This is a genomic window from Scytonema sp. HK-05, assembly GCF_963872035.1.
Classification (GTDB): Bacteria; Cyanobacteriota; Cyanobacteriia; order Cyanobacteriales; family Nostocaceae; genus Kalymmatonema.
In genome coordinates this window covers 1-57,671 of record NZ_CAWMYC010000126.1, presented here as the reverse complement: position 1 = coordinate 57,671, position 57,671 = coordinate 1, and the positions used below count along the sequence as shown (strand labels likewise).

At 45.4% G+C, this 57,671-nt stretch carries 47 protein-coding genes and 2 pseudogenes (1 of these 49 running past the window's edge); 16 read left to right on the top strand and 33 right to left on the bottom strand.

The window, feature by feature from the left end:
* On the bottom strand, window positions 1-235 hold the 5' end (the start) of the coding sequence (locus tag AACT52_RS27830) for a matrixin family metalloprotease (protein WP_073634076.1). Its footprint begins 1,046 nt before the window's first position; 235 of the gene's 1,281 nt are visible here — the first part of the coding sequence; its start codon is at window positions 233-235; its stop codon lies beyond the left edge, outside the window.
* Between the two features lie 448 nt (window positions 236-683).
* Between AACT52_RS27830 and purH the strand changes: the two genes are divergently transcribed.
* Window positions 684-2,252, top strand: a complete 1,569-nt coding sequence (purH, locus tag AACT52_RS27825; protein ID WP_073634075.1) for a bifunctional phosphoribosylaminoimidazolecarboxamide formyltransferase/IMP cyclohydrolase — start codon at window positions 684-686, stop codon at window positions 2,250-2,252.
* A 402-nt stretch (window positions 2,253-2,654) separates the two neighbouring features.
* On the opposite strand, the gene AACT52_RS27820 is transcribed toward purH, so the two are convergent.
* The 6 genes from AACT52_RS27820 to AACT52_RS27795 form a co-directional block, all read right to left on the bottom strand.
* Window positions 2,655-4,016, bottom strand: a complete 1,362-nt coding sequence (locus AACT52_RS27820) for a hypothetical protein (RefSeq protein ID WP_073634074.1) — start codon at window positions 4,014-4,016, stop codon at window positions 2,655-2,657.
* A 19-nt stretch (window positions 4,017-4,035) separates the two neighbouring features.
* On the bottom strand, window positions 4,036-4,491 hold the full coding sequence (locus AACT52_RS27815; protein WP_073634073.1) for a hypothetical protein: 456 nt from the start codon (window positions 4,489-4,491) through the stop codon (window positions 4,036-4,038).
* A complete protein-coding gene (locus AACT52_RS27810) occupies window positions 4,488-7,721 on the bottom strand; it encodes a CHAT domain-containing protein (RefSeq protein ID WP_073634072.1) in 3,234 nt (1,077 codons plus the stop codon). The genes AACT52_RS27815 and AACT52_RS27810 overlap by 4 nt, the downstream gene beginning before the upstream one ends.
* A gap of 140 nt (window positions 7,722-7,861) precedes the next feature.
* Window positions 7,862-8,374 carry a GNAT family N-acetyltransferase gene (locus AACT52_RS27805; protein ID WP_073634071.1) on the bottom strand — a complete coding sequence of 171 codons (513 nt, stop codon included), beginning with the start codon at window positions 8,372-8,374 and terminating at the stop codon, window positions 7,862-7,864.
* A gap of 23 nt (window positions 8,375-8,397) precedes the next feature.
* A complete protein-coding gene (locus tag AACT52_RS27800) occupies window positions 8,398-9,243 on the bottom strand; it encodes a TrmB family transcriptional regulator (protein WP_233154090.1) in 846 nt (281 codons plus the stop codon).
* Window positions 9,244-9,712: 469 nt separating this feature from the next.
* The gene (locus tag AACT52_RS27795; protein WP_073634070.1) at window positions 9,713-10,498 is read right to left on the bottom strand and encodes an FHA domain-containing protein; all 786 of its coding nucleotides are present in this window, start codon (window positions 10,496-10,498) and stop codon (window positions 9,713-9,715) included.
* 804 nt (window positions 10,499-11,302) lie between these two features.
* Here AACT52_RS27795 and AACT52_RS41535 point away from each other — a divergent pair.
* Window positions 11,303-11,482: a GNAT family N-acetyltransferase gene (locus AACT52_RS41535; RefSeq protein WP_443216669.1), complete on the top strand. Its 180-nt coding sequence runs from the start codon at window positions 11,303-11,305 to the stop codon at window positions 11,480-11,482.
* A gap of 337 nt (window positions 11,483-11,819) precedes the next feature.
* The gene (locus tag AACT52_RS27790) at window positions 11,820-12,275 is read left to right on the top strand and encodes a GFA family protein (protein WP_073634069.1); all 456 of its coding nucleotides are present in this window, start codon (window positions 11,820-11,822) and stop codon (window positions 12,273-12,275) included.
* Window positions 12,276-12,295: 20 nt separating this feature from the next.
* Here the strand turns inward: AACT52_RS27790 and AACT52_RS27785 are convergent, their stop codons facing one another.
* From AACT52_RS27785 to AACT52_RS27775, 3 genes are all read right to left on the bottom strand, one after another.
* On the bottom strand, window positions 12,296-13,459 hold the full coding sequence (locus tag AACT52_RS27785; RefSeq protein ID WP_073634068.1) for a phosphoserine transaminase: 1,164 nt from the start codon (window positions 13,457-13,459) through the stop codon (window positions 12,296-12,298).
* Window positions 13,460-13,600: 141 nt separating this feature from the next.
* On the bottom strand, window positions 13,601-14,110 hold the full coding sequence (locus tag AACT52_RS27780) for a hypothetical protein (RefSeq protein WP_073634067.1): 510 nt from the start codon (window positions 14,108-14,110) through the stop codon (window positions 13,601-13,603).
* Between the two features lie 347 nt (window positions 14,111-14,457).
* Window positions 14,458-14,985: a peptidoglycan-binding domain-containing protein gene (locus AACT52_RS27775; RefSeq protein ID WP_073634066.1), complete on the bottom strand. Its 528-nt coding sequence runs from the start codon at window positions 14,983-14,985 to the stop codon at window positions 14,458-14,460.
* 581 nt (window positions 14,986-15,566) lie between these two features.
* Here AACT52_RS27775 and AACT52_RS27770 point away from each other — a divergent pair.
* The 7 genes from AACT52_RS27770 (at window position 15,567) to AACT52_RS27740 (ending at window position 24,676) form a co-directional block, all read left to right on the top strand.
* On the top strand, window positions 15,567-15,719 hold the full coding sequence (locus AACT52_RS27770) for a hypothetical protein (RefSeq protein ID WP_158054786.1): 153 nt from the start codon (window positions 15,567-15,569) through the stop codon (window positions 15,717-15,719).
* Between the two features lie 158 nt (window positions 15,720-15,877).
* Complete coding sequence (locus AACT52_RS27765) at window positions 15,878-16,570, top strand: hypothetical protein (protein WP_073634065.1); 693 nt, start codon at window positions 15,878-15,880, stop codon at window positions 16,568-16,570.
* Between the two features lie 906 nt (window positions 16,571-17,476).
* A complete protein-coding gene (locus AACT52_RS27760; RefSeq protein WP_073634064.1) occupies window positions 17,477-18,223 on the top strand; it encodes a pre-peptidase C-terminal domain-containing protein in 747 nt (248 codons plus the stop codon).
* 194 nt (window positions 18,224-18,417) lie between these two features.
* Window positions 18,418-19,197, top strand: a complete 780-nt coding sequence (locus AACT52_RS27755) for a peptidylprolyl isomerase (RefSeq protein ID WP_073634090.1) — start codon at window positions 18,418-18,420, stop codon at window positions 19,195-19,197.
* Window positions 19,198-19,241: 44 nt separating this feature from the next.
* Complete coding sequence (locus AACT52_RS27750; protein ID WP_073634089.1) at window positions 19,242-22,193, top strand: peptidase domain-containing ABC transporter; 2,952 nt, start codon at window positions 19,242-19,244, stop codon at window positions 22,191-22,193.
* Between the two features lie 89 nt (window positions 22,194-22,282).
* Window positions 22,283-23,737, top strand: a complete 1,455-nt coding sequence (locus tag AACT52_RS27745) for an HlyD family efflux transporter periplasmic adaptor subunit (RefSeq protein WP_073634063.1) — start codon at window positions 22,283-22,285, stop codon at window positions 23,735-23,737.
* 288 nt (window positions 23,738-24,025) lie between these two features.
* Window positions 24,026-24,676, top strand: a complete 651-nt coding sequence (locus tag AACT52_RS27740; RefSeq protein WP_073634088.1) for a hypothetical protein — start codon at window positions 24,026-24,028, stop codon at window positions 24,674-24,676.
* Window positions 24,677-24,713: 37 nt separating this feature from the next.
* Here the strand turns inward: AACT52_RS27740 and AACT52_RS27735 are convergent, their stop codons facing one another.
* The 6 genes from AACT52_RS27735 to AACT52_RS27710 form a co-directional block, all read right to left on the bottom strand.
* Window positions 24,714-26,990 (bottom strand): GumC family protein, encoded by a 2,277-nt coding sequence (locus tag AACT52_RS27735; protein WP_198941001.1) that lies wholly within the window; start codon window positions 26,988-26,990, stop codon window positions 24,714-24,716.
* Between the two features lie 1,326 nt (window positions 26,991-28,316).
* Entirely contained in the window at window positions 28,317-29,312 is a 996-nt protein-coding gene (locus tag AACT52_RS27730) for a malate dehydrogenase (RefSeq protein ID WP_073634062.1), read from the bottom strand.
* A gap of 558 nt (window positions 29,313-29,870) precedes the next feature.
* Window positions 29,871-30,452, bottom strand: coding sequence for a nitroreductase family protein (locus AACT52_RS27725; RefSeq protein WP_198941000.1), 582 nt, complete (start codon window positions 30,450-30,452; stop codon window positions 29,871-29,873).
* A gap of 143 nt (window positions 30,453-30,595) precedes the next feature.
* Window positions 30,596-31,342, bottom strand: a complete 747-nt coding sequence (locus AACT52_RS27720; protein WP_073634061.1) for an SDR family oxidoreductase — start codon at window positions 31,340-31,342, stop codon at window positions 30,596-30,598.
* Window positions 31,320-31,793 (bottom strand): hypothetical protein, encoded by a 474-nt coding sequence (locus AACT52_RS27715; protein ID WP_233154089.1) that lies wholly within the window; start codon window positions 31,791-31,793, stop codon window positions 31,320-31,322. The genes AACT52_RS27720 and AACT52_RS27715 overlap by 23 nt, the downstream gene beginning before the upstream one ends.
* Window positions 31,794-31,814: 21 nt before the next feature.
* Window positions 31,815-32,030 carry a hypothetical protein gene (locus tag AACT52_RS27710; protein ID WP_233154088.1) on the bottom strand — a complete coding sequence of 72 codons (216 nt, stop codon included), beginning with the start codon at window positions 32,028-32,030 and terminating at the stop codon, window positions 31,815-31,817.
* Between the two features lie 507 nt (window positions 32,031-32,537).
* Here AACT52_RS27710 and AACT52_RS27705 point away from each other — a divergent pair.
* Window positions 32,538-34,112, top strand: coding sequence for an outer membrane protein assembly factor BamB family protein (locus tag AACT52_RS27705; RefSeq protein WP_143172893.1), 1,575 nt, complete (start codon window positions 32,538-32,540; stop codon window positions 34,110-34,112).
* Between the two features lie 40 nt (window positions 34,113-34,152).
* On the opposite strand, the gene AACT52_RS27700 is transcribed toward AACT52_RS27705, so the two are convergent.
* From AACT52_RS27700 to AACT52_RS27690, 3 genes are all read right to left on the bottom strand, one after another.
* The gene (locus AACT52_RS27700; protein WP_073634060.1) at window positions 34,153-34,554 is read right to left on the bottom strand and encodes an ATP-binding protein; all 402 of its coding nucleotides are present in this window, start codon (window positions 34,552-34,554) and stop codon (window positions 34,153-34,155) included.
* A 33-nt stretch (window positions 34,555-34,587) separates the two neighbouring features.
* Window positions 34,588-34,845, bottom strand: coding sequence for a hypothetical protein (locus AACT52_RS27695; protein WP_073634059.1), 258 nt, complete (start codon window positions 34,843-34,845; stop codon window positions 34,588-34,590).
* Window positions 34,846-34,973: 128 nt separating this feature from the next.
* Entirely contained in the window at window positions 34,974-35,939 is a 966-nt protein-coding gene (locus AACT52_RS27690; protein WP_073634085.1) for a ribonuclease Z, read from the bottom strand.
* 813 nt (window positions 35,940-36,752) lie between these two features.
* On the opposite strand from AACT52_RS27690, the gene AACT52_RS27685 reads away from it, so the two are divergent.
* A complete protein-coding gene (locus AACT52_RS27685) occupies window positions 36,753-39,194 on the top strand; it encodes a CHAT domain-containing protein (RefSeq protein ID WP_073634058.1) in 2,442 nt (813 codons plus the stop codon).
* Window positions 39,195-39,260: 66 nt separating this feature from the next.
* Here AACT52_RS27685 and AACT52_RS27680 read toward each other — a convergent pair whose 3' ends face one another.
* The 3 genes from AACT52_RS27680 to AACT52_RS27670 are packed head-to-tail and all read right to left on the bottom strand — an operon-like array spanning window position 39,261 to window position 39,963.
* Window positions 39,261-39,470: a hypothetical protein gene (locus AACT52_RS27680; RefSeq protein ID WP_233154087.1), complete on the bottom strand. Its 210-nt coding sequence runs from the start codon at window positions 39,468-39,470 to the stop codon at window positions 39,261-39,263.
* Window positions 39,471-39,521: 51 nt separating this feature from the next.
* Window positions 39,522-39,725, bottom strand: a complete 204-nt coding sequence (locus tag AACT52_RS27675; RefSeq protein ID WP_233154086.1) for a type II toxin-antitoxin system VapC family toxin — start codon at window positions 39,723-39,725, stop codon at window positions 39,522-39,524.
* Complete coding sequence (locus AACT52_RS27670) at window positions 39,709-39,963, bottom strand: CopG family transcriptional regulator (RefSeq protein WP_073634057.1); 255 nt, start codon at window positions 39,961-39,963, stop codon at window positions 39,709-39,711. Before AACT52_RS27670 ends, AACT52_RS27675 begins: the two co-directional genes overlap by 17 nt.
* A gap of 184 nt (window positions 39,964-40,147) precedes the next feature.
* Between AACT52_RS27670 and AACT52_RS27665 the strand changes: the two genes are divergently transcribed.
* The 3 genes from AACT52_RS27665 (at window position 40,148) to AACT52_RS27655 (ending at window position 49,259) form a co-directional block, all read left to right on the top strand.
* Window positions 40,148-42,040 (top strand): response regulator, encoded by a 1,893-nt coding sequence (locus AACT52_RS27665; protein ID WP_073634056.1) that lies wholly within the window; start codon window positions 40,148-40,150, stop codon window positions 42,038-42,040.
* Between the two features lie 62 nt (window positions 42,041-42,102).
* Window positions 42,103-48,885 carry a PAS domain S-box protein gene (locus tag AACT52_RS27660; protein ID WP_073634055.1) on the top strand — a complete coding sequence of 2,261 codons (6,783 nt, stop codon included), beginning with the start codon at window positions 42,103-42,105 and terminating at the stop codon, window positions 48,883-48,885.
* The gene (locus AACT52_RS27655) at window positions 48,882-49,259 is read left to right on the top strand and encodes a response regulator (RefSeq protein WP_073634054.1); all 378 of its coding nucleotides are present in this window, start codon (window positions 48,882-48,884) and stop codon (window positions 49,257-49,259) included. Before AACT52_RS27660 ends, AACT52_RS27655 begins: the two co-directional genes overlap by 4 nt.
* Window positions 49,260-49,369: 110 nt before the next feature.
* Here AACT52_RS27655 and AACT52_RS27650 read toward each other — a convergent pair whose 3' ends face one another.
* The 7 genes and pseudogenes from AACT52_RS27650 to AACT52_RS27620 all read right to left on the bottom strand — a co-directional run bounded on the left by AACT52_RS27650 (window position 49,370) and on the right by AACT52_RS27620 (window position 54,670).
* The gene (locus AACT52_RS27650; RefSeq protein WP_073634053.1) at window positions 49,370-50,746 is read right to left on the bottom strand and encodes a dihydrolipoyl dehydrogenase family protein; all 1,377 of its coding nucleotides are present in this window, start codon (window positions 50,744-50,746) and stop codon (window positions 49,370-49,372) included.
* Between the two features lie 11 nt (window positions 50,747-50,757).
* Window positions 50,758-50,983, bottom strand: a pseudogene (locus tag AACT52_RS27645) (GMC oxidoreductase); the annotation flags it as partial.
* Between the two features lie 480 nt (window positions 50,984-51,463).
* Entirely contained in the window at window positions 51,464-52,846 is a 1,383-nt protein-coding gene (locus AACT52_RS27640) for an epoxide hydrolase family protein (RefSeq protein WP_083630570.1), read from the bottom strand.
* Window positions 52,847-52,899: 53 nt separating this feature from the next.
* The gene (locus tag AACT52_RS27635) at window positions 52,900-53,439 is read right to left on the bottom strand and encodes an alpha/beta fold hydrolase (RefSeq protein WP_198940999.1); all 540 of its coding nucleotides are present in this window, start codon (window positions 53,437-53,439) and stop codon (window positions 52,900-52,902) included.
* 88 nt (window positions 53,440-53,527) lie between these two features.
* A pseudogene (locus tag AACT52_RS27630) lies at window positions 53,528-53,683 on the bottom strand (zinc ribbon domain-containing protein); the annotation flags it as partial.
* 13 nt (window positions 53,684-53,696) lie between these two features.
* A complete protein-coding gene (locus AACT52_RS27625) occupies window positions 53,697-54,092 on the bottom strand; it encodes an RNA-guided endonuclease InsQ/TnpB family protein (protein ID WP_073634052.1) in 396 nt (131 codons plus the stop codon).
* A 53-nt stretch (window positions 54,093-54,145) separates the two neighbouring features.
* Window positions 54,146-54,670, bottom strand: a complete 525-nt coding sequence (locus tag AACT52_RS27620; protein WP_233154085.1) for a helix-turn-helix domain-containing protein — start codon at window positions 54,668-54,670, stop codon at window positions 54,146-54,148.
* Window positions 54,671-54,704: 34 nt separating this feature from the next.
* Between AACT52_RS27620 and AACT52_RS27615 the strand changes: the two genes are divergently transcribed.
* A complete protein-coding gene (locus AACT52_RS27615; RefSeq protein ID WP_143172891.1) occupies window positions 54,705-54,872 on the top strand; it encodes a CopG family transcriptional regulator in 168 nt (55 codons plus the stop codon).
* An 11-nt stretch (window positions 54,873-54,883) separates the two neighbouring features.
* On the opposite strand, the gene AACT52_RS27610 is transcribed toward AACT52_RS27615, so the two are convergent.
* The 4 genes from AACT52_RS27610 to AACT52_RS27595 all read right to left on the bottom strand — a co-directional run.
* On the bottom strand, window positions 54,884-55,480 hold the full coding sequence (locus AACT52_RS27610) for a redoxin domain-containing protein (RefSeq protein ID WP_083630568.1): 597 nt from the start codon (window positions 55,478-55,480) through the stop codon (window positions 54,884-54,886).
* 180 nt (window positions 55,481-55,660) lie between these two features.
* Window positions 55,661-56,407, bottom strand: a complete 747-nt coding sequence (locus AACT52_RS27605) for a glucose 1-dehydrogenase (RefSeq protein WP_073634051.1) — start codon at window positions 56,405-56,407, stop codon at window positions 55,661-55,663.
* Between the two features lie 112 nt (window positions 56,408-56,519).
* Window positions 56,520-56,987 (bottom strand): VOC family protein, encoded by a 468-nt coding sequence (locus tag AACT52_RS27600; RefSeq protein WP_073634050.1) that lies wholly within the window; start codon window positions 56,985-56,987, stop codon window positions 56,520-56,522.
* Window positions 56,988-57,395: 408 nt separating this feature from the next.
* Window positions 57,396-57,671: hypothetical protein (locus AACT52_RS27595; protein ID WP_233154084.1), on the bottom strand; the 276-nt coding region annotated here is incomplete at its 5' end.

Here is a 57,671-nt window from a genome sequence, read left to right as displayed (position 1 = left end):
GCAGTCCATGAAACTGTTGATAGCTACGCAAAGCCTCTTCTGTAGCATTGTCAAAAGTTCCCGTAGCTGCATCAGGAACTGTTAAATCACGTACTGCTGAAAAGCTGCTATTTCTCGTTTCCTGAAGATAACCGAATCTTCGTAGAAAAACCTGTAAGACAGTTACATCTTGCCCGCTAGCTCCCATCTGAAGACCAATCGCAGATGGTGAAGTGAATGACCTTTCATTAGGCATGATTGTTTATCTCCTTAAGATTCTTTAAGTATTGTGATAAACACACTGGTGTTCGCGTTTTTATCCTAAACAATGCACTAGAGATACTTGTAGTACCCTTGAGGGCGATTTTCCACAATAGAGAAATTAAATACACCAACGCTAGCGTTCTAGCTTGATGCTGAACAACAATAGGTAAACTCTTAGCTGCGCCTTCACTGATGACTTAGCAGGCTAAGTATTGATTATACGAAAAATTTCCGTATAAGCATCTTGTTAATCTCGTTAGTGATCGCTCGTGCGCCCGCTAAATGCAACAATAAATTCTTCTTCGCATCTTAGCTTTACGCGCAATTCAGAGGTTCTCCTTTAGGAGGTACGGGATGGCGCTTTGCGTCCACGTGCCTTGGCGGTTTATACAATAGACATCTGCACTAACTGTAAATACACCAAAGGAAACTTGGGAATTATGGCGCGTCTAGCACTGCTAAGTGTATCTAATAAAACAGGATTAATCGACCTTGCCCGTAGCTTAGTAGAAGAATTTGATTTTGAATTCATCAGCAGTGGAGGAACAGCCAAAGCTCTCAAAGATGCAGGACTAGCAGTTACGAAAGTAGCTGATTACACAGGCTCTCCAGAAATACTAGGTGGTCGGGTCAAAACCCTACATCCTCGAATTCATGGCGGCATTTTAGCACGGCGCGATGTCCCTGAAGATATCGCAGATTTGGAAAATAACCAAATTCGCCCGATTGATTTGGTCGTGGTGAATCTGTATCCTTTTGAAGAAACGATTGCCAAACAAGGAGTGACTTTACCTGAGGCGATCGAGCAAATTGATATCGGTGGTCCTGCTATGCTTAGGGCTGCCTCAAAAAACTTTGCTCATCTGACGATTTTATGCGAGCCGGCGCAGTATGAAGAATATTTACAGGAAATGCGCCGCTCTAGTGGCGAACCATCCCTAGAGTTTCGCCAAAAGTGTGCCTTAAAAGGATTTTTGCATACTTCGAGCTATGACCAGGCAATAGCAGCATACCTCAGCCAGAACCTCACCCTCTCAGTCCCCCTCTGGGCTAGCCCAGAGGGGGAGGTATCCCAAGAATACAATCTTTCTGGAAAACAACTACAATCCCTCCGTTACGGCGAAAATCCCCATCAACCTGCTGCTTGGTATCAAACTGGTACGAGTCCAACTGGATGGGCAGCTGCTACGAAACTTCAAGGCAAAGAACTCAGTTACAATAACTTGGTTGATTTAGAAGCAGCACGGCGCATTATTTCTGAATTTACCGATTCCCCAGCAGCAACAATTATCAAACACACAAATCCTTGTGGTGTCGCTTTGGGAAATACTCTGCAAGAAGCTTACCAAAAAGCATTCAACGCTGACTCTGTTTCTGCTTTTGGTGGAATTGTCGCACTGAACCGTCCGATTGACGCGGAAACGGCTACTGACTTAACAAAGACATTTTTAGAATGCGTGGTTGCACCAGGTTGTGATGCCAAAGCACAGGATATTCTAGCTGCTAAATCAAAAGTTAGGGTATTGATTTTACCAGAATTAAGCAGTGGTTCGAAAGAAACTGTAAAAGTCATCGCTGGCGGTTTGCTTGTGCAAGCTTCAGATGACATAGTAGCTGATATTAGTAAATGGCAATTCGTCACTGAAAAGAAACCCACTGATGATGAGTTGGCAGAATTGTTGTTTGCTTGGAAAGTTTGCAAGCACGTTAAGTCTAATGCCATTGTTGTGAGTGGCGATCGCACCACCTTAGGTGTAGGCGCAGGTCAAATGAACCGCGTTGGCTCAGTTAAAATTGCCTTAGAACAAGCTGGGGAAAAAACCCAAGGTGCAATTCTTGCCAGTGATGGATTCTTTCCCTTCGACGATTCAGTCAGAACAGCAGCCGCTGCAGGTATTAAGGCGATTGTGCAACCAGGGGGAAGTTTGCGCGATCAAGATTCCATTCAAGCTGCTAATGAACTGGGCTTAGTCATGGTATTGACCGGTATTCGTCACTTTCTACATTAAAAATCCCTGCCCAAAGGAGGATGTGGACATAGGTATAAACCATAAAACATCGAAAATTACTTGTGCCTTATGCCTCAAGAGGGAGTGCAGTTGCCAAAGTGTCACTTACTATATCTCTCATCTGATTTGACCCGTGATATTGTTTATATGGTGTGAGGAGTAAGTTGAAAACAAAAAGCGCCTGGAGTCGAAACACGGCAAGACGTCCAGGCGCTTTTTGCTATTTTATGCGAATTGGAAAGGTTCAGTTTTAAAAGTGTCACTTGGCATACTTGTGTTTTCAGCGGGACGGTGTTATTCTCTAGTTGTGTGTGAGGAGCAAGTGTAAAGCAAAGAGCGCTGGGGTGGAAACACGGTAACACTCCCAAGCGCTTTTTGTTTTAATCTGGAAAAGCGGTTTATTTAGCGAAGTTTCCAGTGACGCAACATGCGAAAGAAGATTAAGGTGAGTACACCGGCGATCGCACCAAAGCCCAAACTCCACAAAAAGACTTCGGTTCGGTAAGCGAGAGATATTTGAGGATTAGGGGTATCTTGGGTGAGGATGACAGCACAGGCTATTTGGCTAGTGGCGAGTCCGACACCTGCAACTGCGATCGTACTGTTGAGGGTGCGATCGCTTTTGGTTTGTTCAATATCGATAATCCCTTGGATTGTCTTAATGGTATTTTCCATTAACGTCAAACCTGGGCTAAGATTACCTTGGTCTGCCTCAATTTGTTCTAAAAACTTTTCTTGGGCGTAGTCGCTGAATTCCTGAAAAAATTGCCAATCACTATTGCTATCTATTTCTTTGAGCTTTTGCCAACGTTTATTATAGTTACCAATGTTGATTTTGAGCGTACGGCGTTGGTCATCTAGGTAGCTAAGATTATTTGTATATTTTAATAATATCTCGGGAGTTTTTGCGAGAATTTCTTGTAATTGATTAATATTATTACCAGGACTATTTGTTGAATCGTTCAATTTCCTTACTGTATCTTGCACTAACTCGGCAGCCTGCTTTAAATTTTTCTTGAGGCTACGACTTTGAGAGTAAGCCCAAAGTATTTTGTGGCGATAGGCAAACAGCCGCATGAGTTGCGGATAAAACTTGGCAACATCTTGGCGAATCGCATCGATTTTGAGATTGTAGGGAAATAGACAAATTAATATATGATACCCATCATTCATAAGTTGCAAGTCTGAAGGAAGCCGCCACAGTTCAAATACAGTTCCTCCTAAAAATTTACCTTTTAAATCTGCTTTCCAATCTTTATCAGGAAATTGTAACTGAGCATAACATTGTTTAGCAGTTTCTTCAGGCTCTTGATTTTCTGTAGCCAGTTGTCCCCAAACTAACCAGCTTTGACCAAGTTTAGGTTTTCGGTTTTCATTATCTATTTTTTCAATAATTTGTTTTTTTATTTTTGGTAAGCAAGTGATAGGTTGAGGCGAAGATTTATAATCAGGAATATAGTTGGCAGTGCAGTCTACCTGCAACCCGTAAGTATCGCCTAATTGTACAGGATAATAATAGCCATCAAGGGGCGGCTCAAATATCTCGACTTTCTTGGAACCTAGTAGTTCAACGTAATCAAAACTTTCATTTTCAGCTTGCTTCAATTGGTTGAGGCGCTGACTGTCTAAGGGACTACTATAGATTTTTTGCCAAAATTGTTGACGGTTGCTCTCAATTATTTGCTCATTTTGCCCTAAACCAGCTTTGAGGTCATAGAGAAATAAATCAATTGTAGGGTAGATTAAGCAAATTTCATCATTCATATTTTAGGCTACCCATATACTAAGAAAGAATAGTCTGTATGACATCTTTTGCTGAAGAGACAGAGTTCAAAGCTTGAGTAATTTGACGAGCTATTTCGGTAAGCTTATTACTATCAACTTTGTTCTCAAATTCAACGAGCTTAGCCTTATCAACTTTGTTCTCAAATTCCACTAACTCTGGTATAATTTCCACAGTAGAGTTATCAATTTCAGTATTACGTTGTTCCGGTTCAGGTTGAGGTAAAACATCAACGCCTTTGCTACGGTACTCAGCCATCCCGTCTAATAATTTCTGAACCTGATTGTAGGATTTTGCGAGTGGGGGATAACTCATGGCAATCTCATACAGTTTGCCAATGTCAGCAGGAATGTTAATTTGATTAACCTGCGTTTGCACCTCATCTGGAAGGGGTGCATTAAGTTGGTATAGTGCTAAAACAAAAGCTTTGAGGTCAGAGGCTTCTATTGGGTTCATGATGGCATACCAGTAATTGTAAACGCTGCCCAGAAGTAGGAGTCATTATAGGGCTGAATTGGTTCGGCTGTCTTCTTTAGTTTGTCTAAATGGCGTGACAAAAAACGGCGCAGAATAAGTTCATCTGCCGGAAGTTTAGCAATTTCCGCCGCATACCATTCAGCAAGTTCGGCATTTGTGACGTTTCGCAACCATTGGGTAGCTTCAGCCAAAGCCACCGCCTCTGGTTTACCTTGTTGCAGCCGTTGATAGAACTGTATCATCACCAAAGCACTGGGGGCTGATTCTACTTTCCACAGAGTACTGAGGACATGAGCGACACCGCAAGCCATAAAACCACTGGCAAGCCCCACATATTCTGTGGTAATGGTGTGATTACCCGTGATAGCGGTTTCACAAGCTGCAAGGCTGACAAGTCGGTACCTTTTCAGGTTAACTTGGTTTGTGAGGTTAAATTGTTTGTAAATATCCGCGAGAGTTAGTTTGTCCTCACCCGCTAAAGCCAAGTAGGATAAAGCAGGATTGTGGAAATTGTAAGTGCCATGCCCTGAGAAGTGAAAAATACTGTATTTTTGGGGTAAAGCGGATTGTAGCGCTTCTAGTGTCACTTGTTCTGAGCGAATGCGCTTGTGATTGGGGAATATTTGGCAAATCGCTTCAGACTCAACTTGGGCAAATTCCAATAAGGGAAGTCCATCGCTTGTGGGATGTTCCACGCTGAGTAAGGAAGGTGAGGTGATGCGGGGATGAGATGCTTCGTTCCGCTTTGCTTCACTCAGCATGACACAATCACGATTCGTAGATGAATTCAGCAAGCCCATTTGGGCGCTGGGTAGATAGGTGATGGTGAACTCATCGGGAAACAGCGCATGGAGGGGGAAGCGGTGCAAGTCGCGGTGAGGAACCAGGATTATATTTTGGATTTTGGATTTTGATTCTAACCCCTCGTTTGCAAGGAAATTTGACCTCTCCCCTAACCCCTCCGGTGCAAGGGGAGGGGAATCTGTCTCCCGTAACCCCTGGTTTGCAAGGAAATTTGACCTCTCCCGTAACCTCTCGTTTGCAAGGAAATTTGACCTCTCCCCTAACCCCTCCGGTGCAAGGGGAGGGGAACTTATCTCCCCCTTCCCTTGTAGGGAAGGGGGCTGGGGGGTTAGGTTTATTGCCTGAACGATAGCCGGGATATCGAGAATATTACTTAGATTTTCCAGCATTGTCGGCAAATTATCCCGCCAATCTTTTTCTTCTTTGTCTCCCCTCTCCGCTTGCAGGAAGGGATAAGGGGTGGGGTTCTCAGGACTTTTCCCCTTGCGATAATCGTTGTATTGTTGATTCCAATCTTTCACCCAGTCTTCAAATTCACGCAAGCGCTGTACAGCAGCAAGTAACGGCGTAAAGTCTTGCGCGTCTACTGGTAGGGGAGAAGAAAGGACAATAGGTGATGAAGCGTTATGTTTGAGGATGAAGGTGTGTAGAGCGTAAGGACTGAGATGCCAGTAAACTATAGCAGTTGCAGGATGAAGCAATTGCTGAATTTCGCCATAGCTGGGTGAGGAAATTTCATCACTCCACCCATCCAACAGCCAAGATATGCAAGCATTTTTATCCAGTTCTGCGAGTTCCAGTGCAGCGCACCAGTTTCCTGACTGCACAGCTAAGTCAACAGTTAACTGCTGAAAACCCGCAAATTTCAAAGCCAGTTGTTTTTTCTTACCTGGACTTTTGCACTCTCTGTGCAAGCGTCGCAATAAATCTGTGCCGCGTCGCCCTAATTCTTGTGCCTCTCCTGTATACCCCAAATCTAAAAAAGCGCGAATTAAGTCTTGCAAAACCTCCAGATACAATTCAGGAAAATCTGCTTCTGTGAGAGTTTTCAGTGCTTGGTTGTAGCTGTTGACAGCTTTGTGCCAATAGGGGCGAGGGTGGGAAGCACTGCGCCGTTGGAAATAGTGAGCATTGCCTATGTTCCAATGTAAACAGCCCCAGCCTTTGGGGTGAGTGTCTTGGGGACAATGTTTCAACCCTTCCTCATAACTTGCTAATTCACCCTCATAGCCACGTTGGTTAAGGGCGGGATTTTGTCTGGCTATGGTACTCAAGAAAGCTAACAATGGATCACAACTCGCTGAATTTCCTGCCGCACTGCCCCGGTTACTCCAAGCTTGGTAGTGGTCAGGGTTGATGGCAAGAGCTTTATCAGAGGATGCGATCGCTTCTTCATATCGTCCCAAGTGATTCAGCGCAACGCCCCGGTTACTCCAAGCTCTGTAGTCATCAGGTTTGATGGCAAGAGCTTTATCGCAGGATGCAATCGCTTCTTCATATTGTCCCAAATTACGCAGCACGATGCCCCGCATAGCCCAACTTTGGTAGTCGTCAGCTTTGATGGCAATCGCTTTGTCGAAGGATGCAATTGCTTCTTCATGTCGTCCCAAGTGATGCAGCGCAATGCCCCGGTTAAACCAAGCTTGGTAGAAGTCAGGGTTGATAGCAAGAGCTTTATCGGAGGATGCGATCGCTTGTTCATATTGTCCCAAGTTATCCAGCGCAGTGCCCCGGTTATCCCAAGCTTGGTAGAAGTCAGGATTGATGGCAAGAGCTTTGTCGTACCATGCGATCGCTTGTTCATATAGTCCCAAGTTAACCAGCGCATTGCCCCGGTTATACCAAGCTAGGTAGAAATCAGGTTTGATGGCGATGGCGTTGTCGTATGCTGCAATAGCACCTAAAAAATCCCCTGCCTCGTATTGCTGATTACCTAGGTTTAACCAAGCTTCTGCTAAAGTTAACTGACTAGCTTCTCCCTCCTCTTCCTCTGCGCCCTCTGCGCCTTGGCGGTTCGTTTCCTCTCCCCTTCTCAACAACTGCATCCCAATCTCACGCGCCACATTCCCCACTTCCCCAATATCCAACTCACCCAGCTGCACCATCCGCGCTGCTAACTCAGCATTCGGTGCGTTCGATGCTAACAATCTTTCACCAAAGCGCCGCAACCACACCAACAACTCAGCTTCAGTAATGCATTTTGCTGCTAAAAAGCCCTTTACCCTTCCGCGACTCCAGGCTTGATTCACCCCTGCCAACAGTTCAAGGAACAAGGTTTCATACTCTGTATCTGTCAAAAGTTTCCGTGGTACTACTACAGAGTTTTCCCCTGCTGACTTCCGTGCAGGGGTTGCAAACCACCGCTGTAACAACCTTTTGAGCCACTGCCAAAGCCGCTTAAGCATGTGCCAAACTTTGTCTCGCCTTTCTTTAATTTTAAGTGCTTTTACTCAATTGCAACAGCTGGCGATCGCTTGGTTCCAGATTAATCAATAAAATGTTTCGTAACTGTGCTTCCAAACTGGCTTAACCAGGTCTTATCCAATCAAGAAAGCTTCTTCTCCATCTTTAAGCTCAGCAGGGGAGTGCTATACCGTGCGTCCACCTCCTGTGCAACAACGTGAAATCCTATACTTTCGTAAAGGTGTCGTGACTGAGGAAGTTTATCAACTGTCCACAGATATACTTTTGGGAATGCCTTTCGACGAGAGAAGTCTATCGCCTGTTTAAGAAGAGTTTTACCAATCCCTCGACCTTGGTAAGCAGGGTCAACAATGAACCAACGCAGCCTGGCTCCATCAGTATGGTCACTGCTGCCAGCATCTCCTACTATAGCGACAGACCCAATGAGACGATTATCTGCGATCGCCGTAACTAGGAGGTCATGCTCCGTATTGTACTGCTCACAAAAATCACAAAATTCACGAGCGACGATGATTTCCCAATCTGCACCTACACCCCAACACTGACTGTAGTACAGTCCATGTAGCTCGGTGATGCGTCCAATACAGCCAGGTTGATATCCTTCAGCGTAAATTGTATTGCTGTCAGTTAACATACTTAGTTTCCTTAGTAATAATGTCAGCTACGATACGGTTCGCTACGCTCCCAAAGTTGCTCAAATGCCAAGTTGATCATCGCCACCATGCCAGTATGTCTAATAGCAAGAGCGGTGAAGCTAGGCGGACTACCGACTGGATCTTGCATGGAAAGGAGTACAATATCGTCGTCGAATGCCTGCATTTTGATGGGCAATTCTGGAATGAAACGGATTTGTTGACCCCATTCAGCAAAGGTGGTAAGCCAGACGCGAAGTTCTTCGTCTTCAAGGGCAGAATTTTCGTAGATGGCGCGGTACGTCACTCCACGCAAAAGCGGCTCACGAATAAAACGCCAATTCTGCTCTTTGGTAAGGATAAGTGGACGCTTGATGCAGGAATTAACGCGGGTACGAACTGTTTGCGCCAACGCCAGTGCTTTGCTAGCAATTCTCGATGGATTACCAAGTACGTCGATATACTCCAAGGGGTCATTTTGCCCACGCCCAACTTGATAAACGGGAGACAAATCCGAAATCAGCTCTTTTGTGCGAGCAACCATCTGTAGGCGATCGCGCTCCAAAGCCTCTGCACGCTGTATACTGAGCGCTTCTAGGGCTAAATCGGGAGCAATGGCGAAATACGAGCGTGGCGAGGTGTCTTTAGAGATACATAACCCCTTTTCTTCAAGAGATTCCAGGACATCGTAAATGCGTTGTCGTGGAATCTTCGCACGCGCCGCCAGTTCTGTAGGAGTGAAGCTGTTTCGCCCTAGCAATGCTAGGTACGCCGTAGCTTCATATCCAGTCAAACCCAGTTCACTAAGTAGTGCAATTTGCTTTTCCACCACTGCTAAATACCTCGCCGCGATCGCCAGTTTTTCTGTCACCACACATAAGTGGTGTCATGATTAGCTTATCATCACTATGGAGTGGTGTCAAAACGATAGCTACAACATAAGCAGGATGATCCTCATGTTGTGACCAAAAAAGAACTCAGAACACAGTTGTCAGAATTCAGAATTACAGCTATTTTTAGGTAAATAGACCACATTTGCCGTAGGGGCACAGCATTGCTGTGCCCTTACAGTGTGGTTCAAATACGTGAAAACTGCTGTAAGTTGATACCAATGAGGCTAGCCGTGCCCCTACACAGTGGTTTATTTACTTGAAAAGCGCTGTAATTATAAACACAGGTGATAACCTTACAATTGTGTACAATGCTTAATTGAAGTAGAGGTTACAAGCCCCTAATTTTAATTAGGTCAACAAGAAAAATTTTTTCTTTATTAAATCCCCCGGATAGAGTCCGTGGGGACGAAGGTGCGTTCTGCGTTCTGTGTTCTTCTTAAGATTTCTCTAGTAATTTTTTGAGCGCAACAAACTATAGTTAAAGATTTTCCCAGTCGTAAACAGTTGAGAGCCAGATATTAATAAAGCACTGGATGCAAGCATGGCAACAAGAGATACTAGCGTAAAGGCATTACTCGTAAAAAGCATGACTGTAATTCCTAAGGCTATCAAAAACCATGCTAAATTCTGGTATTTACGAAGGCAGGTGAAGACTACAACCCCTGCAAGACATAGAAGGACACCTGGAATGCGTACAGAAATACCAATCTGAGTATTCACTGTTAAAATCAAAATTCCTGCAACCATCATCACCAAGCCTACAACCTTACCCAAACGCTCCTTTGCAGATGGCTTCGTGTTCGGAACCAATTCAATCTGAAGTACTGTGGGTGGATTATTCAGTATAGTATTATCAGATGGATTAACTATTTCTTGTTTGTGTAGAAATATAAATGTTACTTTACCGCCATGACCTAGGTCTATTTTATCTCCCAACTTAAGCGGATAGCGCTTTGTAGGCTCTAGCTTGATATTGTTGAGATATGTGCCATTGGCGCTGCTCATATCAACAAGATAATAAGTATTTTTCTCTACTTGAATTTCTGCATGAAGTCGAGAAACAAAATCGGCATTTGGCAAGGTTGAAACATTGATATCTGGCATGATTTTGTCTTTCGGCTTGCCTAGGCGAATAACAGAAAAATTCTGCGGCAACTCAAAAGAAGTGTCGGTTTGAACATGAAACAGCTCTAAAATCAGCCCGGTTGTCTGTGATCTGCCTGGGTTTTGCATGGCTTGTTTTTACGGAGCAATTTCTCAATAAATTTAGATTGCCTTGTTTGGTAGCAAAAATGCTATATGTAATAATTCTCTATATTATTGTCTCAATCTTAATACTTCTGCTATCTGTTATTTGTAACATCTTATATTAAGCTAATTAACGGTTTACGGTATCGAAGACGGCAGATTCACTCTATGTCAGTATAGCAGACTACTCCACAGAAAATATGTCTGCTGTTACCAGCTTCTCCAAAAAAGCTTCAAGTTTATCAGTAAGCTTGGTTTCGCAGAGTGTGCCCTCTGCGTCCACTGTGAAAAATTATTCTCATCATACAGTATGTCAAACAACGCCGGAGTATAAATATTCTTCACGCTCAGATTTTTTTCGGATGAACACTCAAAAACCCGGAGTAAATCACAAAGCCTCTAAAATAGCACTCCTTAATAGGAGTGTTGGATTTTGTCCGTTCTAGAACTCATATCATGTTCGGTTAATTAGTTATGATTACCACGTTGACTGCACCCCACACGCCAGTCGCCTGCGGAGGGAAACCCTCCTGCAGCGCTGGCTCCCCTTTATCCCCTCCCCGCATGCGGGGAGGGGAGGTTTTGGCGCAAGACAAAACCGGGGTGGGGTTCTTCAGGAATGATAAGTAATCAACCGAACCTGATATCATGCCACACTTAAAAATGATTTACTACCAAACGACACTTAATGGAATCACCACGTCGATGTTAACTGGCTTCTTCGTTGGTTGGCGCAGTCCACATACTAGCCAAACGCACTACCAAATTCTGCATAATAGCGACTTCATTGTGCTTGCCATTGATACTACCACGAATCATGTGGTTGGGTTTATCACCTGCATCTCAGACGGAATCCAGTCTGCATTTATTCCTCTTTTAGAAGTTCTGCCATCTTATCACCGGCAGAGCATTGGTTCAGAGCTTGTTCGTCGTCTTCTTGCCCAGATAGAGCATCTTCGGTGCGATTGATTTAACCTGTGCTCCTGATTTGCAGCCGTTCTATGAATCCCTGGGGTTCACTCGCACTGTCGGTATGTGCTTACGCCAGTACTAAGAGCAAGGAATCAACTCCCACATTGGTGTCTATAGCCAAAAGCCCAGTCGTTGTGACTGGGCTTTAATAAGAGACAGTGGGTTATGTCCCGTTCGGCTAATTATAAGAGATTAGATATAAGTGATTACGCTAATAATATCTACCACAAAAGACATACCAATTCCGGAAAAAATCAACAAGAAATTTAACTTCAAGATTGGAGCAGCTTTCGGTAGAATCAGGCAGCACTGAATTGCAAAAGGGAGAAAAGCTGTGAGCGCGACGTATACCGGAGGCTGTCAATGTGGACAAATTCGTTATGAAATCCGTGCTGAACCGTTAACTCTGTATCTCTGCCACTGTCAGGAGTGTCAGAAACAATCTTCCAGTGCTTTTGGAATGTCCCTCACTGTGCCACGAGATGCTGTTGTCATTATCCAAGGACAACCGAAAGCTTGGACACGTAAAGCTGATAGTGGACGTGAGGTGACTTGTCTGTTCTGCGGTGACTGTGGAACGCGACTGTTTCATGAGCGGACTTACAGTCAAGAAACCATCAACGTCAAAGCCGGAACGCTAGATGACACAAGTTGGTTACGCCCTGTGGGTAACCTTTGGACACGTAGCGCTCAGCCGTGGGTGACGATTTCAGACGAGATGCTCAATTATGAAGGACAGCCAAAGGATGTGCGTCTTTTGTGGGAGAAATGGGCAGAACAGCATTCATGAAACTTTGAAAAGAGCTATTCTTACTCTTGTTTCACAGTAGCGTATGCCCAATCCAACCAGGGTAGCAACGCTTCAATATCTGCTGTTTCTACTGTAGCTCCACCCCAAATCCTGATTCCAGGCGGTGCGGCACGGTAGGATGCGATATCAAAAGCGACTTCTTGCTTTTCGAGAAGTTTCGCCAATTTCTTAGCAGATTCTGCCTGCTTTTCTGGACTTAAGCCTGTAAACCAATCATCAACAATCTTGAGGCAAATCGAGGTACAAGAACGGGTTTCTGGCTTCTCTGCCAGGAATGCTGCCCAACTGCTTTGCTCAACCCAGCGGGCAATTGTTGCTAGATTTGCTTCGCTACGACGAATCAGCCCTGGAAGCCCGCCAATACTTTCTGCCCAAAGTAATCCATCAAGCGCATCTTCTACACACAGCATTGATGGCGTGTTGATGGTGTCGCCTTTGAAAATTCCTTCAATCAGCTTACCTTTTTGTGTCAAGCGAAAGAGCTTCGGTATCGGCCAAGCAGGTACATAGCTTTCCAGGCGTTCGACAGCACGGGGTGAAAGCACGATGACTCCATGCTGCGCTTCTCCTCCTAGTACCTTTTGCCAAGAGTAGGTGACAACATCCAATTTTTCCCAAGGTATTTCCATCGCGAAAACAGCAGAAGTGGCATCGCAAATGGTCAAACCTTGACGATCGCCTTTTATCCAATCGCCATTGGGTACCCTAACACCTGATGTTGTGCCATTCCATAAAAATACGACATCATGACTCAAATCAACTTGATTGAGGTCTGGCAAACTGCCATAAGTTGCTTTAATAACGTTGAGATCAGGCAACTTCAATTCATCTACGACATCTTTAACCCATTCCAAACCAAAGCTTTCCCATGCCAAGATATCAAGGGGGAGCTTTCCCAACAGTGACCACAATGCCATTTCCACTGCGCCTGTATCGGAAGCGGGAACGATTCCTAAGCGATAATCAGCAGGAACACCGAGAATCGCTTTGGAGCGCTCAATGACTTCCTCTATACGAGCCTTGCCATCTGCAGAACGGTGAGAGCGACCTACACAGGCGTTTTCCAGCTTGGAAACAGACCAGCCTGGGCGTTTCGCGCAAGGACCGGAGGAAAAATGAGGAATCCGTGGTTTTGTTGTTGGAGGAGTAAGATGTGGTGACATACAAGATACTTTAGTACAGATGCGACCTAGTCGAAGGTCGTAACCCGCTATTACTTTACGTCTTGGTTTGTCCTAGGTCAACAGTCAAAATTTATGAACTTCTGCACAAAATATAGATGTCTAATGGTAATCAATTGACTGTCACTTTTTCTTAGGGGAAACAACCTCAAACTCGAAAAAACCAATGCGACGGTCATCAACGTAGACGGAGATCGTATGTTTCCCAGTAGGATCGCCAGAAGCAATAGTCCAAAAGTTTTCAATGACTCCTTTGTTTGCTAACTGTGTGCGCTTCGTTACTGCTTCCCTACCATTGGGTGATATTGAAAAATTTTCACCACTTGCTGTACTCCAAGTATTAGGCAGTTTTGGTAATTGAAGGATTTCTCGCCATGTGACTTCATTTTGGTTGTCTTGAAGCTGAATGCGCCATCCATAGCGTTTTCCCTCTTTGAGTGGCACTTTACTTGTGGGGATAAAGCTCATGCTGTTACTATCATCTCTTAAAACCCCAAACTCAGCTTTCTTCACAGTTATCGTTTTAGTATTGACTGATTGGGAAGATACGATGTCATTCACAGCTAAAGAAGATACAACCCATGATGTTAGCCAGCAAGAAGCTAGCACTGTGCCGTAAGCTAATTTTTTCATTAGCATCAGTTTTTTGTTAAAAAGTGCTTTTTAATTCATATATGAATGAATCTCCTTTTTTCAGATAAACTGCTGACATTTCTGATGGATTAATGTTAAGTTTTGCTTATAGCACTTAGGGTAAGGAACGCAGGACTCAGAACTCAACAATTCAAAATTAAGAATTCAGGACTCAGGAGAAAGAAAATTTTTCTCAGTCCTGCGTTCTGAATTCTGCTTAAAAAAGATTCATTAACAGTTAAAGTAGTGGTTGACACTGCATCAAGCACGTTCGTCACGCGCTAAAACACTGTATAAGGGCGATTAATTGTTCATGTACCTAACTAAATTTCAGTCAATATAAACATTTAATACCCACGAAATGCATTCAGGCTGCAACGAGAGGCATGGGTCTCTAACTTGCTCAACGCATACCAAGTGAATAGTTCAATGATGCCGTCGCTTACCAGAAAGTGTTCTGCTTGAAAAGCCTGGACTGCTTGCTCAGTTTTTGCTCCAAAAATACCATCAATGGCACCATAGTAGTAGCCACCAGCTTTGAGGGCTTCTTGAACAGCTTTGACTATAGTTCCCGTACTGCCAATACAAAGTTTTGGCAAGCTCCCAGATCCCTGGCACAAATATGCCCAAGTCTTTTCTCCCACAACCCCATCTATAGTTAAGAAAGCAAGACACTGCAAGTATTTCACCGCATCTCGGGTTTGTCGGTCAAAGTAACCTGTGGTAGAAACTGATAAAGGAGAGACTGATACGGTATCTAGTTGAACGAGCCTTTGGTTTAGGGCTTTCTGCATTTCTTTAACAATTTGACCGCACGCACCATATTGTAAGGTTGGTTTCTTTGTAGGGAATCGAGTTGCAACAGACAGAATCATGATCTCATTTGTAAGATGTAAGGAGATCTTAAAGACTTATAAAAGAAACATTAAAGTTCCCTAAAATCATTATGTCAAAAGGAAGAATTCTTTTTTTGGATACCAGTAGTCTAGTCAATTATTTATCTGCTCAAATCCACTGAGTTCAGTTATGTGGATTAACTCCTACTCCCATCAGGAGTGCAAAATTACGTATTTCTTCGTTCGTATCCTAATTGATCGCGCAATATTGTTAAATATGTATGACACCCGGTAACTCAACAAATCTATTGGTGTATAAAATTTGCCTAAAATTCTCGAAAAAATAAAGTAGATTTGGGGATTACTCTTTCTGTTATTGTAGTACAATTGTTCTAGTAGACAGACTTTTGGTCTTGGGGAGCATCGCAATCATGCAGGCAGTTTGTGCCAATGCCCTTTGGGCACGCTACGCGAACGCAAGAAAGCACTGCGCTACAACCAGCAATCGCCCTTGATTGGGGTAGGAGTTACAAATGCTCAGCCGTTTGACATTCGTTAGTGTGCTTGTGAAGCATTATAATCCAGCGCTTCACTGGTCTACCTGTGAAGCTTGGATTTGAATGACAGATGATGGTGAACACAAAGTAGGCGATCGCCGCAGGCGGGCACTCCGTGCCAATGCCCTTTGGGCACGCTCCGCGCGTTCGCGCGGAGCGCAGTGCCCTCGTGCCCAATCGCTATTCGGGGCACAGGCATTGCCAATCGCTCGGTGACACTCGATCTCAAGGGGCAGAATGACTTAGAAATCCTACTTCATGAGCATAATACAGGGAATCAACCAAATTCTTTATTTAATCTCTTGAATTTACAGATTCCTCCTACTCTTGTACACCCATAGTGAACTTCTAAAAAAACAGTATTATTTAATACCATGACAACACAAGTGAAGAGCGCAATTGCAGCCCAAGGTAGCGAACAAGCAATTGCACAATCAGACTTTGAGCAACAATATTTAGAAGAACAAGCTGAAGAACAAGCTAATGCTGTCAAAAGGCTTATTGACGACAGTATTTCCTTTGAAATGCTAGCTGATGCCACCGAAACAATTCTGCGTCATGCTTTTTGGTTAGCTAAGCAAAAACAGAAGCGCTCATTGAGGGAGTATAGAAAGCTACTTGGTGACCAAGGTTGGAAAGGCGAGGAAAAAAGATATCTTAAGATTGCGGCAGCATTTCAAAAGTTTTCGCCCCAAGAGTTAGCACAAATTGAACCAAGCACCGTATATCATCTAGCAGAAAACAGCAAGAAGTATAAGCAAGTCATAGACAGGCTACTAGACTTAACTGCAATCACTCAAGAGGCTGTGCGTTCCTTAATTAGAGAAAACCGCACCCCCAGAGAACTAAAACCTGAAAAACCAAGTATTTGGCGGCGCACAAAGAATGGAGGGAGGTACTGTCAAATTCCGCCGATACACGAAACAGAGGAACGGACTGGGACTACCCTGCAAAAGATGATGGATGAAGAGGGTTTGAGCGCACAGAATATTGTGGCAGAAGCTGTCGCTCTGCGGCAAGCTTACAAGGAAGGGCGGCTTGCATTTGTGGAAAAAAAGGCAATTTAATTTTAAGTTTGCCAGCATTTTGTCTTTTTTGGACTTTGGTAAAAAATCGGCAGTAGGGGATCAAGCTGCATTGTGAGTCTAAACTGTTAAATTCAATAGTCTAAAAAACCCGGTTTGTTTGAAAAACCGGGTTTTTTGACTTAGAAGCTATTTGTAAATGATTATGAAGAATGAATTAACACTTTGTAATCCGTTTCAACTTTATTTCAATCCCTCATAAGGATTCATATAAATCAGCCTCTGCTACCAGAAACAGAATACCAAATTCAAGGAAACGAGATATTTTGCCTCAAATGAAAATAGTTCTAACTATCAGTCTTGATTGATTTACACGGGCATATACTTGGGTTCGCCATTGTATGTGCACCCTTATCCCAAGTACATCATAGCCCTATTGTTATAGACAGTTTGCCACAGTTTTCTATCATGCGCGATCGCGAAGCGGGAGAAAAGCGCCATCGCACTCCATAGGCAAAATTTGTCAAGAAATGTAAATGTTGTTCAATGCTTGCGTAATTGTCCGAATAACCACTGAATAAGTAAATGAGGGTTCAAGGAAAATCGCGTAAAGGACAAAAGAAATTTCTTCTGAAGATTTGCGTAAAACTCCAAAGAACCCCTGAATAAGTAAATGAGGGTTCAAGGAAAATTACGTAAAAGACAAAAAAAATCTTAATATTTGCGTAAAACTCCGAACAATCCCCGATAAGTAAATCAAGGTTCAAGGAAAGTTACAGCTTAGAAAAAAAATCTTTTGAAGATTTGCGTAAAACTCCGAAAAACCACTGAATAAGTAAATGAAAGTTCAAGGAAAGTTACGTAAAAGACAAAAGAAATTACATCTAACTGAAACAAAACTTACCTTACTTCGACCAAATCACTATCAAAATCTAAAAGGACTAAAAAATGTCTAACTACAATGTCGGTACTCTACCCTCTAACGGTACCCCTGTTATCCGCAATAACTACTCTTTAACTCCAACGCAAACTACTGATGTGTTTGAGTTTAGAATCGGTAGCACCAGTGATATCAACCTGGCACTTACAGGTATTACCAATGGCGATGATGCCGATTTAAAATTGTATCGAGACAGCAACGGTAACGGTCGCTTCGACGCGAATAGCGATCAGTTCGTCGCAAGTTCCACTCGAGGAGGTAACAACGATGACTCGATTAATCTTGCTGATCGATCTGCTGGTACCTATTTTGCCCAAGTTAATCGCTTTTCAACCAGCAGTGGCAATGTTACTTACGATTTAGCCTTGTCTACTGCCAATCCTAGCAACCTTCTCCCCAGAGAAGTTAATCTTGGCAACCTGTCACATGATGTCACAGAACATGGTAGCATTAATAACAACAATACTTCTGATGTCTACGGTTTCTCTCTCGGATTATTTGAGGGTGTCAACATTAGACTGAGCGGACTGAGCGCCGATGCTGATATCCGACTGATTCGTGACCGTAACGGAGATCGCAACGTTGACTCAAGCGATGAAATCGTGCGGTCTGCAAGAGCTGGTAGTAATTCCGAAGCTCTTATGAATATTAACGAATCTGGGAACTACTTCGTCCAAGTTTATCAGTACGGTAGTGCCAGCACCAATTACACTCTGGGCTTTGACCACTTTACTACCTCTTATCCTTTAGTTTAAGCATCGCTTGAGAGGTGTCATGGTAGAAAGTTGTGTGAGCTACAAGTAATTGAAAGCATTGCATGACAATGCTTCCAATAAGTTAAAATTAGATTACGGCGGCAGAGATCCATACTTGGACTTTGCCGCTCATGTTCAAGATTACTGCATTTTTTGAATATTTGCACGCGCTTGGAAGAGTTATTCCAATAAATATGACTACAGTTTTACAAATTGGTAATCGCGCGATCGCAGCTTCTGAAATTATTCCTTTACTAGCTAGTAATAACATCATCCCGCAATTAATATGCGAGAGCATTATTGATCAGGCGATCGCCCCAATCACTTGCACAAAAGAAGAAACGGCTGATGCTCTAGAGCAATTTTATCAGCATTGGGATTTGACAAGCGAAGATAAAAGACAAGCTTGGCGGGAACGTTATGGTCTGACCCAAGAACAGTTAGAACTCATGGCAACGCGAAAGCTCAGAATTGAAAAATTCAAACAAGCCTCTTGGGGACATCAACTAGAATCTTACTTTCTCAAACGCAAAAGACAGCTAGATAAAGTTATTTACTCCTTAATTAGAACCGAACAAAGAGGAACCGCCAACGAACTCTACTTTCGGATTAAAGAAGGAGAACAATCCTTTGCTGAACTTGCAGCTGAATATTCCACGGGTCCAGAAGCCCAAACGGGCGGAATCATCGGTCCAGTGGAATTTGGTAGTGTCGCTCCCAATTTTGCCCAGCTACTTTACACAAGTCAAGTGGGTGTGATTCAGCCACCCGTGCCTTTTGGAGAATCATGGATGATTGTGCGCACTGAAAAGCTAGTTCCAGCACAGTTAGACAATTTCATGCGCCAAAGATTGCTACAGGAGAATTTTGAAGTTTGGTTTAAACAGCAACTCACTCAACTCTCGCCTGAAGAAAAAATTTGGATGGGAGTCAACCCCAAATCAGCGCAGATTCAAGAGGCGAACGTCGCCTAGAACAGAAGGGGATGGCGAGAAATTATAAAAATTTGGTGCAGCATATGACCAATACCACTATTGATATTAAAGAATTTTTTACAGATGTATTTCCTTTCAAACATCTGCCTGAGAATGTACTAGAAAATTTATTAACAAAAGTACAATTTTTGCGCTACCGCATGGGGCAAGTGATAGTGACGCGGGAAGTGATGCCCCAACAGATTAGCATTATCTACTCTGGGCAAGCCCGCCTGTTAGGCTTCGACAAACGCACAGAGAAACCTGACACGCTGAAGTTGCTGCAACCAGGAGAAGTTGTGGGTTGGGTGAGTCATGTGCGGGGCGTGGCTTGTGAAACAGTAATAGCCTCTACAGAAGTGATTTGCTTCAGTTTAGCGATCGCCGATTTTCTTAGTGTGATCAAGCACGAGTCGGCTTTTGCAAAGGCGCTGCACCAAAATGCAGCATTAGTAGAAGTGTATGAGTTGTTGGGCGAAGAACTCAGTCGGCGGGCTGATGGCAAGACTGATTTAGTTAGACTATCGCGAACTGCTTGGGAAGCTGCTATTGTACTCACACTTCCTGCAGCAAAAGATATGAGATCCCCCCTTTATAAGGGGGATTATCTGTGGCTAGTGAGCAGCAGTTCTCAAGCTGAGTTTCCGGTAGGTAGCCCTCTAGAGTTGAACGGTACTAACCCCAAACTGTACCTCAACGCAAATATGCGTCTGGTAGGTTTACCCAAATCTTTGCTCCCAGCACTACCAGAAAGGCCACCAACGCCAACAACAGCAGATTCTTGGCTAGCAGAAATTCCTTACGCCCCAGAGATTGCCACAAAACCAGAATCAGCCAAGCAGTCTAAACGAGCAAAGTACCCCTACATCCGGGCACGAGGTCCGGTGGATGCATCCTTGGCTTGCTTCCAGATGTTGAGCCAGTATTTTAATATGCCGTTCCGCCGAGATATGCTGCGGCGGGTTGTGACGAAACAGTATGAACGCACCAGCAGTATATCTCTGCAATTTTGCGCTGCAGTAGCAGAGTTGATGGGGTTGACAACGCAGATAGTCAAGATTCCCGCGTCTACAGTTAGCCGCTTGCAACCTCCGGTGATGATTTCCTGGCAAGACAGTTTTGCCATCATCTACAAAACCAGCAACCAAGAATTACTCATCGCCGTTCCAGAAATGGGACTAGTGCGCCGCAAATCCCGAGACTTTGCCGAAACCTGGGGACAAGAGGGCGAAGTGCTGCTGCTGCAACCGACAAAAGAAACCCCCAAGTCGCGGTTTGGTCTTTCGTGGTTTGTGCCTGCATTACGTCGCCACCGTAAGGTCCTGATTGAAGTGCTGATTGCTTCTATCGTGGTGCAAATTTTTGGGTTGGTGAATCCCCTAGTCACACAGGTGATTATCGACAAAGTCCTGGTTGGCAACAGCCCTGACACCCTGACAGTTTTCGGTATCTTTTTGATTGTAGTGTCGGTGGTGGAAGCGGTACTCACTAATGTCCGCACCCATTTGTTTGTGGATACCACTAACCGTATTGACCTATCGCTAGGTTCTGAAGTTATTAATCACTTGTTGCGTCTGCCCTTATCTTATTTTGATCGGCGTCCAGTGGGGGAATTGGCAACCCGAGTTAATGAACTCGAACACATTCGTTCCTTCCTTACAGGTACGGCTTTAACGGTGGTGATGGATGCGGTCTTTTCAGTCATCTACATCTTCGTGATGGGGATTTATAGCTGGGTGCTGTCTTTAGTAGCACTAGCAACAGTACCGCTGTTTGCCTTGTTGAATTTGTTGGTTTCTCCAGTCATGCGGCGACAGTTACATGAAAAAGCCGAACGCAACGCCGAGACACACTCCTACTTGGTGGAAGTAATGGCGGGAATGCAGACAGTCAAGGCGCAAAATTTGGAGATGCGATCGCGTTGGCAATGGCAAGAACGCTACGCCCGCTATATCAGTGCTGGGTTTAAGACTATTTCTACCCAAACAACTGCTGGTTCTTTAAGCAATTTCCTCAATAAACTCTCCAGTCTGTTGGTGCTGTGGGTGGGGGCGTATCTTGTCCTCAACGGGCAACTTACCCTAGGACAACTCATTGCCTTCCGCATCATTTCCGGCTATGTCACCAGCCCTCTGCTACGGTTAGTGCAACTGTGGCAGAATTTCCAAGAAACTGCCCTGTCCCTACAACGTCTCAGCGACATTCTCGACTCACCCCAAGAAACAGAAGGCGAACGTCAAAATATCCTTATGCCGGCAATTGAAGGTCACGTCCGCTACGAAAATCTCTCTTTCGGCTTCCGTGCGAATGGACCTTTGCAACTGTGCAACATCAACCTAGATTTTCCTGCTGGTTCCTTTATAGGCGTTGTCGGTCAAAGCGGTTCTGGGAAAAGTACACTGCTAAAATTGCTACAAAGGCTTTACGAACCGAAGTCAGGGAAAATCTTGATAGACGGCTACGACATCAGCAAAGTGGAACTTTATTCCCTGCGGCGTCAGATTGGCATGGTACTACAAGATACCTTGCTATTTGACGGGACAGTGCGAGAAAACATTGCCTTGGCGTATCCTGATGCTAGTGATGAGGAGATTATTGCTGCTGCCAAAATTGCCTATGCCCATGATTTTATTATGTCGTTGCCCAACGGCTACAACACATCTGTAGGTGAGCGGGGTTCAGGGCTTTCTGGGGGACAAAGGCAAAGGATTGCGATCGCCCGCACCGTCCTGCAAAATCCCCAATTGCTGATCCTCGATGAAGCCACAAGCGCCTTAGATTACAACGCAGAAGGACAAGTCTGCCGCAACTTGGCGTCAGCATTCAAAGACAAAACAGTATTTTTTATAACTCATAGGTTAAGTAGTATCCGTAATGCCGACGTAATTCTCATGATGGATCAAGGCGCAGTGGTGGAACAGGGAACCCACAAAGAATTAATGGCGCTGAAGGGTTATTACTACTGTTTGTATCAGCAACAAGAAGCGCAGATGTAGAGAGTAGTTAGTGAGAAAACAATTAACAAATGTAGAGACGTGTCATGGCACGCCTCTACAACAACCAATAACTTGTTAGCAGAATATTTATGAATACTGAATATAACTTTGACCAACCCGTTATTCTACAACAATCTCCTATTTGGTCACGAACGATTGCCTGGGGAATTGTTGGTGTTACTGTTTTTACAGTCATTTGGGCATCGGTGTTTAAAATTGATGAGGCAATTCCCGCTAGTGGTAAGCTAGAACCACAAGGTGCAGTCACTGATATTCAGGCTCCCGTCGGTGGTGTTGTCAAGCTAATTCACGTTAAAGACGGTCAGCAAGTCAAAAAAGGTCAACTTCTGATTAGCCTAGAACAAACCACGGCACAGGCGCAGCTCATATCATTCCAAAAAAATCGCGCCGCCTTACTGCAAGAAAACGAGTTTTACCGCCGCCATCTCATGGGGCATGTGTCACCAAACCTCAAGAATGTAGTGACACTGAATATTAGACCAGAAATCGCCTCCTTAACCCAGAGTCGCGCCGCAATAGCTGCGGAAAATCAGGTTTATCGATCGCAGTTAAACGGTTCTACTGCGGGAGTTATTCTGACTCCAGATCAACAATTGCGCTTGCGAAGTCGCCAGTTGGATTTTAGTTCACGCTTGGCGGACACTCAGTTAGAAAAACAAAAGACGCAAGAGAAATTGAGCCAAAACCAATTGGAGTTAGCCAGTGCTAAAGATATGCTGGCAATTAATCAAAAAATTCTCAAGGATATGGAACCGGTGATGAAGGAGGGCGCGTTTCCCCGGATGAGGTTCTTGACACAGCAGCAGGAAGTTCTCAAATCCCAGGCAGAAGTTGCCCGACTCACGAAAGAACAGCAGCAATTAAAGTTAGGAATTACCCAGGCACAAGAAAAACTCCGCAATACTGAGGCTTTATCTAAAGAAGACTTACTATCACGAATTACGACAAATGACAAGAGCATAGCCGAAATCGACAGTCAGCTGACTAAGATCATTCTGGAAAACCAGAAGAAAATCAACGAGATTGACAGTCAGATAAGTCAGACGCAATCTACCTTGAAATATCAGAAAATGACCTCTCCGGTGGACGGAACTGTTTTTGAACTGAAAGCCAAAACTCCAGGATTTGTGGTTAACTCCAGCGAACCAATTCTGAAAATTGTTCCTAAAGATAACTTGATTGCCAAAGTCTACATCACGAACCGTGATATCGGCTTTGTCAAAGAAGGACAGAATGTCGATGTGAGAATTGATTCCTTTCCTTTCCAACAGTATGGTGATATCAAGGGCGAGCTCATTTCGATTGGTTCAGATGCCCTACCTCCAGACCAAGTTTATAATTTCTACCGTTTTCCTGCAAAAGTACGCTTGGATAGGCAAACAGTGCTGATTCATAATCGTCAACTCCCACTGCAATCGGGTATGTCAATCAATGCGAATATCAAATTGCGCCAGCGCACTGTTATGAGTATCTTCACTGATTTCTTTGTGCAAAAAGCCGAAAGCTTGAAATTCATCCGTTGAAGAGGAGGATGGGGAGGGCTCAAATTCAAAATTATAAATTCAAAATTCACGCATTAAGAATTCTTTTTTTTGTTCGCTTCGCGTGCCGTAGGCATACTTTGAATTTTGTTCGCTTCGCGTGCCGTAGGCATACTTTGAATTCTCCGCAGAGGGTTGGGGTGAGGTAAAGCAGGAATTATAAGTTAGCAACAAAAGCAGTAAAGCAGACAATATCACGACAAAGGGTAATGCTCCAGAGTCCCTTTGTGAGCAATACTGAAAATGCTTGCTCTGTTTGCCACCACTGCTATGGACCGACTGGAGGAACTATTACGCCGCTTAGTTGACGAAGCCTGTGGACACCCACCCGGAAGCCCAGAACGTCAAAAACTGCTCACGCGAATCATTCGCTTAACCGCCAGCAAACTTTGGAGGGAAAGTACTCCGCACTATCAGGATGCACTGCAACAAACCTGGTTGTATTTTTGTCGCAACATTTGTGAAGGTACAACAGGGCAAACGTATGATCCGTCTTTAGGTAGTGTTATAACTTGGCTGAATGTTTACTTGAAACGCAGACTGCAAGACTTTTACCGCCAGCAGCAGCGACAACAAGCCAGAACAGTCTCTGCTAATATCAATACTGCTCGCTCAGGTGAAGCAAATGAAATCATTGACCCTGTAGATAACCTTCCCGCGGAACCTGATGTTCCTCCTATTTTAGAAAACGTTAGGTTGTGGGCAGAAAAAGATGAGGATGGACAACTGTGCCAGACTCACATTCAAGGGCGTCCGCAAGTGAATTGTCAAATGTTAATTTTGAAACGTTTGCCGCCGGAAGCAGGTTGGAAGGAACTGTCAGCAGAATTTGGGCTGCCAGTTTCTACTTTGAGTAGTTTTTATCAACGCCAGTGTCTTCCTCGTTTACGTAAATTTGCTGAGAAAGAAGGTTATTTATAGCGGTTCTTAATTGAATGCACTACAACAATCTTTTTTCTTACAGGGAACGCTTCGTTCCATTAGCAATAATCCCAATCAGATTCAACTTACTCAAGATTTCTGTTGCTTGTATCAGTTCATTACGGGTCACTTGATCCATGCGCCCGACCATCACAATCCCATGACACAGAGATGCCATAATCCTGGCATCAACTGTGCTGAGAATGGAAGAAGTATCTATGAGCACAACGTCATAATTTTGCTCGAAAAACTCAAGCAGTTCTTTCATTCGTGCAGAGCTTAATAGCTTAAGTGTATCTTCTGGTGTAGGTCCAGCAGTCAAAACATCAATAGAGGGATGAATGGGCTGGATGTATTCCTTAACTGAGGAATTTGTTTCCTCAACTAACAACAGGGATAGTCCCCAATCATTGGTTAATCCCAAAATTTTGTGCAGGTTGGGCTGTCGCAGGTTGGCATCAATCAATAGAACCCGTTGATGCATACGGGCAGCGCTCACTGCAAGTCCCAGCGCCAAGGTTGACTTCCCTTCTCCAGATCGTGCTGAAGTCAACATCACAGACTTGTAGGGAACAGAAGGCTTTGATATTTGAATATTTTGGTACGCCATATCGAGTGTTTCATGGGAGGGCAATAAGGCGTAGACGTTAAGTTGCTTTTCGTCAGATATGGCTTCTTTTGAGAAGGCAGCGAGTAGGTGTTGCAAAGGCAGGCGGAACAACCTCTTTTTGGTACTCAGCAGTGAAATTTCTGGAACTGTCCCTAGTAAACGGAGGTTTGTCAGCCTCTGTAACTCTTCTGGAGAAGAGACGGCATTGTTAGAGATTTCTGACATCAAGGCGGTTGTCACCCCGAAAATTGGTGCTAATAAAACTCCCCCAAGTAATATCAATAGCTTATTGCTACCCAAATATGTTCCCCGTTGGGGTTCTTCCAATACTTGCAAATCAAACCCTCCCTGAGCAATCATCAACCCTAAAGATTGTTGCATTGCCATCAGTTGCTCAAGTGTTTTACGATTTGTTTCCACTTCTGGCAGCAGGCGGTTGTACTCTGCTATCAAACTTGGGTATTTGCTAAGCTCCGCGCGAATTTGCGCTTCTGAGTTAGCGAGGCTCTTTTCATTGGCACGCAGCCCTAAGACATTTGTCTGTACCTGAATTAGCTCTTCCACAAGCTTCAAGTCAACTTCTGGTACTTGCCCTCCTGTCAGCAGTGCTTCTGTACCAGACGATTCCTCTGTACCCAATTGCTTCTGTTTGAAGAAAGTAGCTGGGGTCGCTTGCACAGCTTTGTTTCCTAGCGATCGCTTAATCTCCTCTTGTAGTAACGCCACTTGACTACGCCGCTGCTGTACCAGTTTTTGAACTTCTGGATAGTCATCTGTATAGCGCAACCGCTCCTGAGTTAAAGCCAAGTCAGTCTTTTGAACCTCATTAAGTAGTGTTTGGTAGCGAGTTGACTGACTCAGACGAAAGGAGATAAGTGCATTCTCGGGTAAGAACGACAATTCTTGTTTTAAGTTGTCGTAACGAGCTTGTAAGTCTTTAAGCTGTGCGCGAGTGATTCTCAGCTGTTTCTTAATATCAGCAAGAGATTCCAGAAGAATTTTGCTTTGCACCTCTGGGTTGAGTAAATGATGTTTTTTACGAAACTGTTCTAAAGTTTTCTCAGCTTGAACCATTTTCTCTTTGACCTTAGGCAGCCTTTCGTTGATCAAAGAAAGCCTTTTAGAAAGGCTCTGTTTTCGTAGCTCTATGTTATGTTCTTGATACACATTTTGTAGAGCCTGAAGAACTTTTTGTGATCTCGTTGGTTCGTTGTCCTTGAAAGACATTTCAAAGACTTGATGAATGACTTTATTCTCAGCTATTTGCCGCTCTAATAAATTGATAGCCAAAGGACTTTGTTGACCCTTCTTGCCCTTGATATCTTCTACTGTCAAATATGGATAATCAGAACGTAGCAAATTAACTGCCTTCTGAATCAACGTGGAACTCAGCATCAGTTTATGCTGAAGAGTGTAGTCAATCATGTCAACATTAGGGTTAGTAAAATTGCTTTCTACACCTTCTTGGATATGACTTGATCCTACCCCTTGATTAAGCTGAGAACTCACCAGTATCTGTATAGTACTTTGATACGTCGGTTTTGCAGTTAAAGCCAGAAGGCTAGCAACCGACATGACTACGCCAGAAACACCCAAGATTTGTAAGCGTCGGCGAAGCAGAATTGTAGAGAGTTTTCTGCCCTTAACCTTGCTTTGTGGGGAAGCAATAACTATTTGCCCACGCTTCAGACTAATGTCAGCCACAATCAAAGTCCTCTTAATTATATCGAATTACTTTTTCTACAAGATGGTGAGAAAATTTTTTTAGGAGTTCAAACAAGTGCAGGAGGGAGTCGCTCACAAGACATTTATTTTCAACTGTTGTGACTTCATAAACTCCTTCTTTTATTCCTACACCATACACTATTTTAACTTGGGGATAACATTGCCCTTAGAGGATGTTTGAAAAGTATTAGGCGAATATAATTCGCTACTACACAAGCAAAGTCCACCTCCGTGGACTAATGAAAAATTAAGAGTTTCAGAACCTGCGGAGGCAGAGAGAAGTCCTGCAGGCGGGTTTCCCGCCGTAGGGAACTTCGGAGTTTTGTCTGTATAGCCAAGCCAGTGCGTTGCGGGGGTTCCCCCCGTTGTAGCAACTGGCGTGCGATTTCTAATCGCCAGGATACATAAAAATAAGCTTTTAAGACATCCTCTTAATTTTCACTCATAAGTTCAAAAGTAAAACATAGATTGCTAATGACTCTCTCTGACTTGGAACAACATCCACCAAAAATAGCAAATCTTTTTTTAGACTACAACACTTGGAAGATGTCACCTCTGCTGATTTTTTTTAGTTTCATTTCAACCTAAGTGACAATATAGAGATAGTCAACCCATTTTGCCTATCTTTACCATATCGTTACTAGTCGAGCTTTTTTAGCTTTATAGTTATTTTGTAAGCTTTTTATACAATTTTTGGGTTAGTTTTCCTTTGGTGATAAATCTTGCGACGGTTACAAAAGTAGAACATAGTTAATGTTGTACTTTGCTTAAGCTGATTTCGTATTTTACTATACTTGTAAATACACTTAAATATATCTACTTTTTGAAATTTTGCTATTAACTCTAAATGCTTATTATAACAAGATAAGTAAAGCGAATATTTGAATATGTGGCGTTGAACAATAATAGAATGAGTGATTCAATGGTAACAGGCAAGTATGTGTGATATTTTTGTGTGAGTCACAGTTTGATAAAGATGACAATCGTATACAGAATGTTTGCTATCAAGCAGCTTCAAAGCTTGATATTTGTCTATTTACATTTATATATTTGTGTATTACTTTACTGAATAAGAGATAAAATACCGAGATATTTTTAATTTGATTGACTTTAACAATTAAAGATTTCGTAAAAATGAGAGAAAATGGGCGGAAAATAAAGAGATTTCCTTGTGTTGAGGAAACCGCCCGTTAAATCGTCTAGTACTCATCTGCTTTAATCATGCAATGACATTTCAATCACTTGTATAAGTTAGCTCAAGGTTAAAGTTGCCGAATTCAAGCAGTTGTACTACTTTGCCGTCTTTTAGCCTGCAATCAGTTGGGTGTTGAAAGTTTGTTCTTGTCGTTGTGGCTCAGACAACAGTTGGTAAGCATGATTCAGTTTTGCGGCGGAGACTTCCAGTAAATGTTGCTCAACTGCATTTCTAGGGAATACAAGGCGGCTTTCAATGCCATGTTTGCCAATGATACAAGGGAGCCCCAGAACGACCTCATCTCCCACCCCGTAGGTAGGTGAAGCCTTAACAGAAACCGTAAACATTCGCTTTTCATCTCGCAGAATGGCATCGACCAATTGAGCAACGCTTGTGGCAATGCCATAGCTGGTATGTCCTTTTCGCTGCATGATTGCCTTACCACGATCGCGAGTTACGTCGGCGAGTTCTATCTGAATCTGTTCTAATGACGTACCTTTGGGTAGCGGAAACTCAGTTAACGGAATCATCCCGATCGCAGCATTTGACCAAACTGGAAACTCACTATCGCCATGTTCCCCAATCACTTGCACATGCACATCGTACTTATCAACATTGAGTCGCTTACCAAGCTGATATTGTAGTCGGGCAGTATCTAAAACCGTTCCTGAGCCAAAAATTAAATGCTCTGATCGCGTGGACGTTTTGATCGCAATTCGGGTGAGAACATCCACAGGGTTGCTGACGAGAATGACGATCGCATCAGGGGCAACTCGATCTAATTCCCGCACAATCGGACGCAGAATTGCTGCGTTTGCGCCAAGTACATTCAAGCGTGACTGTCCAGGTGTTGGGGTTGCGCCAACAGTCACAACAATGATATCGGAATCGGCTAAATCTTCGTAGCGATTAGAGGGAATAACATCCATTTCCTCTAACAACGGAATGGCATCATTAATATCCCAGGCTTGTCCTTCGGCTTTGGATAAGTTGCGATCGAACAGCACCACCGTCACGGATTTACTGAGAAGTACCAAAGCGTTAGCAACGGCTGCGCCGACATTTCCTGCACCGACAATACCAACTTTAGAAGGTTTAATACTCATACTGACCTCATTTGTGAAACTGAGCCTTATTAGTTGTCAGCCGGAAACCACTTGCAAACGTAATTTGCCATCGACTAGAAACCATTGAGCGATCAAACCTCGCTTTTTAACAGTCTGAGCAACAAAGGAATCAAGAACGGTCTTCGTTTGAGATGGTTTGCTGCCGACGGTAAGTCATGCTTCACCCTCAGCTGAACTATATTATTCAATTTCATTCGAGTTGAAACCAGTCACGATTAGCCAGTTAACACTCAACTTAAGCACGAGAAATGAAGTGAACCCAAAGTTGGTTGTCTCCGTAAAAGAATTGCTGGATTTCCTTGCACGAACCATTCTTTGATTTCCTCAAAGTTGTTGTAGCACGATATTATGAGCTAGCTCAACCTTGAAGTGGTTCACAGATTGATTTGTTTTGCAGAGGTGAACCGATTTGTTATAGGCGCAATGAATCTATCTCCAAGGATTCTATGAAGGAAAGACAGCCTTTTTTATTTGTCGAGAAACGAAACGTTTTTCTCAACAGCTTCACGGCTTATGTGCAAATGATTAGCGGGAAAATCAGGATCGGAATAGCCAACGGCTAAGCCACAAATGATCAGTAATTCCGGTGGGATGTTCAACTCGCTGCGGATGATTTCGGGATAAGCCGAAGCGCGAAACCTCTACGCAAGTGCCAATGCCACGAGCAGTTAGGCTCAGCACCAGCGTTTGTAGATACATCCCCACACCCAAGGCATCCGCAAAGCCCATATCTTGGTGCATACAGATAATGCCGACCATTGGTGCGCCAAAAAATTCGTAATTGTGCAGAACAGCTAGCTGTCTACTCACTTTATCGTCACGAGCAATCCCCATCGCCCCGTAGACTTGTGCGCCCAGTTCCTGGCGGTAATGCTGGAAGGACTCTGGCAGCCCAAAGCTGGTGGGCGGCTGCTGCTTGGCTTGGTTTAGCAAAGCCTCTTGCAGACGATCTCGACGGGTGCCTTGGGCAAACACCACCGGCCACGGCTGGGTGTTTGAATTTGACGGCGCGAGCTGCGCTAGAGCGAGGGCTTCATCAAGCAAAGCCCGTGGCACTGGTTGAGATAAGAATTTGCGTGTTGAGTGCCGCTCTTTGATAGTTTGGTCGAGATCAAACATGTTTTATCAACCTCTATGAGAAATAAATGTGAACGCTCAACCAGGATTCCAGGGAGCTGCCTAATAAATAGGCTCTTCTAATCCTTACTTGGATGCCTATGCCAGGAAGTCATCCCCCTGACTTAGGCATTCACCTACGGCAGTTATGCGCTGAACCCTCCGTCGATCGTCAGGCTTGCACCCGTGATGTAACCGGACTCAGGACCAGCTAGATAAGCGACCATCCCCGCAATCTCCTCGACGGTGCCGTAGCGGGGCAGTGCCATGAACTGCTTTTTGAGCATCTCAGCAAACTCGCCCTCTGGGGGATTCATATCCGTAGCGACTGGTCCGGGCTGCACGTTGTTGATCGTAATCCCACGCGGTCCGAGGTCACGCGATAGCCCTTGCACAAGCCCTTGCAAAGCAGATTTGCTCATGGCATAAACGCCGCCACCGGCAAATGGCATACGTTCGGCGTTGGTGCTGCCGATGTTGATGATGCGTCCGCCCTCTTTCATATGCTTGACTGCGGCTTGCGTCGCCACAAACACAGCACGCACGTTAACGGCGAGGGTTCGATCAAAGTCCGCGAGCGTGAAATCGTCGATAGGAGCGATCGCTAGAACACCCGCATTGTTGACGAGGATATCAATGCCGCCCAATTTGTCCACTGTTTGCTCAACAGCGGCGACCACTGCACTGGCATCGGCGCTGTCGGCTTGGATGGCAAGAGCTCGGACACCTAGCCCCTGCGCAGCTTGCGTGATCTCGTTGGCTTGATCGGGCGAGCTGCTATAGGTAAAGGCGACATCAGCGCCTTCACTTGCCAAACGCTTGACGATAGCAGCCCCGATACCACGACTACCTCCGGTAATGAGTGCGCGTTTATTCTTGAGTGTGTGGTTCATGTTTGATACCGTATGATGAGAAATCGGATAAATCAAGAGAATTCATAAGACCTGCTGTGGTTGACCAATCGTTTTCAATGCCAATACGCTCATCCAACATCCCAATCCATCCACAATTAATATAAGGTAAGCTGTGACGAGCGAAAAGCAGACCCCAACCTTCAAAGGAAACTTGAGACACATGATCAGGACTAATCACGATGAAATGATTGTAGATTCCAAAAAGGAGTGATCCTGCTATTGAACTAAGCAACAGCCAGCTACCAATGCGGTAGAACTGGGTCCAAAGTAAAACAGCTGCAATGATGGGAGTCGGAAAAATCACAATACCCACAAACAAACTCTGAACCAGAGAGAGGCGAACTGGGATTTCCACATGCGCTAAACCATGCAGTCCGTTTGTGAGCGCGTGCATGACCACGATCGCTGTTCCATATTGAGCAATCTTCATCTTGCTTCTCCCTATAAATTGTTAACTGGCATGAGCCACGGCGGTGTCAACCATCCATTCCAAAGGTCGAGGCTGAAAATTCAGTTCGCGTTTTGCCTTAGCATTCGATGCCCCTCGCATCTGAGTACCGTAATAGACAGCATCCGCACCACTCATTCGCAGAGCATCCTCAACCGATACCTGCGGAGGTGGTGGAGCATTGAGCCATTGGGCATAAGCACAGAGCCACTCGCGCACCTCTAAGGGGCGATCGTCCGTAATCAGGTAAATGCCAGGATTGCCTCGCTCAACTAAGTTAATTTCAACTTAAGTGTTTTGAAGCGCGCTCGCCTTTGGAGAGCTTCGATACGCGCAGAACAATCAGCAAACCACTTTCATCCTGATTGAAAAATATCAGGTTAAGCTGAATTCTGACAAAGGTCTCGTCACTACGAGACTAAAAATTTACCTATAGGAATAGAACGCTTAAGTTGCATCTTAACTTAAAAACTTAAGTGGACTGAATAGAATGAAAGTTGAAGAATGATGACAGCAGACAAGAACCTTAGTACAGCATTTGATTAATTCGTAATGTTTTTAAACGCGTTGAGCATTGAGGTAAACGCATTCGTGACGCAGAGTTTTCGTTTAAGTTTTCGCTATGAACTTATGCAATCATGTACTTAGTAGTAACAAAGGAGATCAGTGATAGTGAGTTTGATTAAAACTTATTCATCCTGTAAACGAACACTTGGAATTGTTACAGTGGCATTAGTCTTTATCATGCCAACAGTTCGTAGTAGTGCTGAAGAAAGTCAGTGGGGATCGGATAATCAGTGGAGGTTGGGTGGTCAGAACCTAAACAATACTCGCTCTACAGCAGGTGAGAGATACCTCAGTCCAGAGAACGTAACACACTTGTCTCCTAAATGGGTTTTCAGTGCAGGTGGTGAACTCTCTGCAACACCAGCAGTTGTAGATAAAACTGTATATATGCCAGACTGGGGCGGTAATTTTTTTAAGATTGATGCACAGACGGGTACACAGATTTGGGCAAATAGCATTGCAAGCTTAATTAATGATCCAAGTATCCCAAAAGCTGTATCGCGCACAAGTCCAGCACTCCAGGGGAATAAAGTGATTATTGGTAGCCAGGAAGGTGCTTTCCTGATAGCAGTTAACAAAGATACTGGCAAGCTAATCTGGAAAACAAAACTTGACGAGCACCCGTATGCTATTATTACTCAATCACCGACCATTTATGGCAATCGTGTGTATGTTGGAGTTGCCTCTTCTGAGGAAACAGCGGCTAACGATGCAAACTACCCATGCTGCACATTCCGTGGAAGCATGACGGCGGTAGATTTGAATACTGGAAAGCTACTGTGGAAAACTTACACTGTACCGGAAAATTATGGTCAATCGGATGGCTACTCAGGTGGAGCAGTATGGGGTAGCACACCAGCAATCGATCCAAAGCGAAATTCGGTATATATTGCAACAGGCAATAACTACAATGTGCCTCAAACGGTAAGAGATTGTATTGCAAAACTCTCTTCACAGACAGCTCCTGATCAGTCGCAATGCCTCGATCCCAATAATTATATTGACGCGATCATGGCACTTGATCTCGATACTGGCACGATTAAGTGGGCAAATAAACTACAGGGATACGATACCTGGACTCTTGCCTGCTACTATGGCGTTATCTCTAATTGCCCTGACCCCAAAGGAGCAGATTATGATTTCGCTCAGGCACCCATGCTTTTTACTGTTAAAGATGCTGGAAAATCGCGCGATCTACTTGGTGCTGGTCAGAAGAGTGGTGTCTTTTGGGCGCTTGACCCGGATACTGGAAAAGTCGTTTGGAGCCGAATTGTTGGTCCTGGTGGTCCTATTGGTGGAATAATGTGGGGTTCGGCTACGGATGGTCAACAAATTTATGTTGCGATTTCAAACTACGGATTTGAGCAGTACACATTAGAGCCCTCGGGTGAGACTATTAAAGGTGGGTCATGGAGTGCGCTCGATGCAGCGACTGGCAAAATTATCTGGCAAACAGCAGATCCAACAGGTGAAAGGGATATGGCTCCAATCACAGTAGCGAATGGAGTGGTGTATGCTGGCTCGATGGCATCTGGAGCCGATAAGAATAACATGTATGCATTAGATGCAAAGACTGGTAAGATTCTATGGAATTTTAACAGTGGGGGATCAGTAGTTGCAGGTGCAGCAGTGGTTGATGGTACAGTGTACTGGGGTTCTGGCTACACCCACGTCCCAGGCGAGTTTAAGTCTAATAATAAGTTTTACGCATTTACAGTCTCGAACCATCCGTGACAGGTTAAGGTGAGGGAGTTGCAACAAAATAAAATACAGTTCAAGGTGGGATAATGGTAATATCCCATTTGGGCAATGTTTCAAAGTGATGGACTAATATGCATATACCCACAGTGGTGGGGGTCAGAAAACTGTTGACCATATCCTCTCCCTGTACCTGTAGCAAAACAGGCAGCACACCTTCTAACCACTCTTCCAACGGCGGGGCATTTTGCAGCGATCGCCACACCACCACCTCAAACTCGCTTTGAATTAGCTGTACCAGCTTGGCTGCCAAGCTGCTTTTGCCAATCCCACCAATCCCCAGCAGCAGGACGAGGCGGCACTGTTCCTCCAACACCGACTGCTTGAGGCGCATCAGTTCTTCACTACGTCCGCACAAGGTAGAGGTATCAATGGCACTACCCCAATCTGACTGAGGCTGCTCCGCTTGGAGGATCACTTCTGCTTCCTCAATGGCAGCACTGGGTCGAGTCTAGTCATTCTTGCTTAACTCCAAGCCAAAGGCTCGGAATGCCCACTGCAACGATTGCTTGTCTACGGGTTCTGTACGTCCCAACACTTTGGCGATCGTATTTAAGGATAACCCCATGCGCTCGCTGAGTTCTTCCAGGGTGAAGCGATCCCCGGCATTCTCGTTGAACTCAGCTTGGGTTTTGGCTGCTTGAAACTTGCCCCACCCCTGTGTAGTTAGGATGACCCCTCGGTAGCGCCTAGTCTTTTGCAGTTGCATCAAAGTCACCTATAACAGGGACGCAGCTTAATTCACATAATTTTCACATGAGCTAAGCTTGAAGCCTACGAATGAAACTATTGTTAACAATCCACCTCTAGATGTAGAATGCATTACAAAGGCTGCATTTAAGCGATCGCCTCAGTCTTATATAACTCCTTGTCCCTCCGCCTTGGTACTTCATAAGTCATAAAATCATATGCCATCTCTGTGTTAGGAAAAATAGCACGAGCTTCCTCAAGTAAATCTTTCAACTCTATTGCATTTCCAGGAGCATAGCGGGGACTAAAATGTGTCATAATCAGTCGGCGCGCTCTTGCGGCTAAAGCGGTTTGCGCCGCCATTGTGGTTGTGGAATGCAACCTTTGAAAAGCCATCTCTGCATCTTGATGGGCGAAGGTTGCTTCATGAATTAATACATCTGCATCCTGTGCCAATTCCACAGCGCCATCACAATAAACTGTGTCTGTACAATAAGCAATTTTGCGTCCAATTTCTGTCGGTCCACACAGTTCCTGACCGTTAATCACTCGCCCATCAGCAAGGGTCACTACTTCACCGCGTTTGAGTTGACCGTAAATGCGACCGGGAGGAATTTGCAACGCTTTGGCTTTTTCTACATCAAAACGTCCTGCTCGGTCTTTCTCACAGACGCGGTAGCCAAAGGAGGTGACGCGATGATGCAAAAGACCACACGTTACAGTGAATTCATCATCTTCGTAAATCACCCCTGGACGTACAGCGTGAACTTTGACAGGATAGGAAAAGTGAGTATGAGAGTAACGTGAGGCGGCTTGCAAGTAGTCATTTAATCCAGATGGACCATAGATATCAACACGTTGTACATTTCCAGCTAAGCCGCAACTAGCCAAAAGACCCATTAAGCCAAAAATATGGTCGCCGTGCATATGGGTGATAAAAATTCGGGAGAGTTGGCTACTTTTTAGGTCACTCCGCAAAAGTTGATGCTGAGTCCCTTCGCCACAGTCGAATAACCACAGCTGAGCTCGTTGTGGTAACCTCAGGGCGACACTGGAAACGTTGCGCGATCGCGTAGGTACACCGGAACTCGTCCCTAGAAATGTTATCTGCACAGCCTTATTTTGCCTTCCTCTTGCTGAATTTGGCTTTCTATTCTCTATAGTGGCACGGAAAAAAGCAAATTTCTTTTGCCAGAAAGTCTCCCTCAGTAGAAATAACATTCTCTGCGGATCTCAGGAAAATAACAGTATTCTTCTTTTTTGTATAACAATATACTTGTTTGCCTTTCAGCCTTCTACTGACTTAAGAGGTCATTTATAAAGTAAATATTAAGTAGGATGTGTTACGGCTATGTAATGATTTGAAAGTTTGAGATAGTAAGAACTTGCCGCAGGGCATCGCAAAAGTTGGTGTCGTACTCTGGCTTTAACGCACCCTACAACTTAAGGTTTACTTTATAAATCAGTTCTAACTTTTGTTCATCTCAGTATTTCTACGAAATGAAATCTTTTTTTATGCTTATATCACAATACAGTTCAGTTAAGGATTGATCCTCCCTAGCCCTCCTTAAAAAGGAGGGAACTAAGCCCCCTTTTTAAGGGGGTTGGGGGATCTTAACAAAACTAAACACCACTAACTGAACCGTATTGGCTTATATCAGTAATTTTTCAGTATTTATGAAAAGTTATCACCACTTTAAAACATAGATTTTTTGCATTTAAAATGTTTATTTTAACCCAACATTTACAATAATTAAGTCACAATGACAATCATAACTTTCAAAATAAAAATCAATGGAAAAGCCATAAACAGACAGATTTCGGGTGCTGCAGCAAACAGTTCCCTTTGCGAATTGCTGATATAAGTCCTGCATTGGAGTGCTTGCCAAATTTGTCCAAAACTTAATATATGATCAAAGCACTTTTATGCCAAGCAAACACCAGATATCTAGTGTCCGTCGCTCATTAAAACTGATATTATTGTGCAGCCTTTCATCTATCTTATGGCTGAATCACACTGCGTTATCAGCTTGGCGATGGGAAGTTGGGGACGCAGTAACGGCAGAAACTCGCGATGCTAGTCAACTGGTGCAGCAAATACAACAAAGCAAACAGGCTATTGTTTACTATCGCCAAACCAAAAATTGGCTACAGGTAGGGCAAATGCTTACCCAGCAAGCTCAAGCTTATAAGAACTTAGGGCAACCAATAGAGGCGATCGCTCTTTTAAACAGTGTATTGCAAATTGCTCGTACACATAACAATAGTGTCTTAGAAGCATTGGCTTTAAGCAGCCGAGGGGAAGCTTATCAACAAAAAGGTGATTACAAGCAAGCAATTACAGATTTACAGGATAGCTTAAAAATTGCTAATACAATTAAAAACTCTGTCTATCGCGCTTCTGCTTTGAAAAATTTAGGAAATACATACATCAGCCTTGCTCAAGTCAATTATCTTCGTGCAAACTCCGCTGTAGAATTGGGTGATGATGACGATGCGGATATATTAAGAGAACAAGGTTTTAATTATGATTACCAAGGTTTAAAATACTTCCAAAAAAGCCTTATTCTTACCCGTCAGCACAATAATAAGCTAGAGGAAATCCACTTACTGATAAATTCGATTTTGCCTGCGAAGCGCACCAAAAAATCAAACTTAGTTAAAGCAAACTTGCAAGAAGCTTTAGTATTGCTAGAACAACTAGCAGATTCACAAGATAAAGTTTATGCAGTTATTGAATTAGCTAAATTTGTACAAGCTTTGGATGATGTCACTTTATCCTTACTTAAATGCCCAGAACCGATTGTAGAGACAGAATACATCACATCTCGACAGCTACTTCAGCAAGCCGTTTCAATTGCTCAACGTTTGCGAGATAATCGCGCTTTATCTTTTGCATTGGGTCATCTTGCTCATCTTTCTGAGTGTGGGCATAATTACGAGCAAGCACTCAAGTTAACTCGTGAAGCAGAGTCTGTTGCTGAAAAGGTGAATGCTAAAGATAGCTTGTATTTGTGGAAGTGGCAAGTTGCTCGCATTTTAAAAGCACAAAATAAACCTCTCAAGGCAATCACAGCTTATAAAGCAGCTATTACTATTTTAAAGTCGCTCCGCAGTCGTCATGTCATTTTTGATTCAAATGTACAAGAGCCTCAGGACTATTTTGAAAAAATTTACCGCGAGTTGATTGAACTAAAATTAAATTTAGTAGAAGCTGCGTCTAAAAAGAATAATAATTCTAAACTGAGTGATATACTAACCAACCTTGAAGCTTTAAAACTGGTAGAACTGCAAAATTACTTAGGAAAATCTTTCTTAACACCAGTTCATAAAAAAAGAGTTGAAGCAGATAAAGATAAAACAACTGCTGTCTTCTACTCGATTATCTTGGAAGACCGTATTGCGATTATAGTGAGTCTTCCTAACAGTGAAAAGCACTTGAAGTGGATATATATTGATAGAAAAAGCCTGAGACAACAAATCAACGAATTTCGTAGAGGTTTGGAGAGACGTAGTAACATAATTTACAACCCCCAAGAAGCACAGAATCTGTACAACTTGATAGTTCGTCCTTTCGCCAAAGATTTAGATTCATTGCACGTTAAAACTCTGATTTTTATCAATGATGGAATTCTTCGCACTGTACCAATGGCGGCGCTGCATGATGGTGAGGAATTCTTGGTTCAGAGATATGCGATCGCCACAACCCCCAGCCTAACCTTAATAAATACTAAAAAAGTGAACCATGAAAATCTCAAGGTGCTAGCTGTAGGGTTAACCAAAAATGCGGTAGTTGATGGTCGAACATATGAGGCGCTAACAAACGTCAAACAAGAAATTAATCAAGTTGTGGCACAAATTCCGGATAGCAAGCAATTATTGGATGAGAATTTTACATACGCTCATCTCCAAGCTGAACTGAGCCAAATTGCTTACTCTATTATTCATATTGCCACTCATGGTACCTTCGGCACAGTTCCCGAAGATAGCTTCCTCGTCACAGGCAATAATGCCAAGCTTACTATGACTGATCTAGATAATATGATTGGTACTGTTGCTCGCAGTTCTAAGTTAGTAGATTTACTAGTGCTGACTGCATGTGAAACTGCTATTGGAGATAACCGTGTTGGTCTTGGTTTGGCTGGTGTGGTGGGAAACGCTAGTGTGAAAAGTGTTCTCGCTTCCCTTTGGTCGATTAATGATGCTGCTACTGTCACTTTAGTGAAAAAATTTTATACAGAATGGTACCAAAACAGAGTAAGTAAAGCCGAGGCTTTGCGTAGGGCGCAACAGACACTGATTTCTAGTCGTAAGTATGCCCATCCCTACTACTGGGCACCATTCATCCTCGTGGGTAATTGGCTGTAGGTAGGCTTTTTATAAGCCTGCAACTATGCCACAGTGGTCAATATCTTGTACTCTAATTTCTGAGACTCAAGACGGCACTTGCACCCTTTGAGCTAAATCTTGCCGCAGTCGAGTGAAGTGGCTTGGATTGAGCGTGAGTAATATATCCACCTCAGCTTTGAGAGCAGCTTGGGCAATTAGCGCATCAAAAATTCCGCCACCCGGAAGATTTAGCCTAACCATACAGGCGATCGCTTGTTGGTAATCATCAGCAGTGAGCACAATTGCGGCAAACAAATCGAGGTTCTCGTCGATTAAGCGTTGGGCGATTGCCCGAAGGGCAGTGGGCTAAAGCCCAATCGCTGGCGAAATTGGTGGTCTTACAGGTAAGCGAGTCAGAACGGAATAAAGTTCAGCAAAGGTATGGGTTGAGAGATAGCCGTCAATTTCCTTTTCTTGCACCCTTTGCAACCACGGTAGACAAACACCATGCCGAGGATGGCTAACTTCAAAAGCTGCCACCAATACAGATGTGTCAAACAGGACTTTCATAATCTCTGATTAAGCCAGTGATTCGTTCTTCCCGCATTTGCTCAACAGAGGTTTCCAGGTTGCCAATTGGAGTAGATTGAACAACTAAGGTAGTCCCAACCCGGTATACCAGAGGTTCAGCATTCAGTAAATTTTCTATCGCGGCTTTCAAAAAAGCTTCTGCTGTCATACCTTGCGCTGCGGCTTGAGCTATCAAACGCGCTTCAATTTCTGGAGTTAATTCAACGGTAATTGCCATAGAATCATCCTGCCCTCTGTTTTATAATGCGATACGCCTCTGGCGCGTCTGCGATCCGCGCAATCTCCACTCATATTACATCTTTTTTGTCAACCATTATGACTTGAGCGGCGTTCTAGTATCCTAAATCTACTGAAACTGATAATATCAATCTATAAAACTGATATGTACATTTGTAAAGATTGTGAAAATTCTGCTGGTAGAGGACGATCGCCCAACGGCAGCAGTACTTTATGAGGTTCTCACGGTTCAGTACTACACAGTTGAACTAGCAACGGATGGTGAAAATGGGTTGGCATTAGCAACATCATGCAACTTTGACTTGATCTTGTTGGATCTGCTGATTCCCAAACTCGATGGGATTAGCCTTTGCCGTCAACTTCGCGCTCAGGGAGTTCAAACACCGATTCTCTTACTCACCGCTAAAGATCAGAGTGCCGATGTGGTCAAGGGATTAGATGCGGGCGCAGACGATTATCTCACCAAACCCTACGAGTTGTGTGAGTTGCTAGCACGGATGCGCGCGTTGCTGCGTAGAGGACAGACTGAGCTAGTGCCTGCTGTACTGACGTGGGAGAATCTTTGCGTCAATCCCGTCTCGGCAGAAGTCACTTACAAAGGGCAACTTATATCTCTAACCCCCAAGGAATATAGCCTGCTGGGGCTGTTCTTGCGTAATCCGCAACGTGTCTTTAGCCGCAGTGACATCATTGATCGCCTCTGGTCAATTGATGCCATACCTAGCGAAGGAACTGTCACCAATCTGATTAAAGACTTGCGGCAAAAGCTAAAGGCTCAGGGAATGTTTGCCGATCTACTCGAAACCGTCTATGGCTTGGGCTATCGACTTAAGACTCCACCCAAGAGTGAGGGAGCAAAGGGTGTGTTGTCTGGTGAACAGGGCGAACAGACACACAGACTTGGAGAAGCAGGGAAAGGAAAACGTCAAATGGGTCTTGCTTCAGTCAACAAAGTCATAGAACGTTACAAAGATACGTTTGCCCAACGAGTGATTTTGCTAGAGCAAGTAGAACTTGCCTTGCGCTTCGGGAAATTGCAGCCCGAACTCCGCCAGCGTGCAAGCAACGAAGCACACAAGCTGGCAGGGACACTGGGATCGTTTGGTTACGAGACGGGATCGAAGTTAGCGCAGGCGATTGAACATCTCCTAATGGACGACAAGCCTTTAGCGCCAACGCAAGCCCCTCAACTCTCAAAACTTGTCACCGAACTCAAAGAGGCGCTTAGTAAACCTCCCACACCACTAACTATTGAAGAGCTTGAGCCAACGAATATTCCTCTGGTGCTGGTCATCGATGATGAATCCTTGACCAATCAACTGAAAACCGAGGCGACGAATTGGGGAGTGCGGATTGAAATGGTTGCCAGTTGGGCGATCGCTCAAAAGCAGATTTCTCAATCTCCCAACGCTGTTTTGCTCAATCTTAATAAGCAAGATCCGCTTGAAAACAGTTTAAAGAAGCTGCAAAAACTCAAGGAGCAGCTTCCCACCACGCCAATTTTGGTGATGGCTGAGCAAGACAATCTAACAGAGCGAGTTGCTGTTTCTCGTTTGGGAGCACACCGATTTCTGCACAAGCCAGTCGCCGCTGCCGAAGTCTTTGAAGCGATCGCTCAAGTCCTGCCTCAATTTCAAGCCCCCCAAGCCAAAGTGATGATTTTAGACGACGATCCGGTAGCGCTGGAGCTATTGAGCAATCTGCTGCAACCTTGGGGGTTCAGGGTGAAGACCTTGCAAGACCCCCAACAATTTTGGGAGGTACTAACTACGACAACGCCTGACTTACTCCTGATCGATTTGGAAATGCCAACATACAGTGGAATTGACTTGTGCCGCGTGGTGCGACAAGATCCTAAGTGGGGAAATTTGCCGATACTGGTGGTTACTGCGTATACAGACCTAGAATCGATCCAGCAGGTATTTGCGGCGGGAGCTGATGATTTTATCGGCAAGCCCGTGGTGGGACCGGAGTTAGTGACCCGTGTCATCAGTCGCATTGATCGCTCGCGCTTACAGCAAGAACTAAAAACCCTAAAACGGAGGATTGGGAACTAACCAAATAATTCGTAATTTGCGCATTAATTCATTCAACTATCAGATCCACCTAACTTAAGTTAATGATTACCATCCGAGGCTACCAGCTGCTTGCCCAAATCTACGAAAGTGCTAATTCCTTGGTGTATCGAGCTATCCGAGAGGAAGGTAATCAACCCGTTATTCTCAAAGTTCTGAAAGAGGACTATCCTACACCCTCTGAACTGATTCGATATAAGCAGGAATATGAAATCACTCGCAATTTGAATGTAGATGGTGCGATTAAGGCTTATGGCTTAGAACCAGTAGAGAGAACTCTAGTTATCATCCTTGAGGATTTTGGCGCAACATCCTTAAATCTATTGATGAATGCCCCTGTAGGAGCAAAACATACCTTTCCCCTACCAGAATTTCTCAAGCTAGCCATCAAAACGGCTGAGATTTTGGGCAGCATTCACAGTCACCATGTCATCCATAAAGACATTAACCCCTCCAATATCGTCCTCAACCCAGAAACTGGACAACTCAAAATTATTGACTTTGGCATTTCCACTCTCATCACCCGCTCTAATCCGACTCTGAAAAATCCCAATGTTTTAGAAGGCACTTTAGCGTACATATCGCCGGAACAGACGGGACGAATGAACCGAAGTCTTGATTACCGCACCGACTTTTATTCTCTCGGTGTGACCTTCTACGAACTGCTAACGGGAAAACTACCGTTTGAAACGAATGATGCCCTGGAGTTAGTACATTGTCATATCGCCCAACACCCCATTCCACCGCATCAGCTAGGGGGGAAGGGCGGTACAGCCATTCCCAAGGCAGTTTCAGATATTGTGATGAAATTGATGGGGAAAACGGCAGAAGAACGATACCAAAGTGCTTGGGGACTAAAAGCTGATTTAGAAGAATGCCTTCACCAGTTACAGACGACTGGCAACATTGAACCGTTTCCCCTCGGTTCTACTGATATTTCCGACAAGTTTCAAATCCCCCAAAAACTCTATGGACGTGAAGCGGAAGTTGAAACTTTACTCAGAGCATTTGAGCGAGTTGCCCTGAGTAGTGAAATGATGCTCGTTGCAGGGTATTCCGGTGTCGGAAAATCAGCCTTAGTACAGGAGATTTATAAACCCATTACTGAAAAACGCGGTTATTTCCTAACTGGTAAATTTGACCAGTTTAAGCGAAATATTCCTTACTCAGCCATTGTGAGCGCGTTCGCCGGATTGGTACAGCAACTGTTAACTGAAACTGAAGCACAGCTTGAGCAATGGCGAGAAAAACTTCGATGTGCTTTGGGTTCTAATGGTCAGGTGATTATTGATGTACTTCCGGAAGTGGAACTGATTGTCGGCAAACAGCCGTCTGTGCCTGAGTTAGGCGCTGCTGAGTCGCAAAATCGCTTTAATCTCGTTTTCCAAAACTTCATCCGGACATTTTGTATAAAAGAGCATCCCTTAGTCATCTTTTTGGATGATTTGCAGTGGGCAGACTCCGCCAGTCTCAAGTTGATAGACCTGATGATGACGGATGCGGATACACGATATCTGTTTCTGATTGGAGCGTATCGAGATAATGAAGTCAACTCCACTCATCCATTGATGATGACTGTTGATAGGTTGCGTCATGTCGGAGCAACTGTCAATTTTATTACCTTAGCTCCTTTACAAGGTGAGTCTATCAGCCAGTTAATAGCTGATACACTGCATAGTGATACGGCATCCGTCAGACCCTTGGCATCCCTTATACTGCGTAAAACTGACGGTAATCCTTTCTTTGTTAATCAATTTTTGAAAACACTACACGCCGACAATCTGCTTACCTTTGATTTTGAACGCAATGCTTGGCAATGGAACTTAGCTCAAATTCAGGCAACGAATATCACTGACAATGTGGTGGAGTTGATGATTGCTCAGTTAAAAAAATTGCCAGAATCGACACAGCAGGTTTTGCGTTTAGCGGCTTGTGTTGGTGCAGAATTTGACTTAAAAACCCTTTCTATCATTTGTGAAAAATCAAAAAGTGAACTTTTTTCTGACTTAATGACGGCAGTTCAATCAGGGTTAATCCTATCTACATCTGAGTTAGATGAAAACCTATTCATTCAAAATTATAAATTTCTGCATGACCGGGTACAACAAGCGGCTTATGCCTTGATGGATGATGGACAAAAAACAATTCTTCACTTACAAATCGGTCGCCTGCTGTTACAAAATACCTCAGCCGATGCCTTGTCAGATGAATTATTTGAAATTGTCGATCATTTCAATCTTGGGGTTGAATTAGTAACTGATCAACAGGAGCGAAATGAAATAGCCAAACTCAATTTGATGGCGGGTCAGAAAGCCAAAGCAGCAACGGCTTATGGCGCAGCAGTTGAGTATTTGAATGTCGGGCTAAAACTTTTGAGTGCAGATAGTTGGCACAGCGAGTATGACCTTACCTTAGCTTTGTACGAAGAAGCAGCAGAGGCGGCGTACCTCAACGGGGATTTTATCACGATGGAGCGATTGGCTTTAGTTGTGTTTAACAATGCCAAAACAGTGCTGCACAAAGTCAAAGTTTATGATGTCAAAATTCAAGCATCTGTGTCACAGGGCAACCTGAAAGAAGCAGTTAAGATTGGACTGCAAGTGCTGAATCTGTTAGGGGTGATATTACCAGAAGAACCGAGCCAGTTAGATATTCAAAGAGGAATGGAGGAAACAGCTTCACTTTTGGCTGGGCAGGAAATCGAAGAATTAATCAACCTACCAAAGATGACCGAACCCGAAAAGCTAGCAGCGATGCTTGTCCTATCGAGTATAGCATCGGCTTCGTTTATAGCGGTTCCTAATCTTTTCTTACTGATTGCATTATCAAAAATTAATTTATCTATCAAATATGGCAATACAGAATTGTCACCATTTGCTTATGGTCAATACACAGTAGTTCTGTGTGGAATACTCCAAGATATTGAGTCAGCTTATAAATTTGGCAAACTCTCTTTAAAGTTGGGAGAACGGTTAAATGCTCAGAAAGTAAAAGCTAAAATATGCTTGGGATTTGGTGCCCACTCAATGCACTGGAAAGAGCATTTCAAGGAAACAATATCAGTTTTGATTGAGGGCTATCAAAGCGGAGTTGAAATCGGCGACTTTGAATATGCTGGCTATTGCGCCTGTTATGTATGTGAACATTTATACTTTCTCGGTCACGAACTTACTCAGCTAGAACAACAGATAGCAACTTATAGTAAAGCGATCGCTCGAATCAAGCAGGAAGCATCTTTTAATTGGACGGCAATCTTTCGACAAACAGTCCTCAACTTGTTGGCTCAAACTGAAAATCCCATCCAGTTATTGGGTGATGCCTACAACGAGGAGCAAAGCCTGCCACTTGCTATTAAAGCCAATAACAGAATAGAACTTTTATTTTTTTACTTAAATAAACTCATATTGTGTTATCTATTTGGTGACACTCGGCAAGCCGTCCATAATGCAGTACTCGCTAAACAGTATCTAGAAGGATTAGCTACAATGCTAGTTACTGGTTTACTGCATTTTTATGATTCCTTAGCACATTTGAGCGCATTTGTCGAGGCTTCAAACTCCGAAAAAGAAACTTGGCTCAATCGGGTTCATGCAAATCAAGAGAAAATGCAGAAATGGGCATATCATGCACCCATGAATTATCTGCATAAATTTTATCTAGTCGAGGCAGAGAAAGCACGAGTCTTGGGTCAATTTTTTGAAGCCGAGGAGTTTTACGAACAAGCGATTCAAGGAGCAAGGGAAAACGAATATATCCAGGAAGAAGCTTTAGCTTATGAGTTAGCTGCCAAGTTTTATTTAGCGCGTGGTAGGTTGAAGTTTGCCCAAACTTATATGCAAGAGGCTCATTACACCTACACTTGTTGGGGAGCAACAGCAAAGGTTAAGGATTTAGAACAACGGTATCCCCAATTTTTTGCCAAAACAGCTTCGAGCGAGGGCATCAAGCCTTACAGTAATGCAATTTTAAGCACTGGCTCGAAAACATCTACTGAACTCGATTTGAGCAGCGTTCTCAAAGCCTCACAAACCCTGTCGGGTGAAATTGTGCTCAGTACCCTGTTAGAAAAGATGATGAAAATTGTCCCGGAAAATGCAGGGGCACAGAAAGGTTATCTGATTTTGCGATCGCAGCTTGAGCCAGGGAATAACAATGGGCAATGGGTGATTTCGGCATCAGGAATTGATAATAATGAATTCAAGATTTTACCATCCATCCCCGTTGAAACAGTTGGTGGCAGCAGTGATACCCCAATGGTGTGTGATGCGATCGTCAATTACGTTATCCGTACCCAAGAAAGCGTTGTTTTGAATGATGCTTCTGGTGAAGGCAATTTCATTCATACTCCTTACATTGTTAAACAGCAACCGAAATCAATTTTGTGTGCCCCCCTGCGAAATCAAGGCAAACTGGTAGGTATTTTGTACCTGGAAAATAATCTGACAACTGGGGCTTTTACGCCAGATAGATTGGAAGTCTTGAAACTGTTATCGACCCAGGCAGCAATTTCGATTGAAAATGCCAAGCTTTATGCCGAAGTGCGTGAAAATGAGAGGAGGCTGACTCAATTTCTAGAGGCAATACCCATAGGCATCGGAGTGCTGGATGCTCAGGGTAGATCCTGCTATGCCAATCGAATGGCTGTGGAGTTACTAGGTCAAGGAGTCGCGCCGTCAGCTACAGGCGAACAATTGGGAGAAGTTTATCAACTTTATGTCGCGGGAACATCTCGGCAATACCCAAGTGATCAACTACCAATCCTGCGAGCCTTGAGCGGCGAGCAGGCGATCGCGGATGATATAGAAATCCACCAACCGGATAGGATTATTCCCGTCGAAAGTCGAGGAACACCCGTCTTTGATGAAAAGGGTTACCTTGCCTATGCGATTACTACAATTCAAGATATCACAGAACGCAAACAAGCTCAGCAGATTTTAACTGACTACAATCGTACTTTAGAAAAGCAAGTTGTTCAAAGGACAGCCGCTTTACAAGAGAGTGAAGCGACTTTAAAAGCGGCTCAACGAGTTGCCCATGTCGGAAGCTGGGAATTTGATGTCATGACACAGAAAATTACCTGGTCGGAAGAACAATTTCGCATTTTTGGTCTTGATCCAACTCAAAGCGAACTAACCTACGAACAATACATCCAGCAGATTCATCCGGATGACCGAGCATTAGTGCAACAGAGTTACGCGCAAATGATGGGGACTGGGAGAGGCGAGGAATTGGATTTTCGGATTGTACGCCCTAATGGTGAAGTTCGGCACGTTTCTCGAAGATGCGAGGCTGTCGTGAACGAGCAAGGGCAGGTGATTAAATTCTTCGGAACGATACTTGATATTACGGACCGCAAACGGGCAGCATTAGAACTGCAACAGCAAAAAGACCTGCGCGAGACGATTTACAACGAATCTGCCGATGCTCTGTTTCTGGTCGATCCTGAAACATTGCTGATCTGTGACTGCAATCATCGAGCAGTAGAACTGTTTGAAGCGGATAGTAAAGCCGAACTGATTGGCATCAGAGGGCATATACTTCAGGTTCGTCCATTTACCTCGGACGAACTGGGCGAAATCACTGCGGAAATTGACCAAAAAGGCTTCTGGAGTCGGGAAATGGAATACGTAACCCGAAAAGGAAATTTCTTTTGGGGCAACCTGGCTGCTAAGGGCGTTTCGATTGCTAATCAAGTCATCCATCTAGTGCGGGTAACAAATATTACCCATATCAAACAAGCTGAGTTAGCTCTGCGTGAAAGTGAAGAGCGGTTTCGCCATGCGTTTCATGATGCCCCCATTGGCATGGCGCTGCTGGGATTGGATGATCACTGGCTCTCTATCAATCCGATGCTAGGTGAAATGCTTGGCTACTCCGAATCAGAGACTCTAATGCTGAACGCATCTAAGCTAATTCACCCGGAAGATGTTAATCAGCTTCAGGACTGCATCGAGCAAGTCCTGACTAACGAGAATCGCAATGCTCAAGTCGAGTTGCGCTACTTGTGCAATCGAGGACGCATCGCTTGGGGACTAACGAGCATCTCGCTGGTACGAGATTCCCAGAACGAACCTTTGTACTACGTCGCCCAGATCCAAGATATCACCGAACAGCACGCTATTGAGCAGATGAAAAATGAATTCATTTCCATCGTGAGCCATGAACTTCGCACCCCGCTCACAGCTATCCAAGGATTTTTAGGGCTGCTTAATACTGGTATCTACGACAACAAACCCGAAAAAGCCAAGCGGATGATTCAGCAAGCTTTAACGAACAGCGATCGCCTGGTGCGTTTGGTAAATGATATCCTTGACTTGGAGCGCTTGTCTTCGGGGCGAGTGCAGCTTGTGAAGGAAGTGTGTCAGGCAGAAGATTTAATGCAACGAGCAGTTGAAGGGGTACAGTCAATCGCTATTGCAGCCACCGTTACGCTATCGATCACTCCCACCACAGCTCGCGTGTGGGCTTCCCCCGACTCGATCATCCAAACCCTGACCAATTTGTTGAGCAACGCCATCAAGTTTTCTCCCCCGAACTCGGTTATTATCTTGTCTGCCCAATCACAGACCGACTCAGTTCTGTTTCAAGTCAAAGACCAAGGCAGAGGCATTCCCGCCGACAAACTAGAAAAGATTTTTGAACGCTTCCAGCAGGTTGATGTCTCTGATGCTCGCGCCAAGGGAGGAACTGGTTTAGGCTTGGCGATTTGTCAAAGTATTGTCCAACAGCACGATGGTAATATTTGGGTAGAGAGTACGTTCGGTGAAGGTAGCACGTTTTATTTCACCTTGCCAATACCACCAGCAGGAATGATTAGAGAATCATGACCAAACGCATCCTTGTGATTGATGATGAAGAATCGCTGCGAGAACTTGCCTGCACCTGCTTGGAGGATTTGGGAGGGTGGGAGGCGATCGCCGCCCAATCCGGTTATGAAGGACTCCACAAAGCCCAGGAGTATGCTCTTGATGTGATTCTCCTCGACGTATCGATGCCTGACATGGATGGCTTGGAATTCTATGAGCAACTCAGAGCCAACCCAACAACTCAAATGATTCCGGTGATTTTGCTAACAGCCAAAGTATTACCAAACGAGCGCAGCCGCTTTGCTCAATTAGATATAGCCGGAATTATTACAAAACCCTTCGATCCAACGCTGATTTGCGAACAAATAGCCCAAATGCTAGGTTGGACTGAGTAATGTTAGTGAAAAGCGACCCCTTGCGGGTACAAAGGAGCGATCGCGATTCGGGGCACTGCGCTTTGCGCGATCGCCCATATTCGAGTTAGTAGTTGTTGGTTGCTCCTTTCTTACATATTGGGACAGGTTGGCATATCATCTCCAACGAGTAGCCTTGCGAGACTGGGCAATGCCTCACCGTAAGTTGGGTGAATGTGAACCGATTGTTCGAGTACCTGCCACGTTGCTTTAGCTTCCATAAGTGACAAAAAGACATGCACGAGTTCAGCCGTTTCGTACCCAACCAGCGTTGCTCCTAAAATCAAATTTGTGTGGGTGTCGATGACCATGCGGTAGAAACCCAGATCGTGCCCCCACTCAATGCTACGGGCGATGTGAGCCATCGGCAGGGTGACTTCGCGGACAGTAATGCCCTGTTTCTGAGCCTGCTCTAGCGTCATCCCTACCCGACCCACTTGCGGCTCTGTGTAGACGGCATAGCCTAACACCCGATCATTGCGTGTTCGGTGTTCGCCACACAGAATGGCTTTCAAGCGACGATAGTCTTCCCAAGAAACATGGGTAAAAGCAGGCTGCTTGGCAGCGTCTCCGATCGCATAAATCCCAGGGCAAGTCGTTTGAAACTGATCATCAATTTTAATAAACCCTTGTGCATCCAATTCAACGCCTGTCACCGCAGAATTTAATGCCTGAGTATTCGGTTTGCGCCCAGTCGCAATCAGCAATGCTTCTCCATCAAGTACTTCGCCATTGTTCAGCGTTAGGGTAAACACACCGTTGGTATAAGCAACCTGCTGAACAGTCACATTGAAATGCAGTCCAATTCCGTCTTGCCCAAAGGCATCAGCAAGCACAGCACTGACATCGGATTCTTCTTGAGCCAGCAGGCGATCGCCCCGCACAATTAATTCGGTCTGACTCCCTAAACGCGCCATTCCCTGCCCTAACTCTAGGGCAATATAGCCACCGCCGACCACGAGCAACCGGGGCGGAATCTGCTGCAAATCAAAGAAATTTCGGTTGGTGAGATAAGGCGTTCCAGCTAAACCGGGAAAGTCAGGAATGGTGGAGGATGTCCCTGTATTGATGACGATGATCGCAGCCTGCACCGTTACACCGCCTCCGCTTACAGTTCGCTCTCCGGTGAAAGCAGCTTCAGCGCAGACGACTCTAACCCCTGCACTCTCTAAGCGCCGCTTGGTACCCTGGTTAAACTGGCTGCGAATACTACGCACACGCTCCATCACTGCAGAAAAATCGACTTCGACCTGCGCGTGTATGCCTAGCTTTGCGGCTTGTCGAGCGCGACCTGCGGCATGAGCAGCGGCTAAAAAGGCTTTAGAAGGCGTACAACCATAGTTGATACAACTGCCGCCTAACGCATCGCGCTCAAATAGAACGACGTTTCGACCTGCTTTGGCAAAGTCAGCCGCGAGTGGAACTCCGCCCTGACCGCTTCCAATCACAATTACATCTGCTGTTTCCATTGTTACCTCTGTTAATAGCTGGTCATCACAGTTTGTCGAGTACGACTGGCTTTAATTAAATTGGCTGCCTTCTCGCCAATCATGATGGTCGGTGCGTTCGTATTGCCTGTCGTCAGCGTTGGCATGATGGAGGCATCGACGACCCGCAAGACCTCAATTCCATGTACTCGCAGTTCAGAGTTTACCACTGCCATTGGATCAGTGCCCCGGAATGCAAGTACCCACCGGATGGGACAGCCCTCTCTCTCGCTCCTCTTGACGGACGACGTGCGGCTGCTCCAGCCCGAACGCGTCGGCAAGGCGCACAACGAACTCGCCCATCGCGCGCGGAAACATGAGCGCGTCGCGGCGCTCGGAGTGTCGGAAGCCCGGGAGGTCGATCGCCACGAGGTGCGCGTACTCGGCAAGCCGCGACCACGCTGGCTCGAACGCATACAGGCTCTCCGGCCACGGACTGAGGAGGAGGGCATGCACACCTCGCCCTGGGTTCTCACTCTCGGCGTAGCGGATGGATAGCCCGTCAACGGTGCGGAATTGCGGTTGGATAGACGTGTGCAACGAGACGGTCATGGGTTCGTTCTTCCTGAGCACACTGCCATCAGATGCCTACCCGCTGTTTGGTTGCGTAACTTCTGATTGAGTCATGGTGTCCTCCCTTTGAGTAGTTTTGGATTTGAGTAGTTTTGGATTTTTTGGGTTTGTGCGTGGTTGAGCCAACTAGCGCAGCGATCGAAACGCGGCACGAATCTCCTCAGAGAAGAGCTGCGGCTGTTCCCACGCCGCGAAGTGGCCGCCCTTATCGGCCTCGTGGAAGTAGATTAGGTTGCGATAGGCGCGCCGGGCCCACGTCTGTGGAACTCGATATTCCTCCTCCGGAAATACCGTGATGGCCACCGGGAGCGAGACAAGGGCAGTCTTCTGCGCAGTCGCGTTCAAAATGCTGGTGCTGCCGTTCTCCCAGTACAGCCGAGCTGACGAGACCGCGCTGTTCGTCAGCCAGTACAGCGTGATGTCGTCCAGCACCTCGTCTTTCGTCGGGGACTTTTCGGAATCGCTGCTGCTGCTTGTCCACTGCGCGAAACCTGGATGCCCGAGCATCCACGCCGCGAGTCCGGTCGGCGAATCCGTCAGTCCGTATCCGACCGTCTGCGGCCGCGTGCCCATCACCACGGCGTAAGCCCGTTCCTTCTTATTGAACGTGTCGAGTGAGTCGAACGCCGCACGTTCCTTCTTGGAGAGCCCCGCCGGCGCGGATCCGCCACTGGCGAGCACCGCGGCCACGTCGGGCGGAATCGTCGCCGGCAAGTTGATGTGGATGGCGAGTAATCCTGCCGGTGCCTGGCGCGCCATTGCGCTGGAGATGGGGGACCCCCAGTCGCCGCCCTGGGCGACGTAGCGGGTGTACCCAAGGCGCTTCATCAGCTCGGCCCAGGCGCGGGCGATGTGGTCAGGATTCCAGCCGGTGCCCGTCGGCTTGCCGGAGAAGCCGTAGCCGGGCATCGACGGGATGACCAGGTCGAAGGCGTCCTCCGGGCGCCCCCCGTACGCCGTCGGGTCGGTCACCGGGCCGATGATCTTTAGCTGTTCAAATACCGATCCGGGCCATCCGTGCGTGATGATCAACGGCAAAGCGTTAGGATTTTTGGAGCGGACGTGGATAAAGTGAATGTCCAGGCCGTCGATGGTCGTTACGAACTGCGGTAAGGCATTCAGCTTCGCCTCGGCTTTCCGCCAGTCGTACTCCGTTCCCCAGTAACGGACGAGCTCCTTCATTGTCGCCAGTTGCACGCCCTGCGACTGGTCAGCAACCGTCTCCTTGTCAGACCACCGGGTCGCTGCAATCCGCCTGCGGAGATCGACGAGCGCCGCTTGCGGGACATGGACGTGAAAGGGACGGATGGCGCTGTCTTCGGTCGCGATCGCCTTGGCCGCGACCTGGGTTTGTGCGTCGGTCTGGGGGGATTGCTGCGCAAGCAGGTGAGTGGGCAGTACCAGAAACACCGTTGCTGCCAAGAGCGCGACGAGGAGTCGCCAGAGCAGGACGAAGGCATCTGCGGTGCGGGCTTTAGTTTTGTAATGTACTTTTTTCAGTTTGGTCATGGTGTTTTTTCCTTGCTGCAAATCATCCCTTCCACGACTCAAGCTAAACACGATCAATAACCGTCAACTTCGACGACTGCTTTGGCAAACTCCTGCGGCGCTTCCTGAGGCAGGTTGTGCCCGATACCGCCTTTGATAGTGCGGTGCGCGTAGAGGATTGCCTTCTCGATCTTGAGCGCATCCATTAGAGCGATGATATCGAGCGCGCTCGCTGATGGCTGAGCATTCCGAAATGTTTCACTTGAAAGAAACCTCGTCGTGCCATAGCTGCGCAGATACGGGATAATTACTCGGTAACCCTTGGATGCCAACAGCGGGGCGACATTGACATAGCTGTAAATGTCGTAGGGCCATCCATGCAGAAGGATTACCGGACGGCCATTCGCGGAACCGGCCTCGGCGTATCCGATACTCAGCAGGCCGGCATCGATTTGCTTTAGTGGAGCAAATGATTTGTTCGTCCGTTCCATTTTTACTAACATTTGAAGAGCAAAAACTTCCTGTTTCAACCGAGACTGTCGGTGAGCCAGCGCTGCAGGAGGGTTTCCCGACAGCAGGCGACTGGCGAACCCGGAGGGCAGCACCTCGTCCACAAGCAGACACGACGGAACTCGCCGCGTATTTCGATATGTTGATTGCCGCGTTCAAATCGCGGTCAATTTCAAAATCACATGAATGACAGTGGTAGACTCGCTCCCTTAGACTAAGCGAATCTTTTACATTGCCACAGCAAGAACAGGTTTTACTGCTAGGTGCAAATCGGTCAATAACAACCAGTTTGCTACCGTATAGTTGACACTTGTATTCCAACTGACGGCGAAACTCGTAAAATCCCATGTCTCCTATTGCTTTAGCCAAACAGCGACCCTTCCATCATCCCAGACACGTTCAAGTCTTCAATCCCTATTACCGCGTGGTTTTTGCTTAAATAAGTGGTGACTTTATGAAGAACGTCTTTACGAATGTTGGCAACCTGTCTATGTGCTTTAGCTACCAGCAACACTGCTTTATTCCAATTAGCAGAACCTTTGACCTTACGACTGAGATTGCGTTGTAGCCGTTTTAATCTACGTTCTGCTTGACGATACGATTTAGCACCGTCGAACACAACACCTGTGGATAGTGTTGCTAGCGCTTTAATACCTAGATCGACACCGACAATATCGCAAACTTTTGGTGTTTGTTCAATAGGAACATCAATTTTAAACGAGATAAACCACCTGTCTGCTTGGCGGCTAATTGTCACCGCCGCCGGCTTTACACCCTGTGGTGAGACAGCCCTGCAGGAGGAGCCAGCACCTACGGCGGGTTTCCCGCCGTAGGTGACTGGCGTTGGTTTCCCTCGGTAGGGGACTGCGTTCGCCCAAGCCGCGTGCCGCAGGCATACCCGAAGGGTAATCTCTCAAAGGTTTTCAACCATCCGATCACCGGAACCTTAATCCGCTTGTGGTCAACATGAATTGAACCATCAAGAGTAAAAGAGTCGTTTCTCCCTTTCTTTTTGAACTTTGGAAAGCCTTTGACTTTCTTAAAAAAAAATTTAAATGCATCGCTCAAATGCCGTAATGCATATTGAGGGGAGCATTTACTAACTTCGTAGTACCAAGGGTTTTCCGGCTTAATTGAAGCCACCAACCACTTGTGTAAGTCAATCGAGGAAGGAAACTTAATTTTGTCATCAGGGTTGGCACGGTTATGTGCTAACACCTGCTGACATAAGGCAAGACCCTGATTCCAAGCATGACGCGCTACACCAGCGTGTTTAGCCAGGATCAATCGTTGCACTTTGTTAATTTTGAGTTCTGTCTTAAATCCTAGTAGCATAGTTAGATTGTACAGCATTTAACGTACAATTACTATGAGTAAACGATTAGACATTCGACTTCCTGACGAGTACCACGAAATTCTTGAACAGTATTGCAAGCAAACAGGAGCAACAAAGACTGGAGCAATAAAAATGCTACTTCTCGTACTTAAAGATGACCAATTGTTAGCAATTGTAAGGAAATCAATCACTGTTGATTAGCCCTGCCTTTTCTAATCCTGTTCACCGAGCGTTTGGGCGTAGGTTTTGCCATACGGGTAGAAGAGTTCCTTGCGGCCTTCCTGCCACGCCGCTTTCAGGTCGGGCGTTGTAATGTCCCAGTCCGGTCGGCATTTCCTGAGAACGGCGCGTAGGTCCTGGCGGAGATCTTCCAGAGTGGGCCGCCCGAAGAACCAGTAGCCCATGTAGATTTTATAAATGACCAGCCCCGGTTCCAGGACAATCGTGTAGGGGATCATGGGATTGTGGAGCGGGTCGGTGTATTCGGCAATGTCGAGGTCTTTTTGAATTTTGCGTCCCGCGTCGGAGAGGAAGGGCCAGTGGGCCCCAACACCACTGCGATATTCATTGGTCTCGGTGATGTTGTCGGTGCTGATGGTGACCAGGCGGCAATAGCCGACCTCGATCTCACGGTGGAGTTGCACTAGTCCCTCAGCCTGCCGGCGATCCTTGGGGCAGTACCCGCCGCGACTGAGGACGAGAATCATCGGATGTTGTCCTTGCAGCTCAGAGAGCTTGCGGCGCTTGGTGGTGTGGTCAGGCAGTTCGTAGTCGCTTAAGACTGCTCCTGGAACAATGTCAGAACGCATTTGAGAACTCCTTAGGTTTTGTTAGGGGCAAACAGGCGTTTGCCCGTATGTAAGATTCGATGCATGTCGAAAAGAATGGTTTATCCGTGCACTTGTGAATGTGGAAGGGACACTTCTGATGGATCAATCCGCATGCTCTGGTGACGGTGTGCCATCTTGCTCCACTCCAGCATTGGCTCCTCAAAGCTGAGTCCGTCCGCCATCAACTGCCAGTTCCACTCCTGTAATGTAGGAGGCGTCGTCCGATGCCAGAAAAGCCACAGCCTTGGCAACTTCCTCTACCGTGCCAAACCGCTTCATCGGCATCTGTTGTAGGAGACTGTTTCCGAGTTCTTGAACCGTTTCTTCCGGCAAACCCAGCTTTCCGAATAGCGGCGACTCAATCACGCCGGGACTAACCGCATTGACCCGGATGTTGCGCGGCAGTAACTCCGTTGCCAGTGTGCGTGTGAGCGATCGCAGAGCCGCTTTGGTCGCAGACACCGCTGATGTTCCGGCAATGCCTACCTCCACAAACCAGGATGTGGTGAACACAATGGCTCCACCGTCTTTCAATAGCGGCAGCGCTTTCTGCACAGTGAAGTAATTGCCGCGAAAATTGGTATTGAACAGTTCGTCCACCACCTCTTCAGTTGTACTCTCCACCGACCCCAGCTTGCCGATGCCAGCATTAGCGAAGAGTATATCAATGTGTCCATGCTTCTCGCGCACCTGTTTGAACAGTTCGTCCAGTTCAGCAGACTTGGTCACATCCGCTGAGACCACGATCGCATCTGAGCCTAACACCTTCGCCGCTTGAGAAAGCGTGTCGGGAGTCCTGCCGGTCACCACGACCTTAGCTCCTTGGCGGATAAACTCTTGAGCAGTTGCCAGACCAATGCCGCTGGTACCGCCAGTGATCAGGGCTGTTTTACCTTCCAGTTTCATGACAATCTCCTTTAGAAATACTAGAAATACTGTGTGAATGTTGCAGGTCAAGTTATGGTCGAAGCCGTCTGGTGTGTTGACTTTAGGTGTTGACGGGTGTGTGAATATCCTGTTACCGTCCGGGCTTCCGCACCCTGATCTCCTGAAGCACCCACCCGTTGCCGTCTGGATCGCTGAACGAGGCGTAAGAGGCATAGTCGCGCCGTTCCGGATCGGGACCCGCTACCCGTCCTTCAGTTCCGGCGTGGGGGAAGATCCCTCCGATGTCGTGGAACACCTCACTCACCTCGACACCGCGATCGACCAGCTCAGCACGGGCTGCCTCAATGTCATAAACGACCAGGTACAGACCTTGAACTGAACCCGGCGCGGCTGATGTAATTCCTTTACCGAAGATGATTGAGGCTTCCGATCCGGGAGGAGTCAACTGCACCACTCGGAAGTCCTCACTGGTAACGAAGTCGGCATCCAGCCGCCACCCCAACGTTTTATAGAAGTCCTTGGACTGATCGACATCGGAAACGGGCAATACCACAACTTCGAGTTTCATGTTTTGACTGGTTACTTGATTGCTATTCATCTTGTTCTCCTTGTAGATGGGTGAAGCTCAATGCCCACCTCGATTAACTTCATTCTTCTGCGATCGCCCAATTTAGACCACTCAAGTTATTTGAGTTAAAACGCGACTTAATTGTTCGGATTGGAGGAACGCCCAACACTAGTGAGCCACAAGCAATTAAACCTGGTATACTTTAACCAAAATGGAATCATTTGCCTTTTATCTGTGTTGCTGAAACTCCCGTGGAAAAATCCTGTACAAAACGAACAAACCTTCTCAAAAAGCGCGGGGTTCTTGGGAACAGTCTCAATAATGCCCTCGAAAACCCGCGATGCTGAGAACCTCGACGAAAAATCGTCGTTCTCAAACCTAATAAATAAAAGGTTTGTTCGTTTTGTATAGATAAATGCGTCCCCCGTGAGTCCTTGATTAAAGAAACGCCCGATATATTAACAGTGAACAGCTACCTACGCAGTTATCAGTTAAATACGAGTGGTCGCGCGTCCCCCACCAATTGGACCAGAGAGCGTTGGTGGCGGTGAGCGCATCCCGCAAAGCGACCGCCGTCAGGACTGATAAGTGATAACTGATAACTGATAAGTGATAACTGATAACTGATAACTGATAACTGATAACTGATAACTGATAAGTGATAACTGATAACTGATTTAAGAAAAGCGCTCTGTCGTTTGCACCATCGGCTAA

Coding starts and splice junctions, on each gene's coding strand:
- purH (WP_073634075.1), top strand. CDS start 684: ATGGCGCGTCTAGCACTGCTAAGTGTATCTAATAAAACAGGATTAATC.
- AACT52_RS27820 (WP_073634074.1), bottom strand. CDS start 4,016: ATGAATGATGAAATTTGCTTAATCTACCCTACAATTGATTTATTTCTC.
- AACT52_RS27815 (WP_073634073.1), bottom strand. CDS start 4,491: ATGAACCCAATAGAAGCCTCTGACCTCAAAGCTTTTGTTTTAGCACTA.
- AACT52_RS27810 (WP_073634072.1), bottom strand. CDS start 7,721: ATGCTTAAGCGGCTTTGGCAGTGGCTCAAAAGGTTGTTACAGCGGTGG.
- AACT52_RS27805 (WP_073634071.1), bottom strand. CDS start 8,374: ATGTTAACTGACAGCAATACAATTTACGCTGAAGGATATCAACCTGGC.
- AACT52_RS27795 (WP_073634070.1), bottom strand. CDS start 10,498: ATGCAAAACCCAGGCAGATCACAGACAACCGGGCTGATTTTAGAGCTG.
- AACT52_RS27785 (WP_073634068.1), bottom strand. CDS start 13,459: ATGTCACCACATCTTACTCCTCCAACAACAAAACCACGGATTCCTCAT.
- AACT52_RS27780 (WP_073634067.1), bottom strand. CDS start 14,110: ATGAAAAAATTAGCTTACGGCACAGTGCTAGCTTCTTGCTGGCTAACA.
- AACT52_RS27775 (WP_073634066.1), bottom strand. CDS start 14,985: ATGATTCTGTCTGTTGCAACTCGATTCCCTACAAAGAAACCAACCTTA.
- AACT52_RS27770 (WP_158054786.1), top strand. CDS start 15,567: ATGACAGATGATGGTGAACACAAAGTAGGCGATCGCCGCAGGCGGGCA.
- AACT52_RS27765 (WP_073634065.1), top strand. CDS start 15,878: ATGACAACACAAGTGAAGAGCGCAATTGCAGCCCAAGGTAGCGAACAA.
- AACT52_RS27760 (WP_073634064.1), top strand. CDS start 17,477: ATGTCTAACTACAATGTCGGTACTCTACCCTCTAACGGTACCCCTGTT.
- AACT52_RS27755 (WP_073634090.1), top strand. CDS start 18,418: ATGACTACAGTTTTACAAATTGGTAATCGCGCGATCGCAGCTTCTGAA.
- AACT52_RS27750 (WP_073634089.1), top strand. CDS start 19,242: ATGACCAATACCACTATTGATATTAAAGAATTTTTTACAGATGTATTT.
- AACT52_RS27745 (WP_073634063.1), top strand. CDS start 22,283: ATGAATACTGAATATAACTTTGACCAACCCGTTATTCTACAACAATCT.
- AACT52_RS27740 (WP_073634088.1), top strand. CDS start 24,026: ATGGACCGACTGGAGGAACTATTACGCCGCTTAGTTGACGAAGCCTGT.
- AACT52_RS27730 (WP_073634062.1), bottom strand. CDS start 29,312: ATGAGTATTAAACCTTCTAAAGTTGGTATTGTCGGTGCAGGAAATGTC.
- AACT52_RS27725 (WP_198941000.1), bottom strand. CDS start 30,452: ATGTTTGATCTCGACCAAACTATCAAAGAGCGGCACTCAACACGCAAA.
- AACT52_RS27720 (WP_073634061.1), bottom strand. CDS start 31,342: ATGAACCACACACTCAAGAATAAACGCGCACTCATTACCGGAGGTAGT.
- AACT52_RS27715 (WP_233154089.1), bottom strand. CDS start 31,793: ATGAAGATTGCTCAATATGGAACAGCGATCGTGGTCATGCACGCGCTC.
- AACT52_RS27695 (WP_073634059.1), bottom strand. CDS start 34,845: ATGCAACTGCAAAAGACTAGGCGCTACCGAGGGGTCATCCTAACTACA.
- AACT52_RS27685 (WP_073634058.1), top strand. CDS start 36,753: ATGCCAAGCAAACACCAGATATCTAGTGTCCGTCGCTCATTAAAACTG.
- AACT52_RS27675 (WP_233154086.1), bottom strand. CDS start 39,725: ATGAAAGTCCTGTTTGACACATCTGTATTGGTGGCAGCTTTTGAAGTT.
- AACT52_RS27670 (WP_073634057.1), bottom strand. CDS start 39,963: ATGGCAATTACCGTTGAATTAACTCCAGAAATTGAAGCGCGTTTGATA.
- AACT52_RS27660 (WP_073634055.1), top strand. CDS start 42,103: ATGATTACCATCCGAGGCTACCAGCTGCTTGCCCAAATCTACGAAAGT.
- AACT52_RS27655 (WP_073634054.1), top strand. CDS start 48,882: ATGACCAAACGCATCCTTGTGATTGATGATGAAGAATCGCTGCGAGAA.
- AACT52_RS27650 (WP_073634053.1), bottom strand. CDS start 50,746: ATGGAAACAGCAGATGTAATTGTGATTGGAAGCGGTCAGGGCGGAGTT.
- AACT52_RS27640 (WP_083630570.1), bottom strand. CDS start 52,846: ATGACCAAACTGAAAAAAGTACATTACAAAACTAAAGCCCGCACCGCA.
- AACT52_RS27620 (WP_233154085.1), bottom strand. CDS start 54,670: ATGCTACTAGGATTTAAGACAGAACTCAAAATTAACAAAGTGCAACGA.
- AACT52_RS27615 (WP_143172891.1), top strand. CDS start 54,705: ATGAGTAAACGATTAGACATTCGACTTCCTGACGAGTACCACGAAATT.
- AACT52_RS27610 (WP_083630568.1), bottom strand. CDS start 55,480: ATGCGTTCTGACATTGTTCCAGGAGCAGTCTTAAGCGACTACGAACTG.
- AACT52_RS27605 (WP_073634051.1), bottom strand. CDS start 56,407: ATGAAACTGGAAGGTAAAACAGCCCTGATCACTGGCGGTACCAGCGGC.
- AACT52_RS27600 (WP_073634050.1), bottom strand. CDS start 56,987: ATGAATAGCAATCAAGTAACCAGTCAAAACATGAAACTCGAAGTTGTG.